The 54940-nt window shown below is 74.6% G+C and carries 58 protein-coding genes, 1 tRNA gene and 1 other RNA gene (2 of these 60 only partly in view); 26 read left to right on the top strand and 34 right to left on the bottom strand.

The window, feature by feature from the left end; all coding sequences use genetic code 11:
* Positions 1–151 carry the end of a rhodanese-like domain-containing protein gene (locus tag Sya03_RS25140; protein ID WP_203940880.1) on the top strand. 254 nt of this gene lie to the left of the window's left edge, so the window shows 151 of its 405 coding nt (coding positions 255–405); its start codon lies off the left edge, out of view; it ends in the stop codon at positions 149–151.
* Between the two features lie 22 nt (positions 152–173).
* Positions 174–671, top strand: coding sequence for a DUF6912 family protein (locus Sya03_RS25145; protein WP_239107823.1), 498 nt, complete (start codon positions 174–176; stop codon positions 669–671).
* On the opposite strand, the gene Sya03_RS25150 is transcribed toward Sya03_RS25145, so the two are convergent.
* Positions 663–1556 (bottom strand): hypothetical protein, encoded by an 894-nt coding sequence (locus Sya03_RS25150; protein ID WP_203940881.1) that lies wholly within the window; start codon positions 1554–1556, stop codon positions 663–665. The two genes, Sya03_RS25145 and Sya03_RS25150, sit on opposite strands and share 9 nt — an antisense overlap.
* A gap of 134 nt (positions 1557–1690) precedes the next feature.
* On the opposite strand from Sya03_RS25150, the gene pruA reads away from it, so the two are divergent.
* The 9 genes from pruA (at position 1691) to ssrA (ending at position 10086) form a co-directional block, all read left to right on the top strand.
* Positions 1691–3322 (top strand): L-glutamate gamma-semialdehyde dehydrogenase, encoded by a 1632-nt coding sequence (gene pruA / locus Sya03_RS25155; protein ID WP_203940882.1) that lies wholly within the window; start codon positions 1691–1693, stop codon positions 3320–3322.
* A gap of 228 nt (positions 3323–3550) precedes the next feature.
* Positions 3551–4066, top strand: a complete 516-nt coding sequence (locus Sya03_RS25160; RefSeq protein ID WP_203940883.1) for a PadR family transcriptional regulator — start codon at positions 3551–3553, stop codon at positions 4064–4066.
* Positions 4067–4132: 66 nt separating this feature from the next.
* Complete coding sequence (gene prfB / locus Sya03_RS25165) at positions 4133–5248, top strand: peptide chain release factor 2 (protein WP_203940884.1); 1116 nt, start codon at positions 4133–4135, stop codon at positions 5246–5248.
* A 136-nt stretch (positions 5249–5384) separates the two neighbouring features.
* Positions 5385–6065 (top strand): cell division ATP-binding protein FtsE, encoded by a 681-nt coding sequence (gene ftsE / locus Sya03_RS25170; RefSeq protein ID WP_203940885.1) that lies wholly within the window; start codon positions 5385–5387, stop codon positions 6063–6065.
* 52 nt (positions 6066–6117) lie between these two features.
* Positions 6118–6993, top strand: coding sequence for a permease-like cell division protein FtsX (ftsX, locus tag Sya03_RS25175; RefSeq protein ID WP_203940886.1), 876 nt, complete (start codon positions 6118–6120; stop codon positions 6991–6993).
* 155 nt (positions 6994–7148) lie between these two features.
* The gene (locus tag Sya03_RS31270) at positions 7149–8402 is read left to right on the top strand and encodes a M23 family metallopeptidase (protein ID WP_239107824.1); all 1254 of its coding nucleotides are present in this window, start codon (positions 7149–7151) and stop codon (positions 8400–8402) included.
* A gap of 69 nt (positions 8403–8471) precedes the next feature.
* On the top strand, positions 8472–8948 hold the full coding sequence (gene smpB, locus Sya03_RS25185; protein WP_203940887.1) for an SsrA-binding protein SmpB: 477 nt from the start codon (positions 8472–8474) through the stop codon (positions 8946–8948).
* Between the two features lie 5 nt (positions 8949–8953).
* Positions 8954–9649: a cellulose binding domain-containing protein gene (locus tag Sya03_RS25190; RefSeq protein ID WP_203940888.1), complete on the top strand. Its 696-nt coding sequence runs from the start codon at positions 8954–8956 to the stop codon at positions 9647–9649.
* 58 nt (positions 9650–9707) lie between these two features.
* Positions 9708–10086, top strand: a transfer-messenger RNA (tmRNA) gene (gene ssrA / locus Sya03_RS25195).
* A gap of 113 nt (positions 10087–10199) precedes the next feature.
* On the opposite strand, the gene Sya03_RS25200 is transcribed toward ssrA, so the two are convergent.
* Positions 10200–10655 carry an SRPBCC family protein gene (locus Sya03_RS25200; protein ID WP_203940889.1) on the bottom strand — a complete coding sequence of 152 codons (456 nt, stop codon included), beginning with the start codon at positions 10653–10655 and terminating at the stop codon, positions 10200–10202.
* On the bottom strand, positions 10652–11443 hold the full coding sequence (locus tag Sya03_RS25205; protein ID WP_203940890.1) for an S-methyl-5'-thioadenosine phosphorylase: 792 nt from the start codon (positions 11441–11443) through the stop codon (positions 10652–10654). Before Sya03_RS25205 ends, Sya03_RS25200 begins: the two co-directional genes overlap by 4 nt.
* A 180-nt stretch (positions 11444–11623) precedes the next feature.
* Between Sya03_RS25205 and Sya03_RS25210 the strand changes: the two genes are divergently transcribed.
* A complete protein-coding gene (locus Sya03_RS25210; protein WP_203940891.1) occupies positions 11624–12181 on the top strand; it encodes a YqgE/AlgH family protein in 558 nt (185 codons plus the stop codon).
* A 71-nt stretch (positions 12182–12252) separates the two neighbouring features.
* Positions 12253–12325 (top strand) — tRNA-Ala (locus tag Sya03_RS25215).
* A gap of 710 nt (positions 12326–13035) precedes the next feature.
* Here the strand turns inward: Sya03_RS25215 and Sya03_RS25220 are convergent.
* Both Sya03_RS25220 and Sya03_RS25225 read right to left on the bottom strand, forming a co-directional pair.
* The gene (locus tag Sya03_RS25220) at positions 13036–14142 is read right to left on the bottom strand and encodes a hypothetical protein (protein WP_203940892.1); all 1107 of its coding nucleotides are present in this window, start codon (positions 14140–14142) and stop codon (positions 13036–13038) included.
* Between the two features lie 116 nt (positions 14143–14258).
* Positions 14259–14699: an ATP-binding protein gene (locus tag Sya03_RS25225; protein WP_203940893.1), complete on the bottom strand. Its 441-nt coding sequence runs from the start codon at positions 14697–14699 to the stop codon at positions 14259–14261.
* A gap of 199 nt (positions 14700–14898) precedes the next feature.
* Here Sya03_RS25225 and Sya03_RS25230 point away from each other — a divergent pair, with 199 nt between their 5' ends.
* Complete coding sequence (locus Sya03_RS25230; protein WP_203940894.1) at positions 14899–16344, top strand: PepSY-associated TM helix domain-containing protein; 1446 nt, start codon at positions 14899–14901, stop codon at positions 16342–16344.
* 23 nt (positions 16345–16367) lie between these two features.
* Here the strand turns inward: Sya03_RS25230 and Sya03_RS31675 are convergent, their stop codons facing one another.
* Complete coding sequence (locus tag Sya03_RS31675) at positions 16368–16490, bottom strand: hypothetical protein (RefSeq protein ID WP_275411484.1); 123 nt, start codon at positions 16488–16490, stop codon at positions 16368–16370.
* A 67-nt stretch (positions 16491–16557) separates the two neighbouring features.
* A complete protein-coding gene (locus Sya03_RS25235) occupies positions 16558–18411 on the bottom strand; it encodes a pectate lyase-like domain-containing protein (RefSeq protein WP_203940895.1) in 1854 nt (617 codons plus the stop codon).
* A gap of 514 nt (positions 18412–18925) precedes the next feature.
* Here Sya03_RS25235 and Sya03_RS31275 point away from each other — a divergent pair.
* Positions 18926–19642 carry a C40 family peptidase gene (locus Sya03_RS31275; RefSeq protein ID WP_239107825.1) on the top strand — a complete coding sequence of 239 codons (717 nt, stop codon included), beginning with the start codon at positions 18926–18928 and terminating at the stop codon, positions 19640–19642.
* Here Sya03_RS31275 and Sya03_RS25245 read toward each other — a convergent pair.
* From Sya03_RS25245 to Sya03_RS25305, 13 genes are all read right to left on the bottom strand, one after another.
* Positions 19639–19860 (bottom strand): hypothetical protein, encoded by a 222-nt coding sequence (locus Sya03_RS25245; protein WP_203940896.1) that lies wholly within the window; start codon positions 19858–19860, stop codon positions 19639–19641. The two genes, Sya03_RS31275 and Sya03_RS25245, sit on opposite strands and share 4 nt — an antisense overlap.
* Positions 19857–20492, bottom strand: a complete 636-nt coding sequence (locus Sya03_RS25250) for a prepilin-type N-terminal cleavage/methylation domain-containing protein (protein ID WP_203940897.1) — start codon at positions 20490–20492, stop codon at positions 19857–19859. Before Sya03_RS25250 ends, Sya03_RS25245 begins: the two co-directional genes overlap by 4 nt.
* Positions 20489–20929, bottom strand: a complete 441-nt coding sequence (locus Sya03_RS25255) for a type IV pilus modification PilV family protein (RefSeq protein WP_203940898.1) — start codon at positions 20927–20929, stop codon at positions 20489–20491. The genes Sya03_RS25250 and Sya03_RS25255 overlap by 4 nt, the downstream gene beginning before the upstream one ends.
* 18 nt (positions 20930–20947) lie before the next feature.
* Positions 20948–21547: a type 4a pilus biogenesis protein PilO gene (locus Sya03_RS25260; RefSeq protein WP_203940899.1), complete on the bottom strand. Its 600-nt coding sequence runs from the start codon at positions 21545–21547 to the stop codon at positions 20948–20950.
* A complete protein-coding gene (locus tag Sya03_RS25265) occupies positions 21547–22260 on the bottom strand; it encodes a PilN domain-containing protein (RefSeq protein WP_203940900.1) in 714 nt (237 codons plus the stop codon). The genes Sya03_RS25260 and Sya03_RS25265 overlap by 1 nt, the downstream gene beginning before the upstream one ends.
* A complete protein-coding gene (gene pilM, locus Sya03_RS25270) occupies positions 22260–23285 on the bottom strand; it encodes a type IV pilus assembly protein PilM (RefSeq protein ID WP_203940901.1) in 1026 nt (341 codons plus the stop codon). The genes Sya03_RS25265 and pilM overlap by 1 nt, the downstream gene beginning before the upstream one ends.
* Before the next feature lie 11 nt (positions 23286–23296).
* On the bottom strand, positions 23297–24091 hold the full coding sequence (locus Sya03_RS25275) for a prepilin peptidase (RefSeq protein ID WP_203940902.1): 795 nt from the start codon (positions 24089–24091) through the stop codon (positions 23297–23299).
* A 27-nt stretch (positions 24092–24118) separates the two neighbouring features.
* Positions 24119–24574 carry a type IV pilin protein gene (locus tag Sya03_RS31765; protein ID WP_203940903.1) on the bottom strand — a complete coding sequence of 152 codons (456 nt, stop codon included), beginning with the start codon at positions 24572–24574 and terminating at the stop codon, positions 24119–24121.
* Between the two features lie 87 nt (positions 24575–24661).
* Entirely contained in the window at positions 24662–25129 is a 468-nt protein-coding gene (locus Sya03_RS25285; protein ID WP_203940904.1) for a type II secretion system protein, read from the bottom strand.
* Between the two features lie 67 nt (positions 25130–25196).
* Positions 25197–26429: a type II secretion system F family protein gene (locus tag Sya03_RS25290; RefSeq protein WP_203940905.1), complete on the bottom strand. Its 1233-nt coding sequence runs from the start codon at positions 26427–26429 to the stop codon at positions 25197–25199.
* A gap of 1 nt (position 26430) precedes the next feature.
* Complete coding sequence (locus tag Sya03_RS25295) at positions 26431–27543, bottom strand: type IV pilus twitching motility protein PilT (protein ID WP_203940906.1); 1113 nt, start codon at positions 27541–27543, stop codon at positions 26431–26433.
* A 69-nt stretch (positions 27544–27612) separates the two neighbouring features.
* Entirely contained in the window at positions 27613–29277 is a 1665-nt protein-coding gene (locus tag Sya03_RS25300; protein WP_203940907.1) for a GspE/PulE family protein, read from the bottom strand.
* An 88-nt stretch (positions 29278–29365) separates the two neighbouring features.
* Entirely contained in the window at positions 29366–30328 is a 963-nt protein-coding gene (locus Sya03_RS25305) for a GlxA family transcriptional regulator (RefSeq protein WP_203940908.1), read from the bottom strand.
* Between the two features lie 71 nt (positions 30329–30399).
* Between Sya03_RS25305 and Sya03_RS25310 the strand changes: the two genes are divergently transcribed.
* Entirely contained in the window at positions 30400–31707 is a 1308-nt protein-coding gene (locus Sya03_RS25310; RefSeq protein WP_203940909.1) for an MFS transporter, read from the top strand.
* On the opposite strand, the gene Sya03_RS25315 is transcribed toward Sya03_RS25310, so the two are convergent.
* On the bottom strand, positions 31668–32018 hold the full coding sequence (locus Sya03_RS25315; RefSeq protein ID WP_203940910.1) for an STAS domain-containing protein: 351 nt from the start codon (positions 32016–32018) through the stop codon (positions 31668–31670). The two genes, Sya03_RS25310 and Sya03_RS25315, sit on opposite strands and share 40 nt — an antisense overlap.
* 102 nt (positions 32019–32120) lie before the next feature.
* On the opposite strand from Sya03_RS25315, the gene fxsT reads away from it, so the two are divergent.
* Positions 32121–34547, top strand: a complete 2427-nt coding sequence (fxsT, locus tag Sya03_RS25320; protein WP_203940911.1) for an FxSxx-COOH system tetratricopeptide repeat protein — start codon at positions 32121–32123, stop codon at positions 34545–34547.
* Here the strand turns inward: fxsT and Sya03_RS25325 are convergent.
* The 3 genes from Sya03_RS25325 to fxsA all read right to left on the bottom strand — a co-directional run bounded on the left by Sya03_RS25325 (position 34544) and on the right by fxsA (position 38057).
* The gene (locus tag Sya03_RS25325) at positions 34544–36370 is read right to left on the bottom strand and encodes a putative bifunctional diguanylate cyclase/phosphodiesterase (protein WP_203940912.1); all 1827 of its coding nucleotides are present in this window, start codon (positions 36368–36370) and stop codon (positions 34544–34546) included. The genes fxsT and Sya03_RS25325 overlap by 4 nt on opposite strands.
* A 66-nt stretch (positions 36371–36436) precedes the next feature.
* Positions 36437–37867 (bottom strand): aKG-HExxH-type peptide beta-hydroxylase, encoded by a 1431-nt coding sequence (locus tag Sya03_RS25330; RefSeq protein ID WP_203940913.1) that lies wholly within the window; start codon positions 37865–37867, stop codon positions 36437–36439.
* Position 37868: 1 nt separating this feature from the next.
* Positions 37869–38057: an FxSxx-COOH cyclophane-containing RiPP peptide gene (fxsA, locus tag Sya03_RS25335; protein WP_203940914.1), complete on the bottom strand. Its 189-nt coding sequence runs from the start codon at positions 38055–38057 to the stop codon at positions 37869–37871.
* Positions 38058–38224: 167 nt separating this feature from the next.
* On the opposite strand from fxsA, the gene Sya03_RS25340 reads away from it, so the two are divergent.
* Positions 38225–38707, top strand: a complete 483-nt coding sequence (locus Sya03_RS25340; RefSeq protein ID WP_203940915.1) for a YbaB/EbfC family nucleoid-associated protein — start codon at positions 38225–38227, stop codon at positions 38705–38707.
* A 57-nt stretch (positions 38708–38764) separates the two neighbouring features.
* Here Sya03_RS25340 and Sya03_RS25345 read toward each other — a convergent pair whose 3' ends face one another.
* Entirely contained in the window at positions 38765–39046 is a 282-nt protein-coding gene (locus Sya03_RS25345; protein WP_203940916.1) for a DUF427 domain-containing protein, read from the bottom strand.
* A gap of 112 nt (positions 39047–39158) precedes the next feature.
* Between Sya03_RS25345 and Sya03_RS25350 the strand changes: the two genes are divergently transcribed.
* Both Sya03_RS25350 and Sya03_RS25355 read left to right on the top strand, forming a co-directional pair.
* Positions 39159–40211, top strand: a complete 1053-nt coding sequence (locus tag Sya03_RS25350; protein ID WP_203940917.1) for a hypothetical protein — start codon at positions 39159–39161, stop codon at positions 40209–40211.
* On the top strand, positions 40208–41656 hold the full coding sequence (locus Sya03_RS25355; protein WP_203940918.1) for a hypothetical protein: 1449 nt from the start codon (positions 40208–40210) through the stop codon (positions 41654–41656). The genes Sya03_RS25350 and Sya03_RS25355 overlap by 4 nt, the downstream gene beginning before the upstream one ends.
* Here the strand turns inward: Sya03_RS25355 and Sya03_RS25360 are convergent.
* From Sya03_RS25360 to Sya03_RS25375, 4 genes are all read right to left on the bottom strand, one after another.
* Positions 41653–43431 carry a SpoIIE family protein phosphatase gene (locus Sya03_RS25360; RefSeq protein ID WP_203940919.1) on the bottom strand — a complete coding sequence of 593 codons (1779 nt, stop codon included), beginning with the start codon at positions 43429–43431 and terminating at the stop codon, positions 41653–41655. The two genes, Sya03_RS25355 and Sya03_RS25360, sit on opposite strands and share 4 nt — an antisense overlap.
* A gap of 67 nt (positions 43432–43498) precedes the next feature.
* Positions 43499–44203 carry an SRPBCC family protein gene (locus Sya03_RS25365; RefSeq protein WP_203940920.1) on the bottom strand — a complete coding sequence of 235 codons (705 nt, stop codon included), beginning with the start codon at positions 44201–44203 and terminating at the stop codon, positions 43499–43501.
* A complete protein-coding gene (locus tag Sya03_RS25370; protein WP_203940921.1) occupies positions 44200–44808 on the bottom strand; it encodes an ArsR/SmtB family transcription factor in 609 nt (202 codons plus the stop codon). Before Sya03_RS25370 ends, Sya03_RS25365 begins: the two co-directional genes overlap by 4 nt.
* A gap of 37 nt (positions 44809–44845) precedes the next feature.
* A complete protein-coding gene (locus Sya03_RS25375; RefSeq protein ID WP_239107826.1) occupies positions 44846–45694 on the bottom strand; it encodes a bifunctional DNA primase/polymerase in 849 nt (282 codons plus the stop codon).
* A gap of 26 nt (positions 45695–45720) precedes the next feature.
* On the opposite strand from Sya03_RS25375, the gene Sya03_RS25380 reads away from it, so the two are divergent.
* Positions 45721–45999 (top strand): hypothetical protein, encoded by a 279-nt coding sequence (locus Sya03_RS25380; RefSeq protein WP_203940922.1) that lies wholly within the window; start codon positions 45721–45723, stop codon positions 45997–45999.
* Here the strand turns inward: Sya03_RS25380 and Sya03_RS25385 are convergent.
* On the bottom strand, positions 45992–47017 hold the full coding sequence (locus Sya03_RS25385; RefSeq protein ID WP_203940923.1) for a beta family protein: 1026 nt from the start codon (positions 47015–47017) through the stop codon (positions 45992–45994). The two genes, Sya03_RS25380 and Sya03_RS25385, sit on opposite strands and share 8 nt — an antisense overlap.
* A gap of 111 nt (positions 47018–47128) precedes the next feature.
* On the opposite strand from Sya03_RS25385, the gene Sya03_RS25390 reads away from it, so the two are divergent.
* A complete protein-coding gene (locus tag Sya03_RS25390) occupies positions 47129–48421 on the top strand; it encodes an AAA family ATPase (RefSeq protein WP_370871968.1) in 1293 nt (430 codons plus the stop codon).
* Between the two features lie 182 nt (positions 48422–48603).
* Here Sya03_RS25390 and Sya03_RS31285 read toward each other — a convergent pair whose 3' ends face one another.
* Together Sya03_RS31285 and Sya03_RS31290 are read right to left on the bottom strand one after the other, a co-directional pair.
* On the bottom strand, positions 48604–48942 hold the full coding sequence (locus Sya03_RS31285) for a hypothetical protein (protein WP_239107827.1): 339 nt from the start codon (positions 48940–48942) through the stop codon (positions 48604–48606).
* Between the two features lie 54 nt (positions 48943–48996).
* On the bottom strand, positions 48997–49371 hold the full coding sequence (locus Sya03_RS31290; protein ID WP_239107828.1) for a hypothetical protein: 375 nt from the start codon (positions 49369–49371) through the stop codon (positions 48997–48999).
* Positions 49372–49505: 134 nt separating this feature from the next.
* Here Sya03_RS31290 and Sya03_RS31295 point away from each other — a divergent pair, with 134 nt between their 5' ends.
* The 4 genes from Sya03_RS31295 to Sya03_RS25410 all read left to right on the top strand — a co-directional run bounded on the left by Sya03_RS31295 (position 49506) and on the right by Sya03_RS25410 (position 54120).
* On the top strand, positions 49506–50747 hold the full coding sequence (locus Sya03_RS31295; protein ID WP_239107866.1) for a putative bifunctional diguanylate cyclase/phosphodiesterase: 1242 nt from the start codon (positions 49506–49508) through the stop codon (positions 50745–50747).
* Between the two features lie 127 nt (positions 50748–50874).
* Positions 50875–51282, top strand: a complete 408-nt coding sequence (locus Sya03_RS25400) for a hypothetical protein (RefSeq protein ID WP_203940924.1) — start codon at positions 50875–50877, stop codon at positions 51280–51282.
* Position 51283: 1 nt separating this feature from the next.
* Positions 51284–52738, top strand: coding sequence for a hypothetical protein (locus Sya03_RS25405; protein WP_203940925.1), 1455 nt, complete (start codon positions 51284–51286; stop codon positions 52736–52738).
* Positions 52735–54120, top strand: a complete 1386-nt coding sequence (locus Sya03_RS25410; RefSeq protein WP_203940926.1) for a S8 family serine peptidase — start codon at positions 52735–52737, stop codon at positions 54118–54120. Before Sya03_RS25405 ends, Sya03_RS25410 begins: the two co-directional genes overlap by 4 nt.
* Positions 54121–54274: 154 nt before the next feature.
* Here the strand turns inward: Sya03_RS25410 and Sya03_RS25415 are convergent, their stop codons facing one another.
* Both Sya03_RS25415 and Sya03_RS25420 read right to left on the bottom strand, forming a co-directional pair.
* A complete protein-coding gene (locus Sya03_RS25415; protein ID WP_203940927.1) occupies positions 54275–54934 on the bottom strand; it encodes a response regulator in 660 nt (219 codons plus the stop codon).
* On the bottom strand, positions 54931–54940 hold the 3' portion of the coding sequence (locus Sya03_RS25420; protein ID WP_203940928.1) for a sensor histidine kinase. It continues 1148 nt past the right edge of the window; only the last 10 of its 1158 coding nucleotides appear in the window; its start codon lies off the right edge, out of view — the gene reads right to left on this strand; its stop codon occupies positions 54931–54933. The genes Sya03_RS25415 and Sya03_RS25420 overlap by 4 nt, the downstream gene beginning before the upstream one ends.

Consider the following 54940-nt stretch of genomic DNA (forward strand, 5'->3'; position numbering starts at 1 on the left):
CGCGACGAAGGCTGCGCTGGCGTTCGCGCTGGCCGGGGTGCCGGTGCGGGAGATGATCGGCGGGATCGAGTACTGGATCCGGGAGGGGCACGGCGTGGAGAACGAGCACGGCATCGTGACCCGGCCGGTGGACCAGCTCTGCGGTTGCTGAGGACGGCCGTACCCTGTCACCCGTGGATCAGACCGTCCGGGTGTACGTGCCCGCCACCGTGCCGTTGCTGGGCCTGTTGCGCGAGACCGGGGAGCTGGCGGCGCGCCACGCGCACGCCGTCACGCCGTCGCTGCGCGAGTGGTACGCGGAGGGCGACGAGGAGGAGCTGGAGTACGTGGCGTTCACGCGTGCCGCGCAGGCCGCGTTGCAGCTGCTCCGGCACGACCCGAAGGCGCCGCGCCGGCGGGTGGTGATCTCGGCGGACGTGCCGGCGGGGTCGCTGGTGCGCGAGGAGGTCGAGCTGGGGTCGAGCGACGTGGTCCTGGCGCAGCCGGTGCCGTTGCGGGCGGTCGCGGCGATCCACGTGGACTCCGCGTCCGCGGGCGACGACGTGGCGGCCGCCGCCGACGTGGTGGAGGAGGCGCTGGCGGGGGACCCGGACGCCCAGTTCACGGTGGACTCCGCTGAGGACCACGAGCTGGAGTGGTACGCCCCGGACGAGCTGGGCGACCTACTCTGACGGCGCCTTGAGGGTGCGGCCGACCAGGACGATCGCGGTCACCGCGCCGAGGAACAGCACGACGAGGGCGCCGTTGGTGCGGCTGCCGCTGAGCAGCTGCTGGCCGGCGCGCTCGATGTCGCTGACGCGGCCGGCGAGGTCGAGCACGCGGGCGGCGGCGGTGCGCGACAGCAGCTCGGCGACGAGCAGGGCGGCGCCCGCGCCGGCGCCGGCGAGCGCGTAGGCGGGCCAGCGCAGGCCGCGGCCGCGCAGGCAGAGGTAGGCGACGACGCCGGCGAGCAGGCCGCCCGCGAACGCCTGGACGAGCGCGAACCGGTCCAGGGCCTCCAGGCGGGACACGACGGTGCCGGCGGAGCCGAGGGCGCCCAGCAGCGGGGCGGACGCCAGGTTCATGGCGAAGCCGAGCGCGAACACGGCGAGGCAGGCCCAGGCGGCGGCCGCGACGACTGGGGCGGCGCGCACGCCGGCGACGGCGCCGCCGAGGATCGCGGCCGCGGCGAGGGTGCCGGCGAGGACCGCGTAGACCCAGCCGTCGGGGTACGTGAGCAGCACGGAGCCGCCCGCGAGCAGCCCGGCGGCCAGCCCGGTGCCGGCGGCGACGCCGAGCCGCGGGGTGCCGGCGAGGGTGCGGCGCCGGCCGGTCAGGGCGAGCGCGCCGAGGGCGAGGCCGGCCCCGGCGACGAGGGTGGCGCTGATGGCCCCGGGCAGGGCGTACGCGGTGGAGGTGACCTCCATCTCGGCGGCGGCCCGGCCGACGATGCTGGCCCGGGCGGACCACAGCATGCCGACGGCCCACAGCAGGGCGGTCACCGCGAGGGCGATGTCCCCGGTGGCCCGGGCGGGCGCCGGGCGCGGCGTCGTGGTGGTGGCCGCCTCGTCGCTCATCGGGCCAGCGTATCGGGGTCCCCGGCCGACCCCCGGACCGCGTGCCAGGATGAGGTGACCGGGACCGTCCACACCCCTGCAGGACGGCGGGCCGGTGGTCGAAAGTGCCGTCGATGACCTCGAGGAGTACGCCGATGGATGCCCTGCTCTCCGTGCCGAAGCCGCACAACGAGCCGGTCCGTTCCTATGCGCCGGGCAGCGCGGAGCGCAAGAGCCTGGCCCGCCGCGTGGCGGAGCTGGCGGCGGACCAGCTGGACCTGACCCTGACCGTGGGCGGTGAGCAGCGCCCGGGCGGCGGCGCGCCGTTCGACGTGGTGCAGCCGCACCGCCGCCACCACGTCCTGGGCGTGGCGCGCCAGTCCACGCACGCCGACGCGCAGGCGGCGGTGGCCGCCGCGAAGGCCGCCGCGCCGGGCTGGCGGGCGCTGCCGTACGCCGAGCGGGCGGCGGTGTTCCTGCGGGCCGCGGAGCTGCTGGCGGGCGGCTGGCGGGACACCCTGAACGCGGCGACGATCCTCGGGCAGTCGAAGTCGGCGCAGCAGGCGGAGATCGACTCGGCGTGCGAGCTGATCGACTTCCTGCGGTTCAACGCGAAGTTCGGCGAGCAGATCCTGGCGGAGCAGCCGGAGTCGTCGACGGGCGTGTGGAACCGGTTCGACCACCGGCCGCTCGAGGGTTTCGTGTACGCGGTGACCCCGTTCAACTTCACGGCGATCGCGGGCAACCTGCCGGCGGCGCCCGCGCTGATGGGCAACACGGTGGTGTGGAAGCCGGCGCCGACGCAGCAGTTCGCCGCGCACTTCACGATGCGGCTGTTCGAGGCGGCCGGGCTGCCCCCGGGCGTCATCAACATGCTGCCGGGCGACGGCATCGCGGTGTCCGAGGTGGTGCTGGCGGACCCGGACCTGGCGGGCATCCACTTCACCGGCTCGACGACGGTGTTCCGGCACCTGTGGCAGCAGGTGGGCGCGAACATCGAGCGGTTCCGGGCGTACCCCCGGCTGGTGGGCGAGACCGGCGGCAAGGACTTCGTCGTGGCCCACCCGAGCGCGGACGCCGACGCGCTGCACACCGCGCTGATCCGGGGCGCGTTCGAGTATCAGGGGCAGAAGTGCTCGGCGGCGTCGCGGGCGTACGTGCCGCGCTCGATCTGGGACGGCGGCCTGCGGGACCGGCTGGCGGCCACGGCCGACGGCATCGGGTACGGCGACGTCGCGGCGGACCTGTCGACGTTCGGCGGCGCGGTGATCGACGCGAAGGCGTTCGCGAAGCACGCCGGCGCGCTGGACCGCATCAAGAACTCGGGGTCCTGCACGGTGCTGGCGGGCGGCACGGCGGACGACGCGGAGGGCTGGTTCGTGCGCCCGACCGTGGTGGAGTGCACCGACGCCACCCACGAGGTGTTCACCACCGAGTACTTCGGCCCGATCCTGTCGGTGTTCGTGTACGACGACCCGGCCTTCGAGGACACGATGCGCCAGGCGGAGGCCGTGGCGCCGTACGCGCTGACGGGGTCGATCTTCGCCACCGACCGCTCGGCCATCGACCGGGCGGCGGAGGTGCTGCGCTTCGCCGCGGGCAACTTCTACGTCAACGACAAGCCGACCGGGGCGGTCGTCGGGCAGCAGCCGTTCGGCGGCGCGCGGGGCAGCGGCACGAACGACAAGGCGGGCTCGATCCTGAACCTGCTGCGCTGGGTGTCGCCGCGGACCATCAAGGAGACGTTCGAGCCGGCCGTCGATTACCGCTATCCGCACATGGGGTGATCGCGGCAGCCCTTTCCTGCCCTGCCGAGATGTCCGTGTTCGATCGGGCGAAATGTCCGTCTGCCGCGGTCCAGTGTAGCTGCTGGACCGCGGCGGCGCAGGCAAAACGCCCATCGGCGGCTCTCCTGAACGGACAGTCGGTGCGGGACAGTCCGTTGTGGAAACGCACTTAGGACGAATCGGGCGAAACGCTGGACGCCGCAGGGAAGAAGTGGCAGCGTAGAGGGCATGCCCGACACTCAGATCAACCCTACGGCTGCCGCTCTGCTCGGCCTGCTGCACGAGGGCCCGATGACCGGCGGCCAGCTGATGGCGGCCGCCGAGCGTCGCCTCGGGCCGTACTGGTCGATGACCCGCAGCCAGGTCTACCGCGAGCTCCCCGTTCTGGCCGAGATGGGCTATGTCCGCCTCGGCAAGCCGGGCCCGCGGTCCAGCCAGCCCTACGCCATCACCGCCGCCGGCAAGCGCGCCTTCGGCCGCTGGCTGACCGACAGCCCCGGCCGGGACGCGATCCGCAACCCGGTCGCGCTGCGCGTCGCCTTCGGCCAGCAGCACTCCGGCAACCAGCTCAAGAGCCTCTACACCGGTGCCAACGAGTACCACGCCGAGGCGCTGGCCATGGCCCGCGAGCAGGCGAAGGAGGCGAAGAAGGCCGGCGACCAGTACGGCGCCGCCGCGCTCGAGTTCGCCGTCGCCTACCACAAGGCCGCGCTCACCTGGCTCAAGTCCGCTCCGGCGGAGTGATCCACCGCCGCTGACCGCGGGCGGGCGCACGCACGCCCGCGGTCCGGCGGCGTACGCTTGGCAGTCGTGACGCCTGCCGATTACGCCGAAGAGCTCAAGTCCCTGGACGCCGTCCTGCGCAACATCGAGAACGTGCTCGATCTCGATCGGCTGCACAAGGACAAGGCCGACCTGGAGGAGCAGGCGTCCGCGCCGGACCTGTGGAACGACCAGGCCCGCGCGCAGGAGGTCAACACCCGCCTGGCCTACGTCGCCGGTGAGATCAGCCGGCTCGAGAAGCTGCGCACCCGGCTCGACGACGCCGGCCTGCTGCTGGAGATGGCGCAGGACGCGGGCGACGACGACTCCATCGCCGAGGTGGGCGCCGAGCTGGTCGGCCTGCGCAAGTCCGTCGAGGAGATGGAGGTCCGCACGCTGCTGTCCGGCGAGTACGACTCCCGCGAGGCGGTCGTGGCGATCCGGGCGGGCGCGGGTGGCGTGGACGCGGCCGACTTCGCCGAGATGCTGCTGCGCATGTACCTGCGCTGGGCCGAGCGGCACGGCTACCCGACCGAGGTCTACGACACCTCGTACGCGGAGGAGGCGGGCCTGAAGTCGGCGACGTTCGCCGTCAAGGCCCCGTACGCGTTCGGCACGCTCAGTGTCGAGTCGGGCACGCACCGTCTCGTGCGCATCAGCCCGTTCGACAACCAGGGCCGGCGCCAGACCAGCTTCGCCGGCGTCGAGGTCATGCCGGTCGTGGCGCAGACGGACCACATCGACATCCCGGAGAACGAGGTCCGGGTCGACGTCTACCGCTCGTCCGGCCCCGGCGGACAGTCCGTCAACACGACCGACTCCGCGGTGCGGCTCACCCACATCCCCACCGGCATCGTCGTGACCTGCCAGAACGAGAAGAGCCAGCTGCAGAACAAGGCGTCCGCCATGCGGGTGCTCCAGGCCCGGCTGCTCGAGCGCAAGCGGCAGGAGGAGCAGGCGAAGATGGAGGGCCTGAAGCAGGACACCACCGGCTCGTGGGGCGACCAGATGCGCTCGTACGTCCTGCACCCGTATCAGATGGTGAAGGATCTGCGAACCGAGCAGGAGACGGGCAATCCGTCCGCGGTCTTCGACGGCGAGATCGACTCGTTCATCGAGGCGGGGATCAAGTGGCGCAAGCAGACCGAACTGGGCGACGCGTAGATCATTACTCTGGGTGGTCGGGGTCACCTTGTCGGTGATAACTGCACCCCAACGTCGGTGCGGTCACGCTGGACGGCGTCAGATCCCCGACCCACCGGACTTGGCGATTTCGTTACACCGCGTAGACTCCACCCTCGTGATTCAGCTCGACAGTGTGACGAAGACGTATCCGAAGGCATCGCGGCCTTCGCTCGACAATGTCTCGGTCGGGATCGAGAAGGGTGAGTTCGTCTTCTTCATCGGGCCCTCCGGCTCGGGGAAGTCGACCATCATCAAGCTCCTGCTGCACGAGGTGCAGCCGACCAGCGGCAAGGTCATGGTCAACGCCAAGGACGTGACCTCGATGCGGTCGTGGAAGATCCCCCACTTCCGCCGCTCGATCGGTTGTGTCTTCCAGGACTTCCGGCTGCTGCCCAACCGCACCGCCTACGAGAACGTGGCGTTCGCGCTCGAGGTGATCGGCAAGACCAAGGCCGTCGCCCGGCGCGTCGTGCCCGAGGTCCTCGAGCTGGTCGGCCTGGGCGGCAAGGAGCACCGGTACCCGCACGAGCTGTCGGGCGGCGAGCAGCAGCGCGTCGCCGTGGCGCGGGCGTTCGTCAACCGGCCGCTGATCCTGCTGGCCGACGAGCCCACGGGTAACCTCGACCCGGACACGTCGATCGAGATCATGCGCCTGCTGGACCGGATCAACCGGACCGGCACCACGGTCGTGATGGTCACGCACGACTCGAACATCGTGAACCAGATGCGCCGCCGGGTCATCGAGATCGAGAGCGGCAGGATCGTCCGCGACCAGGCTCGCGGCGTCTACGGCTAGACCCGGTTCCGCCGGCTGACATCACTGATCCGCGGAGTCCGGAAGGAACCCGATGCGTTTCAAGTACGTCCTCAACGAGGTCCTCGTCGGTCTCTGGCGCAACGTCACGATGACGATCGCCATGATCATCACCATGACGTTCTCCCTGCTCGGCCTGGGCGTCAGCGTCCTGGGCTACATGCAGGTCGACCAGATGCAGGACTTCTACTACGGCGAGATCCGCGTCGCCATCTTCCTCAACGACGACGTCACGGAGGCGGAGCGCAGCGGTCTCAACGCCGCGCTCGACGCCAACCCGCTCGTCGAGGAGAAGAAGTACGAGAGCAAGGAGGACGCGCACGCGCGCTTCCAGACGCTCTACGCCGACCAGCCCGACTTCCTGCGCTCGGTGCAGGCCCAGCAGCTGCCGGAGTCGTTCCGCGTCCAGCTGAAGGACCCGGAGGGCTACGAGGCGTTCGCCCAGTCCATCCAGGGGATCCCCGGCATCCAGGACGTGGTCGACCAGGGCCAGATGCTCGACGACCTGTTCGACGTGTTCGGGACGCTGCAGGTGGCCGCCCTGGTGGTCGCCTGCGTCATGGCGGTCGCCGCGCTGCTGCTCGTCGCGAACACCATCCAGGTGGCCGCGTACAGCAAGCGCCGCGAGGTCGCCGTGATGAAACTCGTCGGCGCCTCGAACTGGTTCATCCAGGCGCCGTTCGTGCTGGAGGCGGTGGTCGCCGGCATCATCGGCGCGATCATCGGCTGGCTGCTGCTGCTCGGCGGTAAGGAGTTCCTGATCGACGGCCCGCTCCAGCAGCTCACCACGATCATCACGCCGATCCCGTTCGACAACGTGCTGCTGCAGCTGCCGCTCATGATGGGCGCCGGCGCGCTCGTCTCGGCCATCACCGGCTGGGTCACGCTGCGCTTCTACCTGCGCGTCTAGGTTCGCCGCACGGCTCCTCCGGATGCCGCGCACCCCGCTGCCGGGGTGCGCGGCATCCGTCGTCTGCGGGGCGGTAGTTGCGGAAATTGCCGTTTCGGACGGATGTGCCCCGTGTTGCCGGAGTACCGTGGTGAGCTGACGGGGGGAGATCGCTCGTGCACGCGTACCGAACCGGGGCCCGGCTGTGGGCGGCCCTGCTGGTGCCGGTCCTGGCGCTCGCCGGCTCGCTCGCCGGCTCCGCGGCCCAGGCCGACCCACGCGACGACGCCAAGGCCGCCGCCACCGCCGCCGACCGCGCCGCCGCCAACCTCGAGGACGCCACCGCCGCCGCCCAGCGCGCCGGCATCGCGCTCGCCACCGCCGAGGCCGCCCTGCCCGGCGCCCAGCAGCGCGTCGCCGAGGCGCAGGGCCGCGTCGTCGCCGCCGAGATCACCGCGAGCACCGCCCGCCGCCGCGCCGACACCGCGCAGGAGGCCTACGACGCCGTCGCCGCCCGCTTCGCCCGCGCCCAGGCCCGGGTCGAGTCCAGCCGCGACGAGTTCGGCGCCCTCGTGCGCCGCAGCTACCAGGGCGGCACCGTCGCCACGTTCTCCGTCCTGCTCAAGGCCACCGGCCCGATGGACGCCCTCGACCGCTACGGCTACGTCAGCCGCGTGCTCAACGGCCAGCAGGACCTCATCGACGAACTCGTCGCCGCCCGCCGCGCCGCCCGCGAGGCCCAGGACGCCGCCGGCGCCGCCAAGCGCGCCGCCGACGAGGCCCGCGCCGAGGCCGAGGCCGCCCTCGCCGCCGCCGAACGCGCCCAGCAGGAGGCCGAGCAGGCCCGCGCCGCCGTCCTCGCCCTCACCGAACAGCGCCGCACCGCGCTGCTCGCCGCGTCCGCCGAGCGCACCGCCACCCTCGCCAAGTACCGCCTCGCCCGCGTCGAGGAGGCCCGCATGGTGGCCGAGCTGCGCGCCTGGGAACGCCGCAACGGCGTCGGCCCCACCCTGCAGCCCGGCGCCCGCTTCCTCATGCCCGTGCACGGCTGGAAGTCCAGCGACTTCGGCATGCGCTTCCACCCGCTCTACGGCGCCTGGCGGCTGCACGCCGGCGTCGACCTCGCCGCCGGCAACGGCGAACCCATCTACGCCGCCGCCGACGGCCGCGTCATGCGGGCCGGCTGGGCCGGCGGGTACGGCAACTACACCTGCGTCAGCCACGGCCGCCAGCAGGGCCAGTCCATCAGCACCTGCTACGGCCACCAGTCGCGCATCCTCGTCGGCGACGGCCAGCGCGTGCGCCGCGGCCAGGTCATCGGCCGGGTCGGCTCCACCGGCGGCTCCACCGGCAACCACCTCCACTTCGAGGTGCGCGTGGACGGTGACCCGCGCAACCCCGAGAAATGGCTGCCCAGCTGCCTCTGCTGACGGTGCTGTCCGGCCCGGCCGGGGTACGGGTACCATTGCGCGGCCGCGTACGCCGAAGGGGGTCGAGCCATGCCACGTGAGCAGGGACGCAAAGTCGTCGCGTCGAACCGCAAGGCACGGCACGACTACGCCATCCTCGACACCTACGAGGCCGGCATGGCGCTGACCGGCACCGAGGTCAAGTCGCTGCGGCTCGGCCGCTCCTCGCTCGTCGACGCGTTCGCCCACGAGCAGGGCCGCGAGCTGTACCTGCACGGCATGCACATCCCGGAGTACACGCAGGGCACCTGGACCAACCACGAGCCCCGCCGCACCCGCAAGCTGCTGCTCAAGCGCGTCGAGATCGACAAGATCCTCAGCCGCCTGCGCGACGACGGCGTCACCCTCGTGCCGCTGTCCGTCTACTTCAACGACGGCTGGGCCAAGGTGGAGCTCGGCCTCGCCAAGGGCAAGAAGTCGTACGACAAGCGCCAGGACCTCGCCAAGCGCGACGCGCAGCGCGAGATCACCCGCGCCCTCGGCCGCCGCAGCAAGGGCATGGGCTGACCCCCGTGCGGGGCAAGCACGCCAGGCCCCCCGCCGGGCCCCTCGGCCCGATCCGCGACCTGCACCGCCGCAGCCTGCGCACCGTCGACCTGCGCGCCCAGCTCGTCGGGCTCGGCGCCCTGCTCGTCGCCATCGCCGTCTTCACCGCCGGGGCCCTCACCATCGACCGCGCGCCCGGCCCCGCCCCGGGGCCCGCCGATTCCGTCGACGCCGCCGCCCGCCCGGCGTCCGCCCCGCCCGTCGCCGACCAGCCCGCCGGCGCCGTCTCCTCCGCCGCCCGGCTCAGGAACCCTGACCTCGAGACGACGGCCACCCCGACCCGCCGCCCGGTCGCGCCCAGCCCGCGCCCCACCGCGCCCCGCGAGCCCGAACTGAAGATCGCCGACGGCCTCCAGGCCCGCTACGTCGTCAGCGGCAGCTGGGACACCGGCTTCGTCGCCGGCGTCGTCGTGTTCAACCCCACCGCCCAGGAACTCGCCTGGCGCGTCGAGATCAGCCACGCCCGCTCCGCCGAGGTCCAGGTCGTCACCCACTGGAACGCCGACATCACCCGCTCCGGCTCGTTCGTCGTCTTCGCCGGCGGGCCGCTGCCGCCCGGCGGCATCCAGACCTTCGGCTTCGAAGCCCTCAAGAAGCCCGCCGGCCCCGTGCGCCCCACCGGCTGCACCGTCAACGGCACGCCGTGCGAGATACCGGAATGAAGTCCGGGCGCGGACACGTTAGTCTTGTCGGGTGGCCGCACACGGCGGTCGCGCACGAGGGGGTGACTGGTTTCGACTTCGTCCGTGGAGACAGGGGAAGCGAGCCGAGGAAGCCGACGTCGTCTCGAGAATCGGTCGTCGGAAACTTATAAGCGCCAAGAACGATAGCGCTGAGTCGTACGCTCTCGCCGCCTGAGGCGAGTAGCTGACTCTGTCGACCCGGGGGTGCCTCCGCCCCGGTTTGTCGACATCATTTAGGAGGCTGGCCAATCGGACCCGGTCACGGGGGCCGTGCGGCGAGACTAATCGTGGCTGGGCCCGTCACACCGACTCGCTCGCGTGATCGGTGGGGCCGAGTAGAGGCACAGCGAGCTGCGCTCGGAGAAGCCCTGATGAAGCGTCGAAGGACCCGGGTTCGATTCCCGGCACCTCCACGAGTCCCTGAGTCCCCCCTGTCCGCGGAGAGCGCGGACCGGGGGGACTCGTCATTCCGCTCCGGGGGCCGAGCCCCCGGACGCCCCCACGCCGGGTGGCCGCTCCTCGCCTGTCGCTAGCGCTCGGCTGCCTTCGCGATCTTCTTCAGGGTCGCTGTGAACGCCGCACGGCCGGCCACGGCTAGCACTGGACTGAGCAGGCGGGTGATGCGGTGGGGGGTCACTGTCACGTCCTCGTGCCAGCGGATCTGGGTGCGGTCCGGTCCTTGGGGGATCACCTCGAACCAGGCTGTGCCGTGGATCAGGCGGCCCAGTTTCAGGACCGCGCAGCGGCCCGGGGCGGTGTCCGTGGGAGGCTGCCACTCCGTGACGCGCATCGGGTCGTCGAACGCCAGCGGGCCCACGCCGGTGCGCGTGACGAAGACCGCGCCCACGCCGTCGGGGCGCTCCGAGGTCACCCGCACCTTCGTCAGCGGCACCCAGTCGCCGTGCCGCGGCCAGTCCACCAGGGTGTCCCACACCCGGGCGGCGGGCGCGGCCGCCTCGACGGTGGCCGTGAAGCGCGTGCTCACGGCAGCTCGATCGGCAGCTTGAGACCGTCCAGGGCCTGCGGGCACGGGCACGCGCGATCCGCGGGCAGCGCCGCCACCGCGTCCAGCAGCACCCCACGCAGGCGGTCCGTGTTCTCGCCGAACACCCGGAAGACCTCCTCGTGGGTCACCGCCTGGCCGCCCTCGACACCCGCGTCCAGGTCCGTCACCAGGGCCACCGCCGTGTAACAGAGTGCCAGCTCGCGGGCCAGGACCGCCTCCGGATGACCCGTCATGTTCACCACCGCGCCGCCGATCGCCGTGAACCAGCGCGACTCCGCCCGCGTCGAGAACCGCGGCCCCTCCACCACCACCATCGTGCCGCCGTCCACCGCGTCGGGCATGGCCGCCAGCGCCGTCCGCCGGCCCACCGGGCAGTACGGGTCGGCGAAGCTCACGTGCACCGCGCCGGAGTCGAAGAACGTCTGGCAGCGACCGCTCGTGCGGTCGATCAGCTGGTCCGGCACCACGAACGTGCCCGGCCCCAGCTCCGGCCGCAACCCGCCCACCGCGCACGGCGCGAGGATCTGGCGCACCCCCAGCGAACGCAGCGCCCACAGGTTCGCCCGGTACGGGATGCGGTGCGGCGGGAACCGGTGATCCCGGCCGTGCCGGGGCAGGAACGCCACCCGGCGCCCACCCACCTCCGCCACCGTGACGGCGTCCGACGGGGCACCGTACGGCGTGTCGACGACGTGCTGCACGGCGTTGTCCAGCAACGCGTACAGCCCCGAACCGCCGATGACGCCCAGCTCGGCGACGGCGCTCATCGGGCCGCCCGGACCACGGCCGGGTACAGGACAGGCTCACTCATGCGCAGACCTTATCGGTGGCCTGGAACGCAGGCTAATGTGCGAGCATGGCGTTCACCGCAGGCCCGTCCGAGCACCTCCCGGCGCTGATCGTGGGGCGCCGTGCACGGTGAGGGTCAGCGAATCGGAGGTCGGTCGATGGAGTCGATGACCGGCCGGCTCCTGGTCGCCACACCGACGCTGAAGGACCCCAACTTCGACCGTACGGTGGTGCTCCTCGTCGCCCACGAGACCGGCGGCGCCCTCGGCGTCGTCCTCAACCGGGCCACCGAGGTCCCCGTCGCCGACGTCCTGGGCGCCTGGGGCGAACTCGCCCGCGACCCCGCGGTCCTCTTCGAGGGCGGCCCCGTCCAGCCCGAGTCCGCCATCTGCCTCGCCCGCATGCGCCCTGACACCACCAAACGCCTCAGCGGCTTCCACCAGGTCGCCGGCAGCGTCGGCACCGTCGACCTCTCCGCCGACCCCGACCGCTTCCGCGACCGCATCACCGGCCTGCGCGTCTTCGCCGGCTACTCCGGCTGGTCCTCCGGCCAGCTCGAGGAGGAGATCGCCGCCGGCTCCTGGTTCGTCTTCGACGCCCTCCCCGGCGACGCCTTCGTCGCCCGCCCCGACGACCTGTGGCCCATGGTCCTGCGCCGCCAGGGCGACATCCTCGCCGCCGTCGCCCACTTCCCGCCCGACGTGTCGCTCAACTGAGGCCCCCTGCCGCGGGCGGGGTGGGCGGGTGTGTACTATTCCGTGAGTGCCCGGGCGACCGGGGACTGCAAGGGGCTGTGGCGCAGCTGGTAGCGCACCACACTGGCAGTGTGGGGGTCAGGGGTTCGAGTCCCCTCAGCTCCACCCTTGCTGGCCTGGACTTTCGTCCAGGCCTTTTTCCTTTTCCGCTCCCTGCGGCCCCCGCGGTCCGTCGCCGAGCCGGTTCGCGCGGGTCGATCATCGCCGGATCCGGCCCGGCGCCTCCTCGACGGCCGGGCGGGGGCCGGGGCGGCCGCGACGATGTGCGAAAGCCCCCGGCCCGCCCTCGATCGGAGGCGGAGGCCCGCCCTGGGGACGTTGAGTCGGGACTCCTGCGACCAGGGGGAGAGCATCCGCTGCCGAGGTTCTGGTCGGTCGCCATGAGATGCACACGGACTTTCACCGTGTTGCGCTTGCCGGGCACCTCCTCGCCGGAGACCTCGGCATAGACGCCGACCTCGTCGCCGTGGCAGACCTCCCAGTTGACGCGCTCGCCGACTCCGACGGTGAGGCGCGGAGTCTCCACCGGGTACTCGCGCTTGAAGCGGGAGATGGTTCCTTCCTGCCGGCAGCTGCCGGGGTGGGCGATTCGATTCGGGGTGCGGTGATGGGCCGGCTCGCCGGGATCACGAACCGGGCGGCCGTCGTGGCGGGGGCGCACATGCCCGCAGCAGCGTCGTTCCGGCTACACCGCGATCCCGCCCGTTCGGGCGCCTCCAGGCGCATGCCACGGGCCGCGAGCGGGCGGTGGCGCCTCGCCCCGCGCGCGGACGGCGCCATCGGTGCGGTCGCCGGCGGTCGGCCGGCGGTCGGCGTCAGCAGCTTCGGCTCAGGGTGACGGTCACCGCGGTGGACCGCCAGGTGCTCGCCGCCGACTGCAGGCTGTAGGTGAACGTGCCGTTGCCGACCGTGGTGTCGGTGTACTCGTTCGTGCCGCTGCCCGCGACGGTGACCGTGGCCTCCGTGACGCCGCCGTTCGTGCGCACCAGTTCGTAGCCGGTCGCCCAGGCGGGCACGCCCGCGGTGTTCCACGACGTGACCACCTGGCCCCTGGTGGCGGCCAGGATCGGCACCTGGACGCCGATCCGGTACTGGGCGCCGCTGTGGGTGACGGTCGTGTCGCCGGTCGGCCCCGGCGCGGCGGCCGCGATGTCGCCCACGCGGCCGGTGACGGTGTTCGTGGCCGGTGACGCCGACAGCAGGGTGCTCACGTTGCCGAGTGCGGTGCCTGTGGGGTTGGTGTAGTTGGGGGCCGTGTTGGCGCTGCGGACACCCTGCAGCGCCAGCACGAGGGTGTTGGCCGCGGCGGTGGTCACGCCGGGCGCTGTCGTGGTGGTGCCGCCGCTGACGTTCGCCGACCACAGCGTTCCGGCCGCGCCGAACGGGGTGCTGGTGCTGACGTTGCGGTACACCCGCACCATGCCGATCGCCCGGCCGGCGACGGGCGCGAACGCGTAGCTGGTGGGCTCGGCGGCCGTCATCCACCGGTACAGGATGAAGCCGGCCATGATGCTGGAGCTGGGGTTGTAGACGCTGACGGCCGTGGTGAACGCCGGGGTCCCGCCCGACGCGGTGGGCATCGCGTTGTTGCCGGCGAACATGACGACCACGATCAGGTCACCGACCTCCGCGGTCGGCCGGGTCAGCGTGACGGGGGCGCCGTTGGACGCGCCCTCCGAGGCCGCGCTCGTGGCGATCAGCGCCGGCATGGGGCCGACGCCGCCGCCGGTGCAGCTGGAGACGGCGGTCAGGTCGGACGGCGGGGGCAGCGACTCGGCGGAGAAGGTGCTCGCCGGGCTGCCGGTGAACCCGGCGAAGGCCGCGCCGGTCCGTGGGAGCTGACAGACCGCGAGCAGGGGCAGCAGGGCCGCGAACGCGGCGACCAGGACGGAGCTGCCGGCTCGCTGAAGGCGACGGCCCACGACGACACCCGCCCTCCGCTTCTCCCTGCCCGTACACGAGAGATCCATCGTTCCCCGCTGGGGTCGCGGCGGCGGACGGATCGGGGTGCGGCGCGGTTGCGGGCGGCGGGCCCGGCTCACCCGGCGGCGACGCCCGCGGTGCCCGGTCCGGGGGTCAGGGGGTGCTCCGGCAGGCGTACCCAGACGCGTTTGCCGCCCTCGTGGTCGTGGGTGCCCCAGGCGCAGCCGAACGCCTCGATGAGCGCCACCCCCCGGCCGCCGGCGGCGAGCCGGGCCGGGTCCAGGGACGTGGGGTCCGGCTGGGTGGGCAGGACGGCGGAGCCGTCGGCGACGCTGACGACGACGCCGCCGTCGTGGGCCTGCAGTTCCAGGGACAGGCAGCCGCCGCCGTGCAGGACGGCGTTGGCGACCAGTTCGCTGACGACCAGGCGGGCCAGGTGGAGCCAGTCCTCGTCGGCGTAGCCCCACCCGTGCAGGACCGGCGCGACGGCGTGCCGGGCGGCCCTCGGCGCCTCGGCGCCGAGCGGCAGGTCGAAACGGGCGGTCAACTCACTCACGGCGGCGCAAATCCTTCGACACTGGCGACGGACTCCAGCATGACACCGTCCCGCGACGGCATCGGTCTGACCTTTGGGGTGCGCGGACCGGCCAGGGCGGCCGGGAACTGCGCCGCGGGTGGCGGCGACTAACGCCGTGTGCGCCGGCGGAGATCACCGCGGGTGCGTGCCCCGTGTCGCCGATCGACGAGGACCGCCGATGACCGTCACCTCCGAGCTCACCGAGTCGCCCGAGCCCGCCGGGGCCGCCCCCGGCCCGCCGCCGCGGGAGGGGCGCCGGCCGTCCGCGTTCGGTGCGCTGCTGCTGCGGCTGCACTTCTACGCCGGGGTGCTCGTCGCCCCGTTCCTCGTCGTCGCCGCCGTCACCGGGCTGCTGTTCACCGTGACGCCGCAGCTCGACGCGGTGCTCTACCGCGACCAGCTCACCGTGGACCGGCCCGGCGGCGCGGCGCTGCCGCTGGCCGGGCAGATCGCCGCCGCCCGGGCCGCGCACCCGGACGGCGCGCTCGCCGCGGTCCAGCCCGGCGGCGGCGACGACACCACGCGGGTGGTGTTCTCGCTGCCCGAGCTGGGGGAGAAGCAGCACACCGTGTACGTGGACCCGTCCACCGGCCGGGTGCAGGGCACGCTGACCACCTGGTGGGGGGCCACCCCGGTGACCACCTGGCTGGACGACCTGCACCGCAACCTGCACCTCGGCGCGGCCGGGCGGCACTACTCGGAGCTGGCGGCGAGCTGGCTGTGGGTGCTCGCCCTCGGCGGGGTCGTGCTGTGGTGGCGGCGGCGCCGGCGGGTCGCGGCGCTGTTCGCCCCGGACCTCGGCGCCCGCCGCGGGGTGCGGCGCACCCGCGGGTGGCACGCCGCCACCGGCGTGTGGCTCAGCGCCGGCCTGCTCGTGCTGGCCGCCACCGGGCTGACGTGGTCGCGCTTCGCGGGCGGCAACTTCACGGCCGCCCTCGACGCGCTCGACGCGCGTACCCCCGAGTTGTCGACCGGCCTCGCCGGCGCGCCGGCGGCCGTCGGCGGGCACCACGGCGGCGGGGCCGTGACCGCCGCGCCGGTCGACCCGGCGGCCGCCGACACCGTGCTCGGCGTCGCCCGCGGCGCCGGGCTCACCGGGCCGGTGGAGCTGACCGTGCCCGCGGACGCCGCCTCCGCGTGGACCGTCACCGGCGTCGACAACACCTGGCCGGTCGGGCTCGACCGGGTGGCCGTGGACCCGGCGACCGGCGCGGTCACCGCCCGCAGCGACTTCGCCGACTGGCCGCTGCTCGCCCAGCTCAGCAAGCTGGGCGTGCAGGCGCACATGGGCAAGCTGTTCGGCGTCGCCAACCAGGTGCTGCTCGCCGCCCTGGCGATCGGGCTGCTGTGCGTGATCGTGTGGGGGTACCGGATGTGGTGGCAGCGCCGCCCCACCCGGGCCGGCCGCCGCGCCCTCGCCGGCGCCCCGCCTGCCCGGCGCGCGTGGATCGGGCTGCCCGGCTGGGCGATCATGGGCGGCGTCGTCGCCGTGTTCGGGCTCGCGTGGGCGCTGCCGCTGTTCGGCGTGCCGCTGGCCGCGTTCCTGCTGATCGACGCGGCGGTCGGCGCCGTCCGGCGGCGGCGCCCGGCCGCGCCGGTCTCCCCGGCGCCCGCGGGGCGGTAGCCGGGCGGGGTCCGCGGGCGGGGCTACAGCCAGCCGGCGAACGCGGCGACCAGCGCGCCCGTGCCGAGCAGCCCGCTCGCGGTGAGCAGGACGGCGCTGGTGACGGAGTTGCGGTGGCGGTCGCGGGCGGTCGAGCGGTTGAGCACCGACCACAGGCAGGACGGAGACGGCGGGACGCGCGTCGCACGCGTCCCGCCGCCGGTCAGCTGGTCGTCACAGGGTCGGGTACTCCGCGATGTACACCGGGGCGCCCACGTTGGTGGAGTCCGCCGGGCCGCCCACGCCGTTGACGACGTGGTCGACCGTGCCGGCGCTGAGGTTCACCGTCATGATGTGGTGCAGCTTGACCAGGCTGCGCGTCGGGACCTCGAAGCCGTTCTCGGTGTGGATGGACGGGTTGTTCTGGTTGAAGACGTACACCCCGCCGCCCCACAGGGTGTGCCGGCGGACCTTGTTCGACACCTTGTAGCCGGCCCAGCCCTCGACCTTGCCGTTCATCCAGTCCGCCTGCGTCGGCGGGTCGTACGGCAGCTCGTTCTGGTAGAGGATGACGGTGCCGTCCTCGCCGTTCCAGATGGTGTTGTACTGCTGGAAGTGCTCGACGAACAGGCCGGTGGCGGTCACCCGGTCGCCGTTCACGACGACGCCGTTGCGGCCGATGTTCGTGTTCCAGCGCTGGGTGTCGGTGAAGCCCTCCACGCCGTGGTCGCCGCGCCACACCCAGGTGTGGTCGATGAGCACGTCGTCGCTGTTGATCTGCAGGGCCACCTGCACCTTGCCGACGTGCGGGCCGCCGACGCGGAAGTACACGTCCGACAGGGTGGTGGGGTTGTCCCGCTTGCTCTTGCCCTTCTTCGTGCCGACCTTCAGCAGGTGCTTCGAGGTGACGAGGCCCGCGTCGATCGTGACGCCGGCGACGACGATGCCGGGGGCGTCGCCGACCACCACGGGGGTGGCGCCGCCGACCGCGGTGAGGGTGGCGTGGCCGATGCCGAGCACGACGGTGTTGGCGCGGTCGACCTTGATGCTCTTGGCGATGTCGTACAGGCCGGGGGTGAGCAGCAGGTGCTTGCCGTTGCGCAGGGCGCGGTTGATCTCGTTCACGCCGCTGGCCGGGGTGGCGACGAAGAAGTCGCTGAGCGGCAGCGTGCGGCCCGGGGTGAGGCCGGCGCCCCACGACACGCCGCGGGTGTTGCGCTGCGCGGACGGCACCCGCACCTGGTAGCGGCCACGGGCGTCGGTGAACAGGTACGGCTTCTCGCGGCTCACCGGGGTGCGGTCGAGCGTCGTGTACGGCGGGTTCGGGAAGCCGGCGTCGTCCGGGGCGCCGACGACGCCCGCGAAGACCTGGTTCCACACGCCGTTCGACCAGCCGGCGACCTCGGTGTTGCGGGTCAGCCACTGCTGCTGCGAACCGTTGGTGACGGCGGGCAGGCGCGAGTCGGCGATGAAGCCGCCGCTGGCGAACTGGGGGCCGGCGGTGCAGTAGTCCATGAGGGACAGTCCGCCGCCGGTGATGTTCAGCCGGCGCATCGACACCGCCTGCGAGACGGCCCAGAAGTTGGCCGACGAGCGGCACCCGTCCTGGCCGGCGGTGTTGATGTTGATCGACAGGTTCGACAGGGTGCGCCAGAAGTTCACCAGCGCCAGGCAGTTGCCCGCGCCGCCCTCGGTGAGGCAGCGGTTGTACACCTCGACCTTGCCGTTGATCACCACGTCGGTGGGGGCGGCGCCGAGGCCGGCGATCTCCGTGTAGTAGCCGACCTTGATCTGGAGCGGGTTCTCGGCGGTGCCGTACACCCCGGGCTTGAAGAGGAACGCGCGGCGGGTCGTGCCCATCTCCGCGTCGACCAGCTGGGCGTGGGTGGCGTCGAGCGCGGCCTGGATGTCGTCGACGGGCATGGCCGGGTCGAACACGGTGACGTTCGCGCCGAACAGCGCGGCCGGGGCGGCCGCCGCCGCGGCCCGCGGCGCCGCGGGCGCCGCCGCGTCCGCCGTGCCGGTCAGCGCCACGGTGGCCGTGAGCGCGAGACCGAGCGCGAGCACCCGGCCCAGTTGCGTCCTCATCGATCGGGTCCTCTCCGCAGTTAATCAACTTTTAATCGATGCTTCACAGCAAGCGACATCCGGCGATGCAAGTCAATGGCGCCCGGACGTCCCGGAACCACGCTGGGCTGGTCGGCGGACGGGCGGCCGGGCGCGAGGCCCGGCGCGACGAGCCGAAGGGCTGAATGACCGGGGAAAAGTGTTAGCCGGAGGGGCGCTCGCGGGGCCGGCGCATCCACGGCGGCCGTTGTCGCCGTGTCATTCCGGCGAATTCACCCCGTCGGAAGCATAATTGCCGGAATTGCCCACCATTAGCGGACGGGTGTGCTCGCATATGTTCCGCAACGGAAAATCACTGCCCGGGTTCCCGACGGCGTCCCGCGAACGCGGGGCGGCACCGGCACGGCCAGCAGCACCGGTCGCGCCGCGGGATGCGCGTGAGTGCCCCGGGCCGGCCTCGGAGGTAGTGCTGCACCGCAAGTCCACCCGCCGTGCCCTGACCGTGGGCGTGGCCGTCCTGGCCGTCATCGGCCCCGTGTCCGAACCTCCCGCCCCCGCGGCCGAACCGGCCGCGCAGCTCGCCCCGGCGGCGCCCACCGGCGACGCCGGAGGCCCAGCCACCGGCGACGCCCGCCCCGCGGCCGCCGGTGACGTCCCGGCCGGTGCCGGATCTTTGCTGGCCGACGCGCTCGCCATGCGGCGCGAAGCCGCCCCCGCCGCCCGCTCCGTCGTGCGGCCCGTCATCCACCGGCCCGCCGCGCACCGGCCCGTGATCCACCGGCCCGCCGCGCACCGGCCGGTCATCCACCGGCCCGTCGTCCACCGGCCCGCCCTCGCGGTGCGGCCCGTGCTCGCCGCCCGCACCGGGCCCGTCGTGCAGCGGCGCGGCGCGCCCGCCGTCAGCGCCATCCGGCTCGCCGCGATGCGGCGGGTGGTCGCGTTCGCGCGGTCGCAGGTCGGCAAGCCGTACCGCAGCGGCGGGATCGGGATGCGGGCCTTCGACTGCAGCGGGTTCACGATGCGGGCGTACTCGCTGGTCGGGGTGCGGCTGCCGCACTCCTCCGGCCGGCAGGCGGCGCGGGCCCGGACGATCCCGTGGTCGCACGCGCTGCCCGGCGACCTGGTGGTCGGCCCCGGGCACGTCGGCATCTACATGGGCCGGGGCCGGATGATCGACGCGGGCACGTCGCGCACCGGGGTCGTGTACCGCAAGGTGTACCGGGGGCTGCGGACCGCGCGGCTCTACAGCTAGGCCGCGGGGCCGGCCTCGATCAGCAGGCGCCGGTCGACGCCGGCCTCGTCGAGGATCCGCTCGACGGCGCTGATCGACAGCCAGTCGACGACGTCCTCGCCGTGCACGATCCGGTACCAGCGGCTGCGTCCACGCCGGACGATCTCGACGCGCCAGGCGCCGTCGGGGGTCTGCATCGCACCCTCGACGGTGCCGCCGCCGGGCGGCCCGGCCGTCATGCCGGCATCGTGTACGGGCACGGCGTGCTCAGCCCGGGCGGCGTGGTCAGCCGCTGCGCGGCGGGCACGGTGTTCTGCGCGGTGTACGTCAGGTTGTACGACTGCTCGGCGCCGCGCCCGGCCGCGCCCTGGCCGGTGCTGAGGGTGACCGTCAGGCGGTCGAAGTTGCTGACGGCGTCGAGCGGCTGGACGGTGAACGGCGTGGCGGCGGGCGGCACGAAGCCCGGCGCGAGGGCGCGGAACGTCCCGGCCGTGGACGCGCCGGTGGTGGGCCAGCGCCGCTCCACGAGGGTGACCCGGGCGGCGTCGCCGTCGTTGTCGGTGGCCGGCAGCCAGAGCTGCACGCACTTCTCGACGCCGTCGTCGGGGTCGACCATCACGAACCGCACCGACCAGCCGTTGGTCTCCGCCACCTGCGGGAAGATGCGCTTGGCGTAGCGGATCTCCCGTTCCAGCCGGGTGAACGCGGTGGTGGTGCGCAGCTGCACGACGGCGTCGGCGTCGGCGCGGTTGAGGGTGCGGTACATGAGCAGGACGCCGCCGGTGAACACCGACATCACCACGGCCATGATCGTCATCGAGATGAGCACCTCGAACAGGGTGAGGCCCTCGTCGTCGCGCAGCCGGTTCACGGCACGTTGAAGACGGGCTCGGACACCGTGGTGCTGATCAGCGTCGTGGCGGTGAACGTGCACGTGCCGGAGCAGCCCTTCCAGGTGACGGTGACGGCCACGGGCAGCAGGTCGGGCGGGATGACGGCCTGCCGGGTGTAGGTGCGGGTGTAGACCACGCGGTCGACGGTGTGGGTGTCCGTCGGCGGCGGCCACGAGTTGCCGCACAGGTTGCGCAGCCGGCAGCCGGGCACCTTGCGCAGCTGGTCGATGCCGTCGGTGACCAGCTGGGCGGCGATCTGCCGGTCGCCCTGCCGGCTCGTCACGGTCATGGAGCGGCTGAAGAACACGGCGAGCGACGCCATGACCATGCCCATGATCATCAGCGACACGAGCGTCTCGACCAGCGTGAAGCCGGTGTCGTCGCGGCGCGTGGCCGGATCGGCGGACAGAGTCATGGCGTCGTTCCGGTGCGCTCAGTTCGTGGGCGCGGGCGACGCGGCCGGCGTGCCGCCGGCGGCCGGGGCGACGAAGACCTTCATGGTCAGCGTCATGTTGGTGCCGTCCTTGCCGTTCTCCTCGGTGCTGGCGGCGAGGTTGGCCGACTGCACCAGCACGGCGCGCGGCTGCACCTGCTGCAGCTGGTCGAGGAACGGGCCCATGGCGCCGATGCGGCCGTCGACGGTCACGGTCACGGGCAGCGAGTACGCGGACAGCCCGGCGCCGGTCTCCTGGCTGGGCACGCCGACGTTGACGTTGCTGACCGTCGCGCCGACGGCGTCGCCGGCGTCCTCCAGCTGGCGCAGGAACGCCGGGATGCCGGTGTCGAGCGGCAGCGCCTGCCGGTTGCGGGCCAGCTCCGCCTTGTAGGTGGGCAGCTTGGCCTGCTGCTCCTTGAGCTCGCCCAGGCGCTTGTGCAGGGCGATCAGCTGGATCTCGGACACCTCGGTCTGCTCGCGGTAGCCGTCGGCGTCGCCGTGCGCCGGGTTGATCAGCAGCAGCCAGCCGACGGCGACGAGGATGACGACCCCGATGGCGCCGCCCAGCAGCCACAGGCGGTCGGCGTGGGCGCGCATCACTTGCCTCCGTTGGTGGTCGCGGTGAACCGGCCGCCGAGCGCCTTCTTGGTGATGTCCAGCTGCGCGCTGAACTGCACCCGCTTGTCCTCGGTGGTCACGCTGGTCAGGTAGGGGTTGGCGAACTTGTCGATCTCGGCCAGCTCGTCGATGTACCGGGCCACCGCGTCCTTGGTGGCGCCGGCGCCGGTGATCGTCATGGTGCCGACGACCGCGGAGGTGCTGGTGCTGGGCAGCGCGGTCTGGCCGTTCGCGCCGGCGTTCGCGCCGCCCTCGGCGTTCGGCAGGCTGCCGGACACGCCGGTGACGGTGATGCCGGCCGTGGCCGCGGCGCCGCGCAGGTCGCCGAGCAGGCCCGCCCAGCGCATGTCGTCGGCGAGCAGGACCTTCAGCCGGGAGCTGATCGCGGTCGACTGCGCCTGCGTCTGGACGACCTCGTTGTAGTCCTTCTGCTGCGCGGTCAGCGCGGCCTGCTCGGCGACGGCGGCCTCGTAGCTGTCCCGCGCCTCCTGCACCTGGTAGAGCGCGAAGGCGTAGTAGCCGCCGAGCAGCAGGGCCACGGCGACCAGGCCGGCGATGACGCGCGAGCGCACCACCCGGGCGCGCCGGGCCGCGAGGATCTCCGGCGGCAGCAGCTTGGCGGTGATCGGCAGCAGGCGCAGCGCGTGCTGCGGCGTCGTCGCCGGGTCCAGGGGCTTCAGCGTGGTGGCCATCAGGCAGCCGCTCCCAGGGTGAGGCCGATCGACACGGCCGCGGACGGGACGAAGTTCTCGAAGCCGCGCTGGCGGGCGCGGCGGGTGTCGCGCAGCCGGGCCGCGCTGTCGGCGAGGATCACCGCGACGTCGAGCTGGTCCTGCAGGTACTCGGCCAGGCCGGGCATCAGGGCGCCGCCGCCGGCCAGGGCCAGCCGGGTCACGCGCTTCTGCCGCTCGCCGGACGCGAGGTACGTGAACGACGAGCGGATCTCGTTGAGCAGCGGCCGGATGGCGTCCTGCACGGCGCCCGCGGCGTCGGGCCGCCCGTCGCCGTGCATGCCGAACCGGCACTTGAGCTCCTCGGCCTCGCTGGTCTGGATGGCGAGGCGGGTGGCGATGGCGTCGGTGAACTCGTTGCCGCCGCGCGGGATGGTGCGCACGATCAGCGGCTCGCCGTCGGCGTGCACCACCATGCTGGTGACCTGCGCGCCGAGGTCGATGATCGCCTCGACCTGGGTGTCCAGGTGGGCGGCGGAGCGCAGCAGGGCGAACGAGGCCAGGTCGACCTGCTCGACCCGCAGGCCCGCCTGCTCGACGGCCTCGACGGCGGTGAGCACGGCGTCCTTCGGGGTGGCGATGAGCAGCCCGCGCACGGTCGGGGCGTCGCCCGGGTCCTCCAGCGGGTAGAAGTCGAGCAGCGAGCGGTCGACCGACAGCGGCAGCATGTCGCGCACCTGGAACGGCAGCGACTTGCGCAGCTCCTTGGCGGGCAGGTTGGACACCTGCGTCTCGCGGACGATCAGCTGCGGGTTCGTCACGCCGAGCACCACGTGCTTGGTGACGAAGCGCGAGTTCGTCCACAGTTGACGCAGCGCGGTGGTGACCGCGTGCGGGTCCTGGATCACGCCCTCGTGCACGGTCTTGGGCGGCAGCGGGATCTGGCCGAAGTTGGTCAGGGCGACGTCGTCCCGGCCGCGGCGCACCTCCACCGCGCGGATGGACGACGAGCCGATGTCCAGTCCGATCGGGGTCACGGAAGCCATCGAGGGTGCTCCTAAGAAATGGTCGGGACACTCAGCAGGTCGAGGTACCAGCCGGCGATGGCCGGCGCGGCGAAGACGGCCAGGAACGCGCCGGCGAGCATGGCCGGTCCGAACGGCACATGGGTCGAGCGCCCGGCCCGGCGGGTGGCGAGCAGGCCGATGCCCACCACCCCGCCGAGCAGGAAGGCGGCGAAGCCGCCGACCGCCACCCAGCCCCAGCCGAGCCAGCCCAGGTAGAGCCCGAGCAGGCCGGCGAGCTTGACGTCGCCGAGGCCCATGCCGCCGGGCTTCGCGAGACGCAGGGACTGGTAGGCGAGCAGGAGGAGGGCCATCGCGGCCAGCCCGCGCACGACGGCCCCCCAGTCCGAGTCGAGCGCCGCCGCCCCGAAGAGCAGCACCGCCGCGACGGCGTAGGACGGCAGCACGATCGCGTTCGGCAACCGGTGCACGTCGATGTCGATCATGGTGAGCGCGACCGCGATCGCCGCGAGGTAGAGGAAGGCGGGCAGCTCGGGCACGAGTCCGAAGTGGGCGGTGACCGCCACGAACAGCGCCGCGGTGCCCGCCTCGACGAGCGGGTAGCGCACGCTGATCGGCGCCCGGCAGTCGGCGCACCGGCCGCGCAGCACGAGCCAGGACACGACGGGCACGTTGTGCCGGGCCCGCACGGGCGCCTCGCAGGCGGGGCAGTGCGACCCGGGCCGCACCAGCGACTCGTCGCGCGGCACCCGGTGGATGACGACGTTGAGGAACGACCCGACGGCGAGGCCGAGCAGGCCGGCGACGGTCAGCAGGACGGCGGTCATGTCAGCTCCTTCCGGTCGGGCGGGTCGTCAGGGGGTGTACGCGCAGACGCTGGCGTTCGTGACGGTGCGGACGCGGATCGAGCCGCCCTCCACGCTGTCGTACAGGAACCGGCGGTAGCCGCCGGCGGCGTTGCGGGCGCAGATCCGGTAGGACGTGCCGGCCGGCCAGTTCACCCAGATCGTCAGCATGACGCTGTCGGACAGCGTCACCTTGGTGGTGGTGGCGGGGCCCGACGGGTACTGCTCGAGGAAGAAGTCGTCCGGCTGCAGCGACGCCGTGTTCGGGTACGCGTTGTGGTCGGCGCGGAACTGCTCGACGGCGGTGATGGCGCCGCGGATGTCCGACACCACCGACTTCTCCCAGGCGTTGCGGGAGTAGCGCTGGTACACCGGGACGGCGATCGCCACGAGGATGCCGATGATCACGACGACCACGAGCAGCTCGATGAGCGTGAAGCCCTCGTCCCGGATGGTGCGGCGCATCGCTGGATCCCTCCCGCGCGTGGGAACTCGCCGTGCCGGCGGCGATCGTGGTGATCGCCGCCGGCGGCGAGCCGGCCCGGTCCTGCCTTACGGCGTGCAGCTGGTGTACGCGGCCTGCGTCGACGCGCTCACGGAGCCACCGGTGCGGTTGGTGTAGACCCAGTACTTGGGCGCACCGCCGGAGTTGATGGCGCAGATCGCGTAGTTCGACCCGGACACGACCAGCTTCAGCGTGGTGCCGGCCGAGACCGTGATGGTCTGGGCGGTGCCGCCGCTCTGCGCGGCGAGCGTGATGCTGGCGCCGGGGCTGGCGGTCTGGGCCGACGCCGGGTACGTGTTGCCGTTGTCGGTGTAGTACTGCTCGACCGCGCTGATCGCGCCGCGCACGTCGGACTGCGACGACTTGTCGGCGGCGCCCTGGCGGTAGTTCAGGTACACGGGAACGGCGATGGCGACCAGGATGCCGATGATCACGACGACCACGAGCAGCTCGATCAGGGTGAACCCTTCCTCGCTGCGGTGCTTCTCCCGCAGGCGGTTGAAGGTTTCGTGCATGGTGAGCCTCCAGTGACTCTTGTGCAGTGGGCCGGCTGGCACGTTCGGGTGGTGCTCCGGGGCCTGATCAGCCCTGGATGTTCTGGTAGATCGTGAACATCGGCAGGTACAGGCAGACGACCATGCCGCCGACCACCGCTCCCATGACGAGCACCATGATCGGCTCGATGGACGCGGTGAGGGACTCCGCGGCTGCGTCGACCTCCCGGTCGTAGAAATCGGCAATCTTGTCGAGCATCTGACTGATTTGGCCGGATTCCTCGCCGACTTCGACCATCTGGGTCACCATTGCCGGAAACAGGTCGTGGGCACGCAGGGCGGTCGACATCGGGCGGCCGTCACGCACCTGCTGCTGCACGTCGCGCATGGCCGCGGTGATGACGGCGTTGCCGGTGGTCTCGCCGACCACGTCGAGGGCCTGCATGACGGGCACGCCGACGCCGAGCAGGGTGCCGAGGTTGCGCGAGAAGCGGCTCATCGCGAGCTTGCGGAACAGCGGGCCGAAGACGGGCAGGCGCAGCTTGAACCGGTCGACCGCGAGGCGGAACTCCGGCGACGTGCGCACCCGCTGCTTGTACAGCACCGTGCCGCCGATGATCGCGCCCACGATCAGCGGGCCGGCCCACCACATGTTGTTGCTGGCGTCCACCAGCAGCTGGGTGATCCAGGGCAGCTCGCCACCGAGGTTCTTGAACATCTCCTCGAAGATCGGGACGATGAAGATCAGCACGCCCGCGATCAGCACGAACGTGAACGCGAGCACGATCGTCGGGTAGGTCAGCGCGCTCTTGATCTTGCCGCGCAGCTCGGAGTCCTTCTCGAACGAGTCGGCGATCTGCTCCAGCGCGCCGTCGATCATGCCGCCCGTCTCGCCGGCGCGGATCATCGCGATCATCAGCTTCGGGAAGATCCGGTCGTGCTTGCCCAGCGCCGCCGACAGCGACACACCGGCCGCCACGTCGGTGCGGACCTCGGCGACCGCCTTCTTCAGCGACAGCGCGCTGGTCTGCTCCTCGAGGATCGCCAGCGAGCGCAGCAGCGACATGCCGGACGCCGTCATCGTGGCGAACTGGCGCGAGAACACCGCCAGGTCCTTGAGCGTGGTGCGCCCGCCCAGGCCCGGGATGCTGATCTCGCGGTTCAGGCCCTTGCCGGCCTCCGTCATCGACAGGGCCGTCTCGCCGCGCTGACGCAGCAGCTGGGCGGCGGCGGCCTCGTTCGGCGCCTGGACGGTGCCCTTGATCCGCTTGCCCGCGGCGTCGACGCTGTTGTACTGGAACGTCTTCGTGGCAGTCGCCATGTCACACCCGTCCGATGAGTCGCTTGAGCTCTTCCGGCGCGTGGCACATCTCGAGCGCGTGCTCGATCGTGATGAGCCCCTCGCGGACCCTTTCGGCCAGGTTCTGGTCGAAGGAGAGCATTCCGTCGTTGCCGCCCGCCTGCATGAACGACGGGATCTGGTGCGTCTTGCCGTCGCGGATGAGGCTGCGGATGGCGGGCGTCGCCGTCAGCACCTCGCTGACCACGACGCGGCCCTTGCCGTCGGCGCGCGGCGCCAGCGCCTGCGTCACCACGCCCTGCAGGCCGGCCGCGAGCTGCGCGCGGATCTGCAGCTGCTGGTGCGGCGGGAAGATGTCGATGACGCGGTCGATGGTCTGCGTCGCGCTCTGCGTGTGCAGGGTGGCGAGCACCAGGTGGCCGGTCTCGGCGGCGGTGAGCGCGGTCGCGGTCGTCTCCAGGTCGCGCAGCTCGCCGACCAGGATGATGTCCGGGTCCTGGCGCAGCGCGTGCTTGAGCGCGGACGCGAACGACTCGGTGTCCTCGCCGACCTCGCGCTGGTTGACCAGGCTGCGCTTGTGCGGGTGCAGGAACTCGATCGGGTCCTCGATCGTCACGATGTGCGCCGAGCGGGTGCGGTTGGCCAGGTCGAGCAGCGACGCCAGCGTCGTGGTCTTGCCGGAGCCCGTCGGGCCGGTGACCAGCACCAGGCCGCGGTGCAGGTGCGCGAACCGGGACACCGAGTACGGCACGCCCAGCTCGTCCAGCGGCTTGATCTCGTGCGGGATGGCCCGGAAGACCGCGCCGTACGAGGTGCGCTGGGCGTACAGGTTGCCGCGGTAGCGGGAGACGCCGGTCAGGCTGTACGCGAAGTCGAACTCCTGCTTGGCCTCGAAGACGTGCCACTGCTCCTCGGTGATCGCGGCGCGGCACAGCATGGCCGTGTCGGCGGCGGTGAGCCGGCCGTAGCCGGGCAGCGGCCGCAGGCTGCCGTTCACCCGGATGGTCGGCGGCGCGCCCACCGTCAGGTGCAGGTCGGAGCCCTTGTTGTCGACGAGCTCGAAGAGCATCCGGTTCAGGTACTCCTGGTCGCCGTTCACGCGGGGCGGCGGCGCCTGCTGGTCGAGCGCGTACATCTCTCACCGACAATCGGTCCGGGGCCAGTCGCCTCCCCCTTCGGCACCCCGTCCATCCGGTTTAGGTGCCTAGATGGCGACGCGCAGCACCTCGCGGATGGAGGTCTGCCCGGCGGCGGCCTTGGCGAGGCCGTCGGCGCGCAGGTCGTACATGCCCTGGGCCACGGCGACCTCGCGGATCTCACCCGCGGAGGCGCGCCGGACGGCCAGGGTCTCGATCTCGGCGGTCACCGGCATGACCTCGTGCAGCGCCAGGCGGCCGCGGTAGCCGGTGCCGGCGCAGTTGCGGCAGCCCTTCGGCCGGTACACCAGCTCGGGGACCTTGACGTCCTCCTCCGGCCAGCGGGCGGCGGCCAGCTCGGCGGCCGTCGGCGCGTACGCCTCCTTGCACCAGTCGCACAGCCGCCGGGCGAGCCGCTGGGCCAGCACGCAGTCCAGCGACGAGCCCACCAGGAACGGCTCGATGCCCATCTCGGTGAGCCGGGTGACCGCGCCGGGCGCGTCGTTGGTGTGCAGGGTGCTGAGCACGAGGTGGCCGGTGAGGGCGGCCTCGACGGCGATCTGGGCGGTGGCGCCGTCGCGGATCTCACCGATGAGCACGACGTCGGGGTCCGACCGCAGGATGGCCGGCAGCACCGCGGCGAACGTCAGGCCCGCCTTCGAGTTGACCTGCACCTGGTTGATGCCCTGCATCCGGTACTCGACCGGGTCCTCGACGGTGATGACGTTGACCTCGGGGCGGCTGATGCGCGCGAGGGTGGAGTACAGCGTCGTCGACTTGCCGGAACCCGTCGGCCCGGTCACCAGCAGCATGCCGTGCGGCTTGGAGAACGACTCGGCGAAACGGTCGTAGTTCGCCTCGGTGAAGCCGAGCTTCTTCAGGTCCAGCTCCATGCCGCCGGTGTCGAGCACGCGCAGCACGATCTTCTCGCCCCACACTGTCGGCAGGGTGGCGGTGCGCAGGTCGACGCTGCGGTCGCGGATCTGCACGGTGATGCGGCCGTTCTGCGGCACCCGGCGCTCGGTGATGTCGACGTTCGACATGATCTTCAGGCGGGAGATCAGCGCGGCCTGCACATTGCGCGGCACCCGGTCGATCTGGTGCAGCACGCCGTCGATCCGGTACCGGATGCGCATGTCGCCCTCGGTGGGCTCCAGGTGCAGGTCGGACGCGCGGTTCTGGATGGCCTGCTCGATCAGGCTGTTGACGTACTTGACGATCGGGGCGTCCTCGGAGCCGGCCGACACGGCGGCCATGTTCGGCGCCTGGTTGTCGTCCTCGTTCGCCTCGCCCAGGTCGCGCTGGTCGCGCTGGAGCTCCTGGATGATCCGGCGGACCTCGCTGCGGGCCACCACGACCGGCCGCACGGGCATGCCGGTGGCCGCGCGCACGTCGTCGAGCGCGACGATGTCGGCCGGGTCGGTGATGCCGACGAGCAGCTCGCCGTTGGCGGTGGACAGGCCCAGCACCCGGTGCCGCAGCACGATCGGCAGCGGCACCATCTCCAGCGCGGCCCGCTCGGGCGTGAAGTTGACCAGGTCGAGCGTCTTGATGCCGGCGGCGTACGCGGCCGCCTCGGTCAGCTGCTCCTCGGTGACGACGGAGTCGTTGATGAGCACCGCGCGGATCGGCCGGCCGCTGCGCACGGCCTCGGCGCCCGCCGCGTCGACCGCATTCGCGTCCACGCCGATCGCCTTGAGCGCGTCGAGCAACGGGCGGAGGGTCGGATCCATGGGCATCCTCGGCATGCGGCGATGAAGCGGACTCCAGTCCCATCGGTCACGCGCGCGCCGATCTGAGACCCGAACCGCAACCGTCGCGTCACGCCGGGCGGCGGAACGTGCGCCGGTACGCCGACGGCGGCACGCCGATCTCCCGGGCCAGGTGGTGCCGCAGGGCGGTGCCGCTGCCCAGCCCGGACCGCCGGGCCACGGCGTCCACGCCCAGGTCGGTGGTCTCCAGCAGCAGCCGGGCGTGCTGCACGCGCTGGCGCAGCAGCCAGCGGGCCGGGCTCTCGCCGGTCTCGTCGCGGAACCGCCGGGTGAACGTGCGCACGCTCATCCGGGCGTGCGCGGCCAGCCCGGTCAGCGTGACCGGCTCGGCGAGCCGGTCCAGCGCCCACGCCCGGGTGCGGGCGGTGCCGGCGTCGCCGGTGGCGGGCACCGGCCGCTCGATGAACTGCGCCTGGCCGCCGTCGCGCCACGGCGGCACCACGCAGCGCCGGGCCGCGGAGTTGGCGACGCCGCTGCCGTGGTCGCGGCGCACCACGTGCAGGCACAGGTCGACCCCGGCGGCCACCCCGGCCGACGTGAGCACCTGGCCGTCGTCGACGAACAGCACGTCCGGGTCGAGGCGCACCCGCGGGTACAGCCGCCGGAACCGCTCCGCCCACGCCCAGTGCGTGGTGGCGGGCCGGTCGTCGAGCAGCCCGGCGGCGGCCAGCACGGCGGCGCCGGTGCAGATCGACATGATCCGCGCGCCCCGGGCGTGCGCCGCGCGCAGGGCCGCGCCGACGGCCGGCGGGATCGTGCCGTCGGCCAGCGGGGCGCCGTACACGCCCGGCACGACGACGGTGCCGGCCTCGGCGACCGCGTCGAGGTCGCGGTCGGGCAGCACCCGGAAGCCGCCGGTGCCGCGCACGGGCGCACCGCCGTCGGTGCACGTCGTCACCGTGTACAGCGGCGCGCCGGTGGCGTCGCGGGCCGCGCCGAACACCTGCGGGGGCACGCCCAGGTCGAAGCTGTTGAGGTCGTCGAGGGCGAGGACCGTCACGCGGTGCGTCATGGCCTGATTCTTGCGCACGATGGCTGTCCGGCCACTCGCCCGCCCGGACCGCGCCCAGCAGACTGGTCGCCGTGACCCGCCGCCTGCACCCCGCCTGGCTCGTGGCCGCCGTGGCGTTCGTCGCCCTCGTCGGCGCGGCCGGCTTCCGCGCCACCCCCGCCGTCATGCTGGGCCCCCTGCACACCGAGTTCGGCTGGTCGCTCGGCACGATCAGCGCCGCCGTCAGCGTCAACCTCGTCCTGTACGGGCTGACCGCCCCGTTCGCGGCCGCGCTGATGGACCGCTTCGGCATCCGGCGCGTCGTCACGGCCGCCCTGCTCACCGTCGCGGCCGGGTCCGGCGTCACCGTGTTCATGACCGCGTCCTGGCAGCTCATCCTGTGCTGGGGCGTGCTCGTCGGGCTCGGCACCGGCTCGATGGCGCTCGCGTTCGTCGCCACCGTCACCGGACGCTGGTTCGTCAAGCGGCGCGGCCTGGTCACCGGCGTGCTCACCGCCGGCGGCGCCGCCGGGCAGCTCGTCTTCCTGCCGCTGCTGGCCTGGCTCACCGCCGACCGGGGCTGGCGCGCCGCCGCGCTCGTCGTCGCCGGGTCCGCGCTCGCCGTCGTGCCGCTGGTCTGGTGGCGGCTGCGCGACCGGCCCGCCGACCTCGGCGTCACCCCGTACGGCGCCACCGAGAACCCGCCGGAGGCGCCCCGGGGCAACGCCGCCCGCGTCGCCGTGCGGGGCCTGCTGGACGCGGCGCGCACCCGGCCGTTCTGGCTGCTCGCCGGCGGGTTCGCCATCTGCGGCGCCACCACCAACGGCCTCGTCGGCACCCACTTCATCCCCGCCGCCCACGACCACGGCATGGCCCAGACCACCGCCGCCGGGCTGCTCGCCCTCGTCGGGCTGTTCGACATCGCCGGCACCATCGCCTCCGGCTGGCTCACCGACCGCGTCGACAGCCGCGTCCTGCTGGGCGTCTACTACGCCGGGCGGGGCCTGTCGCTGCTCGTCCTGCCGGCGCTGTTCAGCCAGTCGGCGCAGCCCAGCATGCTGGTCTTCATCGTCTTCTACGGCCTCGACTGGGTCGCCACCGTGCCACCCACCGTCGCCCTGTGCCGCGAGTACTACGGCGAGCGCGGCGCCGTCGTGTTCGGCTGGGTCTTCGCGGCGCACCAGCTCGGCGCCGCCGTCGCGGCCACCGCCGCGGGCGCCGTGCGCGACCAGCTCGGCGACTACCTCTACGCCTGGTACGGCGCCGGCGCGCTGGCGCTGATCGCCTCGGTGCTGTCGCTGGCGCTGCGGCCGCGCCGCACGCCCGCCGCCGGGCCGGCCGGGCCCGGCATCGGCCTGGCCTACCCGGCCGCGGCCTCCGTGTCGGCGCCCGGCTCCTGAACCAGCTCGACCACCTCGAGCAGGCCCGACAGCGCCAGGACCTGGTGCACCATCCGGTCGGCGTTCGCCAGCCGGTACGCGATGCCCGCGTCCCGGGCGCGCTGGAAACCGAAGATCAGCGCGCCCAGGCCGGTGGAGTCGATGAAGGACAGCCGCCTCAGGTCGACCGTGATCGCGGCCGGGCGGGCGGCGATCGCCTCGTGCACCGCCACCCGGACCTGCTCCACATTGAGCACGTCGACCTCGCCGTGCAGGGCCACCGTCACCGTGTCACCGGCCGCCGTCACGCGCGCCGCGGGCTGCTCCGTCACGCCGCTCAGCGTACGTCGTGGACGCTGCGCTTTCGCGGTGCCCGGCTCACCACGTACGGTAGGCGGCAACGATCACCGGGTGCGGACGCGAGGGGGTTGGCGGTGCCGATCCGTGGCGGACTGCCGCCGCGCAATGCCCGCTTCGTCGGCCGTGAGCCGCTGCTCGGGCGGCTGCGCGAGCGGCTCGCCGCCGGACCGGTCGTGCTGCTGCCGGACGAGGGCCACCAGCTCGGCGGCGTGGGGCGCACCCAGCTCGCCGTCGAGTACGCCCACCGGCACGCCGACGACTACGAGCTGGTCTGGTGGATCCCCGCCGAGCAGACCGCCGGGCTGCGCAGCTCGCTGGTCGGGCTCGCCCAGCACCTCGGGCTGCCCGAGGCCCGCGACATCAACCGCACCCTCGGGGCGGTGCGCGACGCGCTGAGCCGGGGCGAGCCGTACCGCAACTGGCTGGTCGTCTTCGAGAACGCCAACCGGCCCGAGGACATCAAGCCGTACCTGCCCAGCGGCGCCGGGCACGTGCTGGTCACCTCGCGCAACCCGCGCTGGACCGCCGAGGTCGCCCAGGCGGTGCCGGTGGGGGTGTTCGACCGGGCCGACAGCCTCGAGTTCCTCCGCCGCCGCCTGCCCGAGCTGCCGGCCGCCGAGGCGGGCGAGCTGGCCACCCGGCTCGACGACGTGCCGATGGCCCTCGACCAGGCCGCCGCGCTGATCGCCGCCACCGGCCTGCGCACCGACGAGTACCTGCGTCGCTACGACGAGCAGGCCGGCGCGCTGGCGTACCCGACCCCGATCCAGGTGTCGTGGCACCTCGCCCTGGCCGGCCTGCGCGCCGCGTCGCCGGCCGCCGCGCAGCTCACCGAGCTGTGCGCGTTCCTGGCCAGCGCGCCCGTCAGCTGGCAGCTGCTGTGGGCTGCCCGCGGCACCGCCCTGCCCGACGAGCTGGCCCGGGCCGTGCGCGTCGAGCGGCGGCTCAAGGCGGCGATCCGGCTCGTCGGCCGGTACGGGCTGGCCGAACTGGACCCGCCCGGCGAGACGCTGGTCGTGCACCCGCTGGTGCGGGGCATGCTCGCCCAGCACCTGACCCCGGGCGGGCACGCCGCCGGGTCCGCCGCGGTGCGGCACATGCTCGCCGCCGCCGACCCGGGCGACCCCGACAACCCCACCCACTGGCCCCGGTACGACGAGCTGGCCCCGCACCTGGTGCACGCCGACGTCCTCGGCGGCGACGACGAGCAGGTGCGCCAGCTCGCCGTCAACTGCGTCCGGCAGCTCTACGCCAAGGGCGACTACGACTCCAGCCGCGACCTCGCCGCGCAGGCCGCCGCCCGCTGGACCGACAGCCTCGGCGAGACCGACGAGCAGACGCTCACCGTCTCCTTCCACCTCGCCAACGCGCTGCGGGCCGTCGGCCGGGTGCACGACGCCCGCGCGCTGAACGCCGTTACCCTGCGCCGCCAGCGCGAGGCCGGCGGCCACGACGACGAGGCGGCGCTCGCCACCGCCAACAGCGTCGGCGCCGACCTGCGCTTCGCGGGCGACTTCGCCGCCGCCCGCGAGCTGGACGCCGACAACCTGGCCCGGCACCGGCGGCTGTTCGGCCCCGAGTTCCCGACCACGCTGCGCTGCGCCAACAACCTCGCCGTCGACCTGCGCCTGCTCGGCGACTTCCGGGCCGCCCGCGCGCTCGGCGAGCAGACGCTGCGGCACCGCCGGCAGGTGCTCGTCGACGGCCACCCCGAGACGCTGTCGTCGCTGAGCAGCCTCGCCTTCGACCGGTACGGGCTCGGCGAGGACGCCGCCGCCCGCGACCTGCTGGCCGGGCCGCTCGCCACGTACGCCGGGGTGCTCGGCGCGGACCACCCGATGGTGCTGCTGGCCGGGCGGGTGCACGCGCTGACCGTGCGGCGCACCGGCGACCACGAGGCGGCGTGCGAGCTGGCCGCCGCCAACGTGGCGCTGTGCCGGCAGAAGTTCGGCGACCTGAACGTCGAGACGCTCGGCGCGATGGTGACCCAGGCCAACGCCTGCCGCGCGGCCGGCGACGTGGAGGCCGCGCACCTGCTGCTCGAACGGGTCGTCGGCCGGTACCACGCGGTCCTCGGCGAGGGGCACCCGTTCACGCTGGCCGCCGCGAGCAACCTCGCCGTCGTCGCCCGCGCCGCCGGCCGCTACGAGCAGGCCCGCGTCATCGACGAGGAGAGCCTGGCCGGGCTGCGCGCCGCGCTCGGGCCGGACCACCCGTTCACGCTGAGCTGCGCCGCCGGCCACGCGGCCGACCTGGCCGCCGCCGGCGAGGACGAGCGGGCCCGCGCGGCCGCCACCGAGGTGCTGGCGCGCAGCCGGGCCGTCCGCGGCGAGCAGCACCCGGACACGCTGGCGGCACTGTGGAACCTGGCGCTGCTGGAGGGCCGGCCGAAGCGGGCGTTCCGCGTGGTCGTCAAGGCGCTCGGCCGCACCCACCCGGTGGCGCTCGCCGCCGCGGCGGGGGTCCGGATCGAGACCGACAGCGAGCCGCCGCTTCTCTAGCGGGCGATGCCCGCGTTCTGCCGGACCAGCAGGTCGCCCAGGTCGGCGGCCGGCATCGGGCGGGCGAACAGGAAGCCTTGCGCCTGGGCGCAGTCCAGGTCGCGCAGCCGGGCGGCCTGCGCCTGGTCCTCGACGCCCTCGGCCACCGGGGCCAGGCCGAACGTGCGGGCGATCTGCAGCACCGCCTCCGCCACGGTCGCGCCGTCGGAGTCGTCCATCGCCTGCACGAACGAGCGGTCGATCTTCACCACGTCGACGGGCAGCGCGCCCAGGTGGCTCAGCGACGAGTAGCCGGTGCCGAAGTCGTCGAGCGCGATCCGCACGCCCAGCTTCTTGAGCGCGCCGAGGATCTCGGCCGAGCCGATCAGGTCGGTCAGCGCGACGGTCTCGGTCAGTTCCAGCACCAGCAGGGCCGGGTCGATGCCGGTGTCGTCCAGCACCTCGCGGACCCGCTCGACCAGGTGTGGGTCGGCGAGCTGGCTGGCGGACAGGTTCACGTTCAGCTCCAGGCCGGGCTGCTGCGCCTGCCAGCCGACCGCCTGGGCGCACGCCTCGCGCAGGATCCACGCGCCGAGGCGGGGCAGCATGCCGAGCGTCTCCGCCGTGTCGAGGAACGCCACCGGGCCGAGCAGGCCGCGGGTCGGATGGTTCCACCGGACGAGGGCCTCCACGCCGACGGTGTGCTCGCCGTCGAGGTCGACGATCGGCTGGTAGTGCAGCTCGAACTGCTCCTCCTCCAGCGCGGTCCACAGCTCGGCGGCCTCGCGCCGGCGCTGCTCCTCGCTGGCCTGCAGCACGGGGTCGTAGCGGCGCACGACGCCCTTGCCGGCCGCCTTCGCGCTGTACAGCGCCTGGTCGGCCTCGCGCATCAGCTGGTCGATGCCGGCGGCGCCGCCCTCGGTCACGGACAGGCCGGCGCTGGCCCGGATGGTCAGCACCGTCCCGGCGACGACGAGCGGCTGCGCCAGGTCGGCGAGGATGCGCTCGGCGACCATCTCGGCGGTCGTCACGTCGCTGGTGCGGGGGAGCAGCACCACGAACTCGTCGCCGCCGAGGCGCACGACGGTGTCGTTGGCGCGCACGTTGGCCTTCAGCCGCTCCGCGGCGGTGCGCAGCAGCTCGTCGCCCGCGGCGTGGCCCCACGTGTCGTTGACCTGCTTGAAGCCGTCCAGGTCGAACACCATGACGGCGGTGGTGGTGGACGGGGTCGCGTCCTCCAGCGCCTCGGCGGCGTGCCGGGCGAACTGGGCGCGGTTGCCGAGCCCGGTCAGCGGGTCCAGGAACGCCTGCCGGGCGAGCTGCGCCCGCTGCTTGGTCAGGTCGCGCAGCAGGCCCTGGTTGGTGCGGGTGCCGAGGAACTGCCGGGCGAGGATGGCCGACGCCACGGACAGCAGCAGCCACGGCGCGACGGGCCCGAGGCCGCCGGTGGTCGCCTGGACCGTCGCGGCCGTGCCGAACCCGGCCACGACCGGCAGGTACGGGGCGGGCGCCCAGCGGGTCGCCAGCGCCAGCACGGTGGCGGCGGCCGCCACGAACTGCAGCAGCAGCGCCACGAGCGGCAGCGGCGCGATGCCGCCGGACAGCACGGCCGGCCACGCCACGAGCAGCAGGGAGCCCACGACGGCGGCGCCGTCCAGGACGCGGCGCAGCCGGTCCAGCGGCTCCCAGTCGGCGCGGGTGTGCCGCACGTAGCCGACGGCGGCCCAGCCGGACAGCACGAGCAGCAGCGCCGACAGCGCCACCACCCAGCCGTCGCCCGGCAGCACAGCCAACCGGCACTGCACGAGCACCCCGGCAGCGACTGCGACCGGGAGGAGTCGCATCCGCAACATGACCCACCTCCAGCGAGGCACCAGATCGGCCCGGTGCCCGCTGACCTGAGCAGATGCTCAGGCCGGGGCTGTGAGCCAGGCCGCCACCGCCGGCGGGTCGGCGTCCGGGCCGGCCGCGCGGCACACCGCCGCGGCCGCCTCCGGGCGGTCCAGGCCGGGCGTCACCAGGCTCAGGCCCGCCCACGCGTGGTCGTCGCCGGGGTCGGCGCGCAGCCGGGCCACGTACCCGGCGCGGGCGGCCGCCACGTCGCCGCGCAGCCACGCCCCGTCCGGGCCGGGCGGCGGCGGGCCACCGGCCAGGTACGCGTGGGCGGCGTCCAGGCGGGGGTTGCGCTCCAGGGCCCGGCCGGACGCCGGCCGCAGCGCCACCGGCGCCGGCCCGGGCGGGTCGCCCGCCGCGAACGCCGCCGCCAGCGCCCGCGCGGCGGCCGGGTCGACGGCCAGGTTGCGCAGCCGCCAGCAGGCCCGGTGGTCGGCGTTCGCGCCGGCGGCCAGCCGCCCGGCCACCGGGTCCACCGGCACGTCGAGCCAGGGCGCCACCCGCGCGGCCAGGGCCGCGGTGAACCGCTCGCCCGCCGCCGTCAGCCGGCCGTCCGCCCGCAGCCCGGCCGCCGCCGCCGCGACCGCCGAGCGCCGCCGGGCGAACTCGAACGCCGCCGCCGGGCCCGGCCCGGCCCGCCAGAAGTCCGTCACCGCCAGGTACGCGTACGCCCCGTGCAGCACCCCCGTCGCCGGGCGGGGGTCGTCGCGCCAGGGCGAGTAGCCCCGCTCGCCGCCCGGCTCCACCAGGTCGATCAGGTGCAGGACGGCGTTCAGGACGCTGTGCTGGGTCTCGTGCAGCAGCCCCGCCGCGAACGCCGCCGCGTCCGCCGGCTCCGACAGCGCCACCCCGCCGAAGGCGTGCGCCGACGTGGCGCTGATCCCGCGCGCCCCCGCGTCCGGGCGCACCGGCACCACGCAGACCAGCACGTCCGCGACCAGCCGCGCCCACGGCCGGTGCCCGTCCACCAGCAGCGGCCACGCCTCGGCCAGCAGCTTCTGCCAGCGCTCCGCGTCGCCGTCGCCCAGCGGGCCGGCCGGCGGCAGGCCGAGCAGCCCGCGCGCCGGGGCGGCGTCGTCGAGGGCGAGGTCGAGGGTCAGGCCGTCGCGGGCCGCGGTCAGCCGCCGCACCGGCCGGTCCGCGAGCAGGTCCGGCAGCTCCGCGGCGGCGTCGCCGGTGCGCAGTGCGGCCAGGTGGTGCGCCGCCCACGCCCCGGTCAGCGGGTACGCCAGCGCCGCGCGCACCCGGCCGGGGGCGCGCCGCTCGGCGTCGGCCAGCTCCGCGTACCACCGGGCGCCGGTGCGCGGCGCGGCCCGGGCGATCTCGCGCAGCAGCAGCATCGTGCGGCCCAGCTCGGCGCGGCGCAGCCGGTCGACCGTGGCCCGCCCCGCGCGGCCCGCACCCAGCGCGACCAGCTCCGCGTCGGACAGGGCCAGCGGCGACGGCATGTCAGAACGCCGAGTTGAAGCCGGCGATCGGCTCGTCCGGGGACTCCAGGTCGGCGGCCAGCCGGCGCAGCGCGTGCGCCAGGACGTCGTCGCCGGTCGCGGCCAGCTCGGCCAGCGACAGCTCCGTGACGTCGACCAGGGTGGACCGCCACACGGCCGGGCCGGCCCCGTCACCGGTTGCCTCGTCCACCCGTCCTCCCTCGCCGGCCGTCCCACGATCAGGTGGTTGTCACGGTACGGCCCGCGCTTCGCGGTGCGTGCGCCCGGGCACGCCCGGTGGGCTGTTTGGACCGGCTTGGGCCTCCGTGATCGAATGGTCCGCCAGTGGACAGGACTGACCGACGAGGAGACATCCCTGTGCTTGGCCCAGACCTCGACGACGCGGAGGACCGGCTGCGTGCCTGGAGCGCCCGCCCGTCGGGCCGCGCCGACGCCGCCGCCGCGCTCGCGGACCGGGTGGCCGGCATCTCCGCCACCGCGACCGGCGCCGGCGACGCGATCCGCGTGACCGTCGGCAGCTCGGGCGCGCTCACCGACCTGCAGCTCGCCGACCGGGTGCAGCGGATGACCGGCGCGGAGCTCGCCGGCGAGATCGTGCGGACCATGCGCCGGGCCCAGGCCAACCTGACGACGCAGGTGGCGGCCGCGGTCGACGACACCGTCGGCGGCGAGTCGGAGACCGGCCGCGCGGTGCTCGACAGCTTCGCCCAGCGCTTCCCGGAGCCCGCCGCCGACCCGGCCGAGCCCGTCATGCCCGCCCCGAAGCCGTTCCCCAGCTTCGGCGAGCAGGGCAGCTTCCCCAGCCGCCCGTCGTTCCCGCACCAGGCCGACCGGCGCTGACCCCCGGACAGCACACGGGGCGCACGCGCGGCGTGCGCCCCGTACCGGACGGGTGACTCAGGCGACGACCTTGACGTCCTTCCAGAAGGCCACGCGGTCGCGGACGGCCTTCGCGTCGGGCTTCGGCTCCGGGTAGTACCAGACGGCGTCCTGGCTCTGGACGTCGTCCTTCTGCAGCGTGTAGTACGAGGCGCGGCCCTTCCACGGGCAGACGGTGTGGGTCTCCGACGGCTTCAGCACGTCCTCCCGCAGGGACTCCCGCGGGAAGTAGTGGTTGCCCTCGACGACCACGGTGTCGTCGCTCTCCGCGATGATCTCGTCGTTCCACATGGCCTTCATGTCCCGAACGTAGCGCGGGCCCTGGTCCGCCGCCCGCGATGCGGGTTTTCCTGCGCCAGGGAGTGAAGCGCGCCGGAACGGCTGCCGGGCGGGCACGTCCTAAGCTGGCGCGATGACCGACGCCGTACTCGACCGGCTGCGCGGCCCGGGGCCGGCGCGGCGGCACAACGCGCGCACCATCGCCGCCCTCACCGCCAACCCGGGATGCACGCGGCGGGCCGTGCTCGACGCGGCCGGCGTCGACAAGCAGGGACTCGCCGAGCGGGCCGGGCACCCGGCGCCGTTCGGCCAGTCCGGCTTCGCGCTGTCGCGCGGCAACGCGTTCGAGGCGCAGCTGAAGGCCGACTCCGGCCGGCTGCTGCGCGAGCTGCTCGCCGGGGCGCTCGGCCACGACGTCCCCGAGTCGTACGCCGACCTGGGCGCCGACGACGACGCCACGCTCACCGCCCGGCACGCCGCCACCGCCGAGCTGCTCACCGGCGCCGGCGCCGCCCTGGTCGACCACCCGCTGCTGTCGCTGGACGTCGCCGGGCGCACCGTGTTCCTCGAACCGGACCTGGTCGCCGCGCGGGTCGGCGGGCGCTTCCACGTCGTCGAGATCAAGTCCTTCGCCATCGTCGACGGCCAGGCCGACAGCGCCAAGGTGTCCGCCGCCGCCGTCCAGGCCGCCGTGTACGTGCTGGCCCTGCGCCGGCTGCTCGGCGACGACCTGGTCAGCCACGACGTGGTGCTCGTCTGCCCGGAGAACTTCGCGTTCCGCCCCACCGCCGTCGTCCTCGACGTGCGCAAGCAGCTCGGCACCCTGACCCGGCAGCTGCGCCGCCTCGCCGGGGTGTCCGCGCTGGCCGCCGACCTGCCGCCCGGGCTGTCGTTCGACCTGGCCCTGCCGGGCGCCGAGCTGGCCGCCGCCGTCGCCCGGCTCACCGCCCGGTACGCCCCCGAGTGCCTGTCGGCGTGCGAGCTGGCGTACCTGTGCCGGCACGAGGCGACCGGCACCACGGCGGCGCTCGGCCGCCCGGTCCGCGAGGCCCTCGGCGGCGTCGACACGATCGGCGAGGTGCTGGAGCTGGCGTCCGGCGCCCGCGCCCCCGGCCCGGGCCAGGAGGAGGCGGCCGCCCTGCTGCGCGCCGCCGCCCGCCTCCGCGCGGCGGCCGTGGGTCTGTGAGCACCCTGACCGCGCTGGCGCGGGCGGAGGCCGTGGCCGCCGGCCGGGCCCAGCCGATCGCCACCGTCCGCCACCTGCACGTGCACCCCGACCCGCTGGTGCTGGTGCCGGTCGTCATGGCCGGCGAGCCGAACGCCCCGCTCGCCGCCCTGGCCGGCCGCGACCGGGCCGCGCCCCGGCTGCTCGTGGTGGCCCAGCCGCGCAACCGCGACCTGCGCTTCGCGTTCGCCGCCGAGCTGGCCGAGATCGTCGTCGGCTACGCCGAGTCGCACATCGGCCCCAGCGAGGCCGTCGCCGTCGACCGCGGCCGCGACGTGCGGCACCGCTACCTCGACGCGCCGCAGGTGTGGGTGCCCAACCCGGGCGGCGTCGACTTCCTGCGCCTGTTCGGCCGCTCCACCCGGTTCCGCCGCACCGACGGCGACCACCCGGTGCCGCCCGCCGTGCCGCTGCTCGGCCGGTGGCTGACGTTCCTCGCCACCCAGGCCGAGGTGCCCGGCTCCGCCCTGCTGGTCGCCGCCACCCAGGCGCTCGCCCTGCACTGGGCCACCGGCCAGAGCAGCGCCGAGGACGCCCAGCTCGGCGCGCTGCTCGGCTGGATCGACCCCGGCCCGCTCACCGGCCCCGAGGCCGCCCGCCGCGCCGAGCAGCTGCCGCCCGCCGGCCCCGCCACCGACCCCGACTTCGACAACCGGGTCCTCGCGCCGCTGCTGTCCGCCGGCGCCGACCCGGCCGACGCGCTGCGCGACCAGCTGCTGCCCACCTGGGACCTGATGTGGCGCGCCGTCGACCTGCTGCGCGCGCTGCCCCCGGGCGCCCGCGTCGCCGGCCGGTGGGACGCCGACCGCGACGCCTTCTCCGGCTACGTCGCCCACCTGCGCGACACCGGCACCCCGCAGCCGCGCCGCGACTCCGCCGTCGCCGCGGCCGCCCGCCTGCACCGCCTCGAGAACGTCCAGGCCCGGTACGCCGCCCAGCGCGCCTTCGACGACCCGCTGGTCATGGCCGAGCACCGGCTCACCGGCGAGGCGTTCGAGGGCGTCGTCACCCACGCCAAGGCCGACCGCGTCGACGACACCGGCAAGCGCCCCGTGCTGCGCCCCCGGCTGATCGTGCGCACCGCCGAACCCGTCCGCGCGTCCGCCGGCACCGCCCTGACCTGCCCGGACCGCCCGTCCCAGAAGGCCACGGTCATCTCGGTGACGCCGGCCGGCGACGAGACGGACGTGCTGCTGGAACTGTCCGGCGGGATGGGCCGCAAGCTGGTCGCCGAGCCGGGCAGCGTGCCCGCCGTCGGCGACACGGTGCTCTACACGACGCTGACGGAGGCGTACCGGCCGGGCGGCGCGTTCCCCGAACCGGACCGCACCCCGTGGACCCACGGCGGCCCGCCCGCCCCACCGGCCCAGCCGACGCCGGCGGAGGCCGCGGAGGAGTGGGCCTAGAACCGCACCAGCAGCAGGGCGATGTCGTCGTCGTGGCGGGTGGCGACCTTGAGCAGGTGGTCGGCCAGGTCCGAGGGGTCCAGGTCGGCGCCCGCCGCCAGCTGGTCGCGGAGCCGGCCGATGCCGACGTCGAGGACCTCGTCGGGGTCCTCGACGAGGCCGTCGGTGTAGAGGAGCAGGGTCGAGCCCGGCGGCACGGTGCGGGTGTGGTCGCGGCGCAGGCGGCGGCTGGGGAGGCCCAGCAGGGGCTCGGGCGGGGTCCACCACGCCTCGGCGGCGCCGTCGGGCAGCAGGAGCAGCGGCGGCGGGTGGCCGGCGTTGGACCAGATGACCTGGTGGGCGTCGCCGATGCGGCGGACCCGGGCCAGGACCATCGTGGCGGTGGTGCGCATCCGCAGGCCGCGGACGGCGCGGTCGACCTGGGTGAGCAGGGACGCCGGGTCGTCCAGGCGGCCGTACGCGTCGCCGCGCACCAGGTTGCGCAGCTGGCCCATGGCGGCGGCGGCCTCGACGTCGTGGCCGGAGACGTCGCCGACGGCCAGGACGGCGGTGCCGTCGGGCTGGGCGAACGCGTCGTACCAGTCGCCGCCGACCGCCGCGCCCGTCTGGGCGGGCAGGTAGCGGGCGTGCAGTTCCAGGCCGGGGATCGCCGGCAGCTCGGTGAGCAGGCTGCGTTGCAGGACCTCGGCGACGTGCCGCTGCTCGGCGTACAGGCGGCTGTTGTCGAGGGCGAGCCCGGCGCGGCGGCCGATGTCGACGGCCGTGTCGACCTCGGCCTCGGTGAACGGGGCCCTGCCGGGGCCGTTCATGAGGCTGACGACGCCCAGGACGCGGCCGGTGCGCGGCGCGGTGATCGGGGCCGTGACGTGCGAGGCGTTGCCGAGCCGGCGGCCGAGTTCGAGGACCTCGGGCGAGACGAGGCGGCCCTCGTCGGCGGGCTGCAGGTCGGACTTGCGGACCGGGCGGCCGGTGCGCAGCGCGGTGCGGGCGGGCGCCCGGTCGAGCAGGCCGTCGGGCAGCAGCTCCACCAGGCGCAGCAGGTCGGCCCGGCTGGCCGGGTCGTGGTGCGCGGCGGCGATGCGGCCGGGCCGGCCGTCGGCGTCCATCAGCGACACCAGGCACCAGTCGGCGAGGCGGGGGGTGATCGCGTCGGCGAGGGTCTGCAGCGCGTCGGCGGCGTCGAGCCGGCCGGCGAGCATCTCCGTCATGTCGGTGAGCATGCCGAGCTGGGCGCTGGCGGCCTCGGCCCGGTGCCGCGCCTCGTCGGCGTCCTCCCGGGCGATCCGCAGGCGCAGCTCGGACGAGCAGGCGGCGGCCAGGTCGGCGAGCGTGGCGAGCTGCTCCTTCGTCCACGCCCGGGGCTTGCTGTCGATGGCGCACAGCGAGCCGAGGGTGCGGCCGTCGGCGTCGGTGAGCGGGAAGCCGGCGTACGCGACGACGCCCAGGTCGGGGATGGCGAGGTTGTCGCGGACCTGGGCGTACAGCCGGGCGTCGGGGAAGACCTTCGGGATGCCGTCGACGACGACGTGCCGGCAGAACGAGTGGCTGAGCGGGGTCTCGCGCGCGGCGGCCCACGGCTCGGGCAGCCCGACCTGCCCGGGGAAGAACTGGCGCTCGTCGCTGACGAGCGACACGAGCGCCACGGGGACGTCGAGCAGGTTCTTCACGAGCCGGGCGAAGCGGTCGAACGCCTCGTCGGGGGCGCTGGCCAGGCAGGAGCGGCGCAGGGCGAGCAGCCGGTCGGGGTCGGCGAGGCCGTCGGGTCGAGCCTCCATCACCCACCTCTGGTCGCCGTCGGCGGACGGCCTGCGCTCACCGCCCGCCGACAGGCTACCTCGCTGCTCAGAACAGTCCCGGCGGCACCGGCTCGGACCCGCTCGTCACCGCCGCGTCCGGCGCGGCAGGGCGCCACCGGGACGCCCACCGCTCGCGCACCGCGGCGAACGCGTCGTCGTCGAGCCCGTACGTGGAGACGGTCACGCTGGCGGTCGCGGCGCGGTCCTCGGCGAGCCGGGCCTGCGACGCCGCGACGACCAGGTGGCCGTGCGGGTCGACCAGCGCGAACTGGCGGTCGGCCTCGTGCACGGGCGCGCCGTCGCCGACCGCGGCCCGCAGCTCGCGGCCGGTCACGGTCCCGGTGAGGAACAGGGTGCGGCGGCGGCCCTCCGGGCGGGTCTCGAGCAGGTGGCGCAGCTGCACCAGGAACGCGCGCCAGCCCTCCTCGATGCCGTCGTAGACGTCGTCCCAGCGGGCGTCGGTGAGGTCGCCGGGCAGCACGGCGCGCACGACGCAGTGCGGGCCGTCGGCCTCGATCTCCAGGTACGAGCCGTCGCTCCAGACGACCCGGCGGCCGTCCTCGTGCTTCGGCTCGTCGACGAAGATGAGCCGGATCTCGGGCTCGATGCCGTCGTAGTCCCAGCCGAACCAGCGGCGGACGTGCTCCGGCTCGGTCAGCGCCGGCCAGACGTCGGCGGGCGGGGCGGCGATGCGGGTCTCGACGTGGAAGGGCTTCGGGTCTCCGGAGGGCTGGTGTCCGCTCTCGCTCATGACGCTGACTCCTGCGGTGTGGTGGTGGGTGGCGCGGGCGCGGCGGGGTGTCCGCCGATGGTGAGCCGGTAGCGGCGGGCGGGGTCCGCGCCGGCGGGCGGCGCGAACTCGGCCGCCAGGTCGGCGACGGCCGCGGCGAGGCGGCTGGCGAAGCGTTCGATGTCGGCCGGTTCGGCGAAGCCGACGTCGGCCTCGACGGCGAACGTGACGAGCCGCTTGCCGGCGGCGCCGGCCCGCTCGCGCATCGCCGCGACGTCCTGCAGCGTCCGCGCCGCCATCGCCAGCAGGGTGTCGGCGGCGAACCGGTCCTGCCCGGCGGCGCCGAGGTCGCCGACGACCTCGGGCGCGAGCACGACGGCCCCGGCGGTGGCCCGCAGCACCCGCTCGGTGACGCCGCGGCGGGGGCGCAGCTCGACCAGCTCGACGAGCCCGCCCTTCTCCAGCTCACGCAGGTGGTAGTTGACCCGCTGGCGGGTCTCGCCGAGCCGGGCGGCCACGGTCGTGGCGGAGCCGGGCTCGCGCAGCGCCTCGAGGATGCGGCGACGCAGCGGGCCGAGGGTGCCGCGCAGGCGGTCCCGCTCGCTGAGCACGTCGACGGTGGTCACGCCCCCGATCGTGCCTTTCGACAAACGCATTTGTCAATTACGCGGCGCGCGACCACCCGGTGCGCCGCCCTGCCGTCAGCCCCGACCGGATCGTGCGGCGCGTCTCGGCCCGCCCCAACCCCGACCGCCGGGCCGCCCGCGCCAGCTCGGCCCGCGCGGTGGCCTCGTCGAGCAGGCCCGCCCCGACCAGCCGCCCCAGCGCGAACGCCGCCCGGTTCAGCGTGTCGTTGCGGGTGCCCGGCACCGCCCACGCCACCCGCTCCGCCTCCGCCTCCAGCGCCGCCCGCGCGTACCGCCGGGGGTGCGCCACCTCCACCGGCCGGCCGCGCGGCGGCGGCTCCGGTCCGGCCAGCAGCTCGGCCAGGGCCCCGGGGACCGCCGCCGGCCGCGCCGCGCCCGGCGCCACCACCCACGTGTACGCCCGCCCGCTCGCGTGCCGCGACGGCGGCGCCACCACATAACCGCCCGCGCCGCGCCAGTCGACCCCCGGCAGCAGCCGCACCCGGTTGCCGTGCCCCGTCGGCGCGAACCACACGTGCCACCCGCCCGACCCCGTCCGCGCTAGCGGCGCCCGCGGCAGGTCGCCGCCCAGCAGGTGCCGCAGCGCCGCCAGCCCCTCCGGCGAGTCGACGTCCGCCACGTCCATCGCCACGCCCGTGCGCAGCCCCACGTTCGCCCGCGGCCACCGCGCCCACCACAGCTCCACCCGCCGCGGGTCGGTGCTCGCGTCGGTCAGCCCGCGGCGCAGCCACGGGTGCTTGCCGGGCCGCTCGCACCCGGGCCGTCCGCAGTCGCAGCCGCCGCCGGGCTCGGGAGCGTGCAGCGGCAGCACGGGGACCCCGCGCCGGGCCCAGGCCAGCGCCACCGCGAGGAGCACGTCCTCCATTCGAACAAGTGTACTAGGGACGGCGGGTGGCGGTCGGCGAGCCGCTGATCGTCGCCGGCGGCGACGGCGGGCGGGCCCGGGTGACCGTCGTCGGGGTCACCTACCACCGGGGCGGCTGCGTGCGGTCCCGGCCGCCCGGCAACGGCAACAGCCAGCTCGCGGGCGATGACTTCCCCTACTTCGAGGCGCTGGCCGAGGGCGAGACCGCCACGGGCCTCATGCACTTCGACGTGGCGGAGCGCGGCGGGCTGCTGCACCTGGAGAACGACCTCGGCCGGTCCGTGGGGGAGTGGGACCTCAGCTGACCGCGCGTTCCGTCAGCACCTGGGCGATGTGGTGCGACGTGCTCCACGCCATCCAGCTCGCCGGGCTGCCCGCCCCCGGGGCCGTCCGCGCCCGCCGGGCGATCATCGCGTCGCCCCACGAGAAGCGGGCCCCCGCGGCCGGCCAGTGCGCGGCGCCGACCAGGGTGCGGCACAGGTCGTGGCAGCGGTCGTCGGGGCGGCCGCCGCGGCGCGACCAGCGGTAGATCCACCACTCGGCGCCGGTCGCGTACCGCAGGGTGGGCAGCTGGCGGTGGTGCACGCCGTGCCGGCGCAGCGGGGACGTGACGCCGTAGTCGCCGTACCCGATGCCCTCGTCGGCGACCGCGGCGAAGAACCGGGCGTCGAAGCGCTCCACCGCGACGGCCTCGTCGCTGGGCAGTTCGTCGAGGTTCGCGGGCATCGCGCCCGCGACCAGGGTGATCGACCGCCACGGGTGGCCGCGCGCCCAGCGCAGCACCCGCCGGGTGCGGTCGCCGAAGCGGGCCGCGCCGGCCGCGCAGCCCACGTCGGCCAGGTCGACCAGCAGGTCCATCTGCTCCGCGGCCAGGTCGGCGGTGCTCCACACGTGCCGGCACAGCTCGGTGGCGGCCGGGGCGTTGCGCACGTCCACGTACGGCTGGAACCGGAACACCGCCCGGCCGCCGAACAGCTTCGCGGCCAGGCCCGCCTGGGCGAGGCGGCGGTCGTCGTCCCAGGAGCGCAGCACCGGCTCGGCGGCGATGCCGAGCTCGCCGAGGCGCTCGCCGAGCAGCAGCGGGTCGCCGCCGGTGACGCTGGTGTCGACCGCAACGGTGGGGGTGGCCGGCGGCAGCTCGCGCAGCAGCCGGGTCAGCTCCTCGGCGCCCTGCGCCGCGGCGACCGGCTCCAGGACCGGCGCGACCCGGGCCGCCTGGCCCGGGTCGAGGTGGTGCAGCGCGACGAGCTCGCCCCGCCGCGCCCGCAGGACCGGCCGGTAGGCGGCCGGACCCCCCTCTCGGGCCGGGTCGCGCGCGGGCATACACCCAACGTAGCGACCGGTACCTCCCCGGTGCGGGCCCGATCCGGTCCGGATCACGCGACGGTGAGCCGCTGGACGCGTTCCGTCGGTGCCGGCCGCTACGGTTTGCCGGTGTCCGTAGCTGCGCAGGTGCCCGCCCCCGCCGCCGAGGCGGCGGCCGTCGTCGACGCCGTGCTCGCCGACCTGGCGTCGGCCGGCCACCGCGGCGTCGTGGTCGACTCGCCCCCCGGCGCGGGCAAGTCGACGCTGGTCGTGCGCGCCGCCGGCGTCCTCGCCGCCGCCGGCGAGCCGCTGATGATCGTCGCGCAGACCAACGAGCAGGTCGACGACCTCATCGAACGCCTCGGCGCCCGGTCGCCCGAGATCCGGGTCGGCCGGCTGTCCGCCGTCGACTACGCCCCGTCCGACCGGGTGCGCACCCACCCGGCCTGCCGCGTCGCGGCGAAGGTCACCGATCTGGGTGACCCCGCCGTCACCATCGGCACCGCCGCCAAGTGGGCCACCGTCACCGAGGGCACCTGGCCGTGGGCGATCGTCGACGAGGCGTACCAGATGCGCTCCGACGCCCTGCTGCGCGTCGCCCCGCGGTTCGCCCGCGCCCTGTTCGTCGGCGACCCCGGCCAGCTCGACCCGTTCTCCACCGTCGAGCTCGACCGGTGGACCGGCCTGTCGTGGGACCCGATGCAGTCGGCGGTCGCCGTGCTGCTGCGGCACAACCCGGAGCTGCCCGTGCACCGGCTGCCCGTGTCGTGGCGGCTGCCCGCGTCCGCCGCGCCCGTCGTGGCCTCGGCGTTCTACCCGTTCACCGGCTTCCGGTCCGGCACCGGCCCCGGCGACCGGCGGCTGCACTTCGCCGGCGACGTGCCGCCCGCCCTCGCCCGCGCCGCCGCCACCGGCTGGGGCTACGAGGAGCTGCCCGCCCGGTTCACCCTGCGCACCGACGCCGAGGCGGCCGCCGCCTGCGCCGGCCTCGCCGCCGCCGCGCTGACCGCCGGCGGCGTCACCACCTCCGAGGCCGGCGTGGCGCCGCTGACCGCCGCGCGCGTCGCCGTCGGCGCCGCCCACCGCGACCAGGTCGCCGCGATCCGGTCGTTCCTGCCGGCCGAGGCCCGCGACGTCACGGTCGACACCGCCAACCGGCTCCAGGGCCGCGAGTACGACCTCACGATCGTCCTGCACCCGCTCTCCGGCCGGCGCGACGCCACCGCCTTCCACCTCGAGTCGGGGCGGCTGTGCGTGCTCACCTCCCGGCACCGGCACGCCTGCGTCGTCGTCGCCCGGGCCGGCATCGCCGAGCTGCTCGACGCCCACCCGTCCACCGAACCGGTGCACCTGGGGGTGCCGGTGAAGTTCCCGGACGGCTGGGAGGCCAACCAGTCGCTGCTCGCCCACCTGGCCGCTTAGGTCGGCGCCGCGCCTGCCGATGAACCGGGCATGGCACCCGCGACCGCAGCTCCGGTGCGGTACGTGTGGCTCACCGCGGGCCTGGCGGCCGCCAGCGCCGTGTGGTTCGCGCTGCACACCACCGTCGGCGCAGGCCACGTCGTGCTCGGCTACCTGGCCATGCCGCTCGGCGCCGCCGCCGCCTACGCCGCCGTGCGCCGCCTGCGCGCCCAGGTGACGTTCGCCCCCGCCGCCCACCGCTTCTGGCGGGCCATCGGGTTCGCCCTGCTGCTGCTCGCCGCCGGGTACGCCGCGCTCGCCGGGTACGTCCTGCTGCACACCCCGGGCGGCGGGCCGCCGCCGTCCATGCCCGTCGCCGTCGCCGCCCCCGTCGCGCTCGCGTTCGTCGTCGCCATGTGGGCCGTCGCCCGCGTCCCCGTCGGCCGGGCCGCCCGCTCCGACGCCTGGCGGCTGCTGCTCGACCGGGCCATCGCGTTCCTCGGCTGCGCCACCGTCGTCTGGTACTTCGGGCTCGTCCCCATGCTCACGTCCGCCGACCGGTGGAGCGTGCAGACCACCGTGCTGATCGGCCTGGCCTACCTGCTCGCCATCGCCGGCATCACCAAGGTCTCGTACCTCGGCGACGGCCCCGTCGACCCGGTCGCGATCCGCTTCGTCGCCGCCATCGGCCTCGACGCCGCCCTCGTCGCGGCGCTCGCCGTCACCCTCGGCACCGCGGGCGGGCTGCCCGCCCAGAGCATCGTCATGCCGCTCGGCACCGTCTGCATCGCCCTCGCCGCGCACGCCCAGTGGCGCGGCCGGACGCGCCCGCGGCGGCGGGTCCGGCGCAGCTCGTCGGTCCTGCCGTACCTGGCCGTGCTGACCGTCGACGTGCCGCTCGTCGCCGTCGCCACCGGCACCACCCTGAGCTGGCCGGGCCGGGTCGTCGTGGTCGCCGCCGTCGTCGTCACCGCGCTCGTGGCCGTCCGCCAGTTCCTGGTGTTCCGCGACAACGCCCCGCCTGCTCGCCGGCATCCGCGCCCAGGAGGAACGCCTCCAGCACGAGGTCACCCACGACAGCCTCACCGGGCTCGCCAACCGCGCCCTGTTCCGCGACCGCCTCACCGCCGACCTCGCCGGCGAGGGCGCCTGCGTGCTGCTCGTCGACCTCGACGACTTCAAGACCGTCAACGACTCCCTCGGCCACGACATCGGCGACGGCCTGCTCGTCTCCGTCGCCACCACCCTGCGCGCCGCGGTCGGCGACCGCGGCCTGCCCGTCCGGCTCGGCGGCGACGAGTTCGCCGTGCTGCTCCCGCGCGGCTTCGGCGAGGCCGTCGCCCGGCGCCTGCTCACCGCCCTCGCCCAGCCCGTCGGCGAGCACCGCCTGCTGGTCCAGGCCAGCATCGGCATCGCCGACGCCGCCCCCGGCACCCCGCTCGACACCGTGCTGCGCGACGCCGACGTCGCCATGTACGCGGCCAAGCAGCGCGGCAAGGCCGCCTTCGTGCGGTACCGGCCCGGCATGGAGGCGCCCGTCCTGGCCCACATCCAGCTCGGCGGGGAGCTGCGCCGCGCCCTCGACGAGGACGAGCTGCACCTCGTCTACCAGCCCATCGTCTCGCTCGAGGACGGCCGCATCGTCGGCGTCGAGTCGCTGGTGCGGTGGAACCACCCCACCCGCGGCCTCGTCTCCCCGGCCGACTTCATCCCCGCCGCCGAACGCACCGGCCTGATCATCCCGCTGGGCCGGTTCGTGCTGCGTGAGACCTGCCGCCAGATGGCCGCCTGGCTCGCCGAGTTCGGCCCCGACGCCGTCCAGAAGGCCGGCCCCAACGTCTCCGCCCACCAGCTGCACGACCCCGGCTTCGTCGCCGACGTCGTCGCCGCCCTCGCCGACAGCGGCCTGCCCGCCGACCGCCTCGTCCTCGAACTCACCGAGTCGGCCGTGCTGCGCGGCCAGCAGGTGTCCCGCACCCTGCACGACCTCGACGCGATGGGCATCAAGCTCGCCCTCGACGACTTCGGCACCGGCGAGTCGTCGCTCAGCCTCCTGCGGTCGTTCCCCGCCGCCATCATCAAGCTCGACAAGTCCTTCGTGGACGGCATCGAGGACGACACCGCCGACCCCGTCGCCCGCCAGGCCGTGGCCCGCGCCGTCAGCCAGCTCGCCCAGGCGCTACGCCTCGACACCGTCGCCGAGGGCATCGAGAACCAGGGCCAGGCCGACCGGCTCCGCGAGCTCGGCTACACCCTCGGCCAGGGCTTCCACCTGGCCCGCCCCATGCCGGCCGCGCAGCTGACCGCCCTGCTCGCGGCCCAGCGCGACACCGTCGTCGTGGGCTGACCCGCACCGTCGACTCTGGACGGTCGGCGCCCTCCCGTGGCCGCAAACGGGGCATCGGGGAGTCGTACGGTTCCGCTAGGGTGATCGATGCTCGTGTTGGGGACAACGCCTTCGGGGAGGGGTTGCGATGGTGCCGGCTGACCCGCTGGTCCAGCAGATCAACGTAGAGATCGAGGGGCTCAGGAGCGTCGCCGCCGACATGCGTAAGGAGCTCGAACAGGGCTTCCGCACGCAGGTCACGCCGGTGCACGACGCCATGCAGCCCGGTGCCCGCATCGGCGGCTGCATCCCCGGGCCCGAGTGGGTGCAGCTGCAGGAGCGCTACTCGACCTGCATCGAGCGCACCCTCGACACCCTGTACAACCTCGACCTGGGCACCCAGGCCGTGTCGCAGGCGGCCCAGACCATCGCCCAGAACTACGGCGATTCCGACGCGTTCTCCAAGGCCACCGTCGACGACGTCAACGAGATCATCAGCTGGACGCCGCCGCCCGCGCCGGTCTACGGCCCCTTCGCGCCGCAGCGGGCGGTCTGACATGGGCAGCTACGACGCGCTCGACCCGTCCCAGCTGTGGCAGCTCGTCGGCGACGCGCGCAACGAGCTCGCCACGAGCCGCGCCCAGGTCACCGCGTGGCGGCGCGCGCACGACATGCTCGACATGCACGCCACCAAACTGCGGCAGTACCGCGACCAGCTCGCCGAGAAGTGGCCGCCGGAGACCAACGCGGCGTCCGCGGCGTACCTCGCCGAACTCGACCGGCTGCTCAACGCCGTCTCGTGGACCAAGGACTCGGCGGCCGCGAACGCGACCCACATCAACATCGTCGCCGACACCATCGAGCAGACGCACCGGCGGCTGGAGCCGATCCACCGCGAGTACGTGGCCAACAGGGAGAAGCTGGCGGCGTACAACGCCCAGCTGGAGGCCGTCGGCGACGGCGTGTCCAAGGTGACCAACCCGCTCGCGGGCTGGGCCGCCGAGGGCGTCGCCAAGCTGGTCACCGCGCCGCCGGTCGACGACGGGGCGCAGGCCGAGCTGGAACGCCGGGCCCGCGCCGCGATGGTGCAGCTCAGCGGCTCGGTCACCGACGCGACGCGCAGCATGGCGGCCCCGCCGGTGTACGAACCGCCGGTGGTCGCCGACCGGCAGCAGACCCGCGAGCGCATCGGCACCGGGCCGGGCGGCGCGATCCGCCCGCCGGCCATCGACCGGCCCGCCCACACGCGGGGTGGCGGCGGTGGGTCCGGCTCGGGTGTCGGCACGCCGTCCGTGGGCGGTGGTGGCGGTGGCGTCGGTGGTGGGGCTGCTCCCGGTCTCGAAGGCGTCATCACGCCGGCTCCGCCCGGGGGTCGGCCGCCGGAGATCGTTCCGCCGGTCGGGCCCGGGCCGGTGCCCGCGCCGCCCGGTCCGCCCGGGCTCCCGCCCGTCCTGCCGGGCGTGCCCCTGCCGCCGAACGGCGGTGGCGGCGGTGGCGGCGGTGGCGGCGGTGGGCTCGGCCGGACCGGCACGCCCGCCACCACGCCGCTCGGCCTCAACCCCGGCGCCGGCCGCCCCGGCGGGGCCATGGCCGCGCGGGTCAACCCGGTGGGCGGCGTCATCGGCGGCACTCCCGGCGGTTCCATGGCCGGCGGCACGGGTGCGGGCATGGGCGTCGGCTCGGGCCTCGGCCGGGGCGGCTCCGGCGGCATCGGCGGCGCCGGCGGCATCGGCGGCGCCCGTGGTGTCGGCGGGCCCGGTGGCGTCGGTGGTCCCGGTGGGGTCGCCGGTGGTGCTGGCGGCCGGCCGGGTGGCGGCATGGCCGGCGGGCCGATGGGCCAGTCCGGCATGGTCGGCGGCCGGCGCGCGGCCGGCACCGCCGAGGAGCGCGAGCACCGGCGCTGGGACCCGGACAACCCGTGGGAGACCGCGCAGGGCGTCGCCCCGGTCATCAAGCCCGCCCCCGTCGCACCCATCGACCCCGGCCCGGGCATCGTGGGCATGGATCTGTGAGACCGCTCGTCCGCTGGGTCGTCGGCGCGGTCGCCGGCACGCTCGTCGTGTCGGCGGCCCCGTCGCCGGCGTCCGCCGACGCCATCCGCGACCGCCAGTGGATGGTGGGAGCGCTGAAGCTCGCCGCCGTCCACGAGATCGCGCAGGGCGCCGGGATCACCGTCGCCGTCATCGACTCCGGCGTGGACGCCGGCCACCGTGACCTGCGCGGCAACGTCCTCAAGGGCGTCGACTACACCGGAGACTCCGCCGACGCGCAGAAGGACGACACCGGCCACGGCACCGGCATGGCCAGCCTGATCGCCGGCCACGGCAGCGGCCCCGGCAACCGCGACGGCGTGCTGGGCGTGGCGCCCCGGGCGAAGATCCTGCCGCTGCGCACCACCAAGGGCGACTTCGGCTCGTCGCCCCGGTCCGGCGACGCCGTCGACGAGGCCGTCCGGCGCGGCGCCCGCGTCATCTCGATGTCCTGGGGCGGCGGCCCGAACCGCCCGCTCGAGGCGGCCCTCCAGCGCGCCGCCGCCGCCGACGTGGTGCTGATCGCGTCGGCCGGCAACCGCCCCGACGACAACTTCGTCACCTACCCGGCGCGCTACCCGGGCGTCGTCGCCGTCGGGGCCACCGGCAGCGACGGCAAGGTCGCGGCGGTCAGCGTCCGCCGCCCGGAAATCATGATCACGGCCCCCGGCGACAAGGTCGTCTCCGCCGCCGAGGACGACGGCTACCAGATCGGCGTCGGCACCAGCGGCGCGGCGGCCATCGTCGCCGGCGCGGCGGCCCTGATCCGGTCGAAGTACCCGAACCTGCCGGCCACGGAGGTCGTCAACCGGCTCGTCGCCACCGCCAAGGACCAGGGACCCCCCGGCCGCGACGTCGACTACGGCCACGGCACCCTCGACGTCATGGCCGCCCTGACGGCCGACGTGCCACCCGCCGCCACGCAGTCCGCCCCGCCGCCACCCGGCGCCGCCCCGGCCACCCCGCCGTCGGCCGCGCCCTCGGACGCCCCGCAGGCCGTGGCGGGCACCGACGTGTCGCTGCGGATCAGCCCGGCCGGCTACGCCATCGGTGGGGTGTTGTTGCTGCTCCTGGTCGGTGGCCTGGTGTGGTTGCTGATCTGGGCGCTGCGGCGGCGCGGCACACCGCCGCCGGGCGCTGCGCCGGCCGGCCGGGTGTTCCCGCCGGCGGGCGCACCGGGCTACGGTCCGCCGCCGGGCACCGGTGGGTACGGCCCGCCGCCGGGCGGCGGCTACGGCGTGCCACACCAGCAGGGTTTCGGCCCGCCGGCGGGTCAGGCGGCTCACGGCCCGCCGCCCCAGGGCGGAGCCCCGTCGGGGCCCGACCAGCAGGCCGGTCGGCCGAGCGGCCCGCCGCGCCCCTGACCGCCGCGCCCTGACCGCCGCGGCCCTGACGGCGGCCGCGCTGCCGGGCCCGGTCCGCCGGGCTGCGCCGCCACCTCACCCCGCAGCGCGCGCTTACAGGCGCGTGGTCCGGGTCCGCGATGCGCGGGTACGTCAGGTGGCCGCTGCCCGGCGGTCAGAGTTCGCCTGGGGTGACCAGGCCGTGTTCGTAGGCGTACACCACCGCCTGGACCCGGTCGCGCAGATCCAGCTTGGCCAGCACCCGGCTGACGTGGGTCTTCACCGTCGCGTCCGACAGGTGCAGGCGGGCGGCGAGTTCGGCGTTGCTCAGGCCGCGGGCGACCAGCCGCAACACCTCCAGCTCGCGCTCGGTGAGCCGGTCGAGGACCTTGGCGGCGGCGGTGTCGGCGGGTGGCACCTGGAGGAAGCGGTCGATGAGGCGGGCGGTCACGACGGGGGCGAGGAGCGCGTCGCCGGCGGCGACGGTGCGGACGGCTTCGGCGAGCTGGCCGGGTGGGGCGTCCTTGAGCAGGAAGCCGGAGGCGCCGGCGCGGAGCGCGTCGTAGACGTATTCGTCCAGGTCGAAGGTGGTCAGGATGAGGATTCTGGGGGCCGGTTCGGTGCGGCGGATGCGGCGGGTGGCCTCGATGCCGTCCATGGTGGGCATGCGGACGTCCATGACGACGACGTCGGGGGTGAGGTCGGCGGCGAGGCGGACGGCGGCGGCGCCGTCGGCGGCTTCGCCGACGATGGTGAGGTCGGGCTGGGCGCCCAGCATGCCGGCGAGGCCGGAGCGGATGAGGGCGTGGTCGTCGACGACCAGGACGCGGATCATGCGGAC

It is taken from the genome of Spirilliplanes yamanashiensis (genome assembly GCF_016863475.1).
GTDB classification, from domain to species: Bacteria; Actinomycetota; Actinomycetes; order Mycobacteriales; family Micromonosporaceae; genus Spirilliplanes; species Spirilliplanes yamanashiensis.

Bases quoted from the DNA above. Each gene is read 5' to 3' on its own strand.
- Sya03_RS25150 (WP_203940881.1), bottom strand. From the start codon at position 1,556: ATGAGCGACGAGGCGGCCACCACCACGACGCCGCGCCCGGCGCCCGCC.
- pruA (WP_203940882.1), top strand. From the start codon at position 1,691: ATGGATGCCCTGCTCTCCGTGCCGAAGCCGCACAACGAGCCGGTCCGT.
- Sya03_RS25160 (WP_203940883.1), top strand. From the start codon at position 3,551: ATGCCCGACACTCAGATCAACCCTACGGCTGCCGCTCTGCTCGGCCTG.
- ftsX (WP_203940886.1), top strand. From the start codon at position 6,118: ATGCGTTTCAAGTACGTCCTCAACGAGGTCCTCGTCGGTCTCTGGCGC.
- smpB (WP_203940887.1), top strand. From the start codon at position 8,472: ATGCCACGTGAGCAGGGACGCAAAGTCGTCGCGTCGAACCGCAAGGCA.
- Sya03_RS25205 (WP_203940890.1), bottom strand. From the start codon at position 11,443: ATGAGCGCCGTCGCCGAGCTGGGCGTCATCGGCGGTTCGGGGCTGTAC.
- Sya03_RS25210 (WP_203940891.1), top strand. From the start codon at position 11,624: ATGGAGTCGATGACCGGCCGGCTCCTGGTCGCCACACCGACGCTGAAG.
- Sya03_RS25230 (WP_203940894.1), top strand. From the start codon at position 14,899: ATGACCGTCACCTCCGAGCTCACCGAGTCGCCCGAGCCCGCCGGGGCC.
- Sya03_RS25235 (WP_203940895.1), bottom strand. From the start codon at position 18,411: ATGAGGACGCAACTGGGCCGGGTGCTCGCGCTCGGTCTCGCGCTCACG.
- Sya03_RS25245 (WP_203940896.1), bottom strand. From the start codon at position 19,860: ATGACGGCCGGGCCGCCCGGCGGCGGCACCGTCGAGGGTGCGATGCAG.
- Sya03_RS25255 (WP_203940898.1), bottom strand. From the start codon at position 20,929: ATGACTCTGTCCGCCGATCCGGCCACGCGCCGCGACGACACCGGCTTC.
- Sya03_RS25260 (WP_203940899.1), bottom strand. From the start codon at position 21,547: ATGCGCGCCCACGCCGACCGCCTGTGGCTGCTGGGCGGCGCCATCGGG.
- Sya03_RS25265 (WP_203940900.1), bottom strand. From the start codon at position 22,260: ATGGCCACCACGCTGAAGCCCCTGGACCCGGCGACGACGCCGCAGCAC.
- pilM (WP_203940901.1), bottom strand. From the start codon at position 23,285: ATGGCTTCCGTGACCCCGATCGGACTGGACATCGGCTCGTCGTCCATC.
- Sya03_RS25275 (WP_203940902.1), bottom strand. From the start codon at position 24,091: ATGACCGCCGTCCTGCTGACCGTCGCCGGCCTGCTCGGCCTCGCCGTC.
- Sya03_RS31765 (WP_203940903.1), bottom strand. From the start codon at position 24,574: ATGCGCCGCACCATCCGGGACGAGGGCTTCACGCTCATCGAGCTGCTC.
- Sya03_RS25285 (WP_203940904.1), bottom strand. From the start codon at position 25,129: ATGCACGAAACCTTCAACCGCCTGCGGGAGAAGCACCGCAGCGAGGAA.
- Sya03_RS25290 (WP_203940905.1), bottom strand. From the start codon at position 26,429: ATGGCGACTGCCACGAAGACGTTCCAGTACAACAGCGTCGACGCCGCG.
- Sya03_RS25295 (WP_203940906.1), bottom strand. From the start codon at position 27,543: ATGTACGCGCTCGACCAGCAGGCGCCGCCGCCCCGCGTGAACGGCGAC.
- Sya03_RS25300 (WP_203940907.1), bottom strand. From the start codon at position 29,277: ATGGATCCGACCCTCCGCCCGTTGCTCGACGCGCTCAAGGCGATCGGC.
- Sya03_RS25305 (WP_203940908.1), bottom strand. From the start codon at position 30,328: ATGACGCACCGCGTGACGGTCCTCGCCCTCGACGACCTCAACAGCTTC.
- Sya03_RS25325 (WP_203940912.1), bottom strand. From the start codon at position 36,370: ATGCGACTCCTCCCGGTCGCAGTCGCTGCCGGGGTGCTCGTGCAGTGC.
- Sya03_RS25330 (WP_203940913.1), bottom strand. From the start codon at position 37,867: ATGCCGTCGCCGCTGGCCCTGTCCGACGCGGAGCTGGTCGCGCTGGGT.
- Sya03_RS25345 (WP_203940916.1), bottom strand. From the start codon at position 39,046: ATGAAGGCCATGTGGAACGACGAGATCATCGCGGAGAGCGACGACACC.
- Sya03_RS25350 (WP_203940917.1), top strand. From the start codon at position 39,159: ATGACCGACGCCGTACTCGACCGGCTGCGCGGCCCGGGGCCGGCGCGG.
- Sya03_RS25360 (WP_203940919.1), bottom strand. From the start codon at position 43,431: ATGGAGGCTCGACCCGACGGCCTCGCCGACCCCGACCGGCTGCTCGCC.
- Sya03_RS25365 (WP_203940920.1), bottom strand. From the start codon at position 44,203: ATGAGCGAGAGCGGACACCAGCCCTCCGGAGACCCGAAGCCCTTCCAC.
- Sya03_RS25375 (WP_239107826.1), bottom strand. From the start codon at position 45,694: ATGGAGGACGTGCTCCTCGCGGTGGCGCTGGCCTGGGCCCGGCGCGGG.
- Sya03_RS25385 (WP_203940923.1), bottom strand. From the start codon at position 47,017: ATGCCCGCGCGCGACCCGGCCCGAGAGGGGGGTCCGGCCGCCTACCGG.
- Sya03_RS31285 (WP_239107827.1), bottom strand. From the start codon at position 48,942: ATGGGGACGAGCCCGAAGTACCAGACGACGGTGGCGCAGCCGAGGAAC.
- Sya03_RS25400 (WP_203940924.1), top strand. From the start codon at position 50,875: ATGGTGCCGGCTGACCCGCTGGTCCAGCAGATCAACGTAGAGATCGAG.
- Sya03_RS25405 (WP_203940925.1), top strand. From the start codon at position 51,284: ATGGGCAGCTACGACGCGCTCGACCCGTCCCAGCTGTGGCAGCTCGTC.
- Sya03_RS25415 (WP_203940927.1), bottom strand. From the start codon at position 54,934: ATGATCCGCGTCCTGGTCGTCGACGACCACGCCCTCATCCGCTCCGGC.